This window comes from Microcoleus sp. Pol8_D6, from assembly GCF_036700965.1.
GTDB lineage: Bacteria > Cyanobacteriota > Cyanobacteriia > Cyanobacteriales > Microcoleaceae > Microcoleus.
The window spans coordinates 1-57671 of the sequence record NZ_JAUBPW010000026.1 but is presented as its reverse complement, the minus strand read 5'-3'; the positions used below and the strand labels follow the sequence as shown (position 1 = coordinate 57671).

General features: G+C 45.8%; 45 protein-coding genes, 1 tRNA gene and 1 pseudogene (1 of these 47 running past the window's edge). 22 read left to right on the top strand and 25 right to left on the bottom strand.

The annotated features are described in order from the left end of the window. From drmA to QUA10_RS12870, 4 genes are all read right to left on the bottom strand, one after another. Nucleotides 1–1675 carry the beginning of a DISARM system helicase DrmA gene (drmA, locus tag QUA10_RS12885; RefSeq protein ID WP_333082361.1) on the bottom strand. 2306 nt of this gene lie to the left of the window's left edge, so 1675 of the gene's 3981 nt are visible here — the first part of the coding sequence; it begins with the start codon at nt 1673–1675; its stop codon lies beyond the left edge, outside the window. Nucleotides 1676–1816: 141 nt separating this feature from the next. Then, a tRNA-Asp gene (locus QUA10_RS12880) sits at nt 1817–1890 on the bottom strand. Between the two features lie 56 nt (nt 1891–1946). After that, nucleotides 1947–3074 carry an esterase-like activity of phytase family protein gene (locus QUA10_RS12875; protein WP_333082360.1) on the bottom strand — a complete coding sequence of 376 codons (1128 nt, stop codon included), beginning with the start codon at nt 3072–3074 and terminating at the stop codon, nt 1947–1949. 88 nt (nt 3075–3162) lie between these two features. Next, on the bottom strand, nt 3163–5031 hold the full coding sequence (locus QUA10_RS12870) for a TM0106 family RecB-like putative nuclease (protein WP_333082359.1): 1869 nt from the start codon (nt 5029–5031) through the stop codon (nt 3163–3165). Between the two features lie 95 nt (nt 5032–5126). On the opposite strand from QUA10_RS12870, the gene QUA10_RS12865 reads away from it, so the two are divergent. After that, nucleotides 5127–6278 (top strand): aminotransferase class V-fold PLP-dependent enzyme, encoded by a 1152-nt coding sequence (locus tag QUA10_RS12865; RefSeq protein WP_333082358.1) that lies wholly within the window; start codon nt 5127–5129, stop codon nt 6276–6278. 126 nt (nt 6279–6404) lie between these two features. Here the strand turns inward: QUA10_RS12865 and QUA10_RS12860 are convergent, their stop codons facing one another. The 6 genes from QUA10_RS12860 to QUA10_RS12835 form a co-directional block, all read right to left on the bottom strand. Continuing rightward, entirely contained in the window at nt 6405–6797 is a 393-nt protein-coding gene (locus QUA10_RS12860; RefSeq protein WP_333082357.1) for a DUF5615 family PIN-like protein, read from the bottom strand. A 6-nt stretch (nt 6798–6803) separates the two neighbouring features. Beyond that, nucleotides 6804–7115 carry a DUF433 domain-containing protein gene (locus QUA10_RS12855; protein WP_333082356.1) on the bottom strand — a complete coding sequence of 104 codons (312 nt, stop codon included), beginning with the start codon at nt 7113–7115 and terminating at the stop codon, nt 6804–6806. Nucleotides 7116–7141: 26 nt separating this feature from the next. Further along, a complete protein-coding gene (locus QUA10_RS12850) occupies nt 7142–7429 on the bottom strand; it encodes a DUF433 domain-containing protein (RefSeq protein ID WP_333082355.1) in 288 nt (95 codons plus the stop codon). 4 nt (nt 7430–7433) lie between these two features. Continuing rightward, nucleotides 7434–7778, bottom strand: a complete 345-nt coding sequence (mazF, locus tag QUA10_RS12845) for an endoribonuclease MazF (protein WP_333055049.1) — start codon at nt 7776–7778, stop codon at nt 7434–7436. After that, entirely contained in the window at nt 7775–8017 is a 243-nt protein-coding gene (locus tag QUA10_RS12840; RefSeq protein ID WP_333082354.1) for an AbrB/MazE/SpoVT family DNA-binding domain-containing protein, read from the bottom strand. The genes mazF and QUA10_RS12840 overlap by 4 nt, the downstream gene beginning before the upstream one ends. Nucleotides 8018–8299: 282 nt before the next feature. Next, on the bottom strand, nt 8300–9547 hold the full coding sequence (locus QUA10_RS12835) for a ferrochelatase (protein WP_333082353.1): 1248 nt from the start codon (nt 9545–9547) through the stop codon (nt 8300–8302). Between the two features lie 579 nt (nt 9548–10126). Here QUA10_RS12835 and QUA10_RS12830 point away from each other — a divergent pair. From QUA10_RS12830 to QUA10_RS12815, 4 genes are all read left to right on the top strand, one after another. Next, nucleotides 10127–10711: a hypothetical protein gene (locus tag QUA10_RS12830; RefSeq protein ID WP_333082352.1), complete on the top strand. Its 585-nt coding sequence runs from the start codon at nt 10127–10129 to the stop codon at nt 10709–10711. Beyond that, nucleotides 10704–11429 (top strand): DUF3120 domain-containing protein, encoded by a 726-nt coding sequence (locus QUA10_RS12825; RefSeq protein ID WP_333082351.1) that lies wholly within the window; start codon nt 10704–10706, stop codon nt 11427–11429. Before QUA10_RS12830 ends, QUA10_RS12825 begins: the two co-directional genes overlap by 8 nt. Nucleotides 11430–11624: 195 nt before the next feature. Continuing rightward, nucleotides 11625–12473, top strand: a complete 849-nt coding sequence (locus QUA10_RS12820; RefSeq protein ID WP_333082350.1) for an alpha/beta hydrolase — start codon at nt 11625–11627, stop codon at nt 12471–12473. Nucleotides 12474–12581: 108 nt separating this feature from the next. Continuing rightward, nucleotides 12582–13814 carry a pentapeptide repeat-containing protein gene (locus QUA10_RS12815; RefSeq protein ID WP_333082349.1) on the top strand — a complete coding sequence of 411 codons (1233 nt, stop codon included), beginning with the start codon at nt 12582–12584 and terminating at the stop codon, nt 13812–13814. A gap of 344 nt (nt 13815–14158) precedes the next feature. Here QUA10_RS12815 and QUA10_RS12810 read toward each other — a convergent pair whose 3' ends face one another. The 3 genes from QUA10_RS12810 to ggt form a co-directional block, all read right to left on the bottom strand. Continuing rightward, on the bottom strand, nt 14159–14326 hold the full coding sequence (locus QUA10_RS12810; RefSeq protein ID WP_333082348.1) for a hypothetical protein: 168 nt from the start codon (nt 14324–14326) through the stop codon (nt 14159–14161). A 56-nt stretch (nt 14327–14382) separates the two neighbouring features. Continuing rightward, the gene (locus QUA10_RS12805; protein ID WP_333082347.1) at nt 14383–15261 is read right to left on the bottom strand and encodes a choice-of-anchor L family PEP-CTERM protein; all 879 of its coding nucleotides are present in this window, start codon (nt 15259–15261) and stop codon (nt 14383–14385) included. A 505-nt stretch (nt 15262–15766) separates the two neighbouring features. After that, nucleotides 15767–17494 carry a gamma-glutamyltransferase gene (gene ggt, locus QUA10_RS12800; protein ID WP_333082346.1) on the bottom strand — a complete coding sequence of 576 codons (1728 nt, stop codon included), beginning with the start codon at nt 17492–17494 and terminating at the stop codon, nt 15767–15769. Between the two features lie 1087 nt (nt 17495–18581). Here ggt and QUA10_RS12795 point away from each other — a divergent pair. The 3 genes from QUA10_RS12795 to QUA10_RS12785 all read left to right on the top strand — a co-directional run bounded on the left by QUA10_RS12795 (nt 18582) and on the right by QUA10_RS12785 (nt 20953). Further along, nucleotides 18582–19607, top strand: a complete 1026-nt coding sequence (locus QUA10_RS12795) for a glycosyltransferase family 2 protein (protein WP_333082345.1) — start codon at nt 18582–18584, stop codon at nt 19605–19607. 215 nt (nt 19608–19822) lie between these two features. Then, on the top strand, nt 19823–20029 hold the full coding sequence (locus tag QUA10_RS12790) for a hypothetical protein (protein WP_333086271.1): 207 nt from the start codon (nt 19823–19825) through the stop codon (nt 20027–20029). 156 nt (nt 20030–20185) lie between these two features. Next, on the top strand, nt 20186–20953 hold the full coding sequence (locus tag QUA10_RS12785) for a DUF1350 family protein (protein ID WP_333082344.1): 768 nt from the start codon (nt 20186–20188) through the stop codon (nt 20951–20953). A gap of 15 nt (nt 20954–20968) precedes the next feature. Here the strand turns inward: QUA10_RS12785 and QUA10_RS12780 are convergent, their stop codons facing one another. Next, nucleotides 20969–21487, bottom strand: coding sequence for an ATP-binding protein (locus tag QUA10_RS12780; protein WP_333082343.1), 519 nt, complete (start codon nt 21485–21487; stop codon nt 20969–20971). A gap of 432 nt (nt 21488–21919) precedes the next feature. Here QUA10_RS12780 and QUA10_RS12775 point away from each other — a divergent pair, with 432 nt between their 5' ends. Continuing rightward, the gene (locus QUA10_RS12775) at nt 21920–23056 is read left to right on the top strand and encodes a PP2C family protein-serine/threonine phosphatase (protein ID WP_006632014.1); all 1137 of its coding nucleotides are present in this window, start codon (nt 21920–21922) and stop codon (nt 23054–23056) included. A gap of 56 nt (nt 23057–23112) precedes the next feature. Here the strand turns inward: QUA10_RS12775 and QUA10_RS12770 are convergent, their stop codons facing one another. The 4 genes from QUA10_RS12770 to QUA10_RS12755 all read right to left on the bottom strand — a co-directional run bounded on the left by QUA10_RS12770 (nt 23113) and on the right by QUA10_RS12755 (nt 25307). Beyond that, nucleotides 23113–23439 carry an STAS domain-containing protein gene (locus tag QUA10_RS12770; protein ID WP_041623653.1) on the bottom strand — a complete coding sequence of 109 codons (327 nt, stop codon included), beginning with the start codon at nt 23437–23439 and terminating at the stop codon, nt 23113–23115. Between the two features lie 239 nt (nt 23440–23678). Continuing rightward, nucleotides 23679–24383, bottom strand: coding sequence for a helix-turn-helix domain-containing protein (locus QUA10_RS12765; RefSeq protein WP_333082342.1), 705 nt, complete (start codon nt 24381–24383; stop codon nt 23679–23681). A gap of 44 nt (nt 24384–24427) precedes the next feature. Continuing rightward, entirely contained in the window at nt 24428–24976 is a 549-nt protein-coding gene (gene dps, locus QUA10_RS12760) for a DNA starvation/stationary phase protection protein Dps (RefSeq protein ID WP_333082341.1), read from the bottom strand. 70 nt (nt 24977–25046) lie between these two features. Beyond that, complete coding sequence (locus QUA10_RS12755) at nt 25047–25307, bottom strand: sulfiredoxin (RefSeq protein ID WP_333076422.1); 261 nt, start codon at nt 25305–25307, stop codon at nt 25047–25049. Between the two features lie 476 nt (nt 25308–25783). On the opposite strand from QUA10_RS12755, the gene QUA10_RS12750 reads away from it, so the two are divergent. Then, nucleotides 25784–27370, top strand: a complete 1587-nt coding sequence (locus tag QUA10_RS12750; RefSeq protein ID WP_333082340.1) for a GmrSD restriction endonuclease domain-containing protein — start codon at nt 25784–25786, stop codon at nt 27368–27370. 85 nt (nt 27371–27455) lie between these two features. Here QUA10_RS12750 and QUA10_RS12745 read toward each other — a convergent pair whose 3' ends face one another. Further along, nucleotides 27456–28115, bottom strand: a complete 660-nt coding sequence (locus tag QUA10_RS12745; protein ID WP_333076420.1) for a DUF1345 domain-containing protein — start codon at nt 28113–28115, stop codon at nt 27456–27458. 217 nt (nt 28116–28332) lie between these two features. Here QUA10_RS12745 and QUA10_RS12740 point away from each other — a divergent pair, with 217 nt between their 5' ends. From QUA10_RS12740 to QUA10_RS12705, 8 genes are all read left to right on the top strand, one after another. Continuing rightward, nucleotides 28333–28587 (top strand): hypothetical protein, encoded by a 255-nt coding sequence (locus QUA10_RS12740; RefSeq protein ID WP_333082338.1) that lies wholly within the window; start codon nt 28333–28335, stop codon nt 28585–28587. Nucleotides 28588–28669: 82 nt separating this feature from the next. Beyond that, complete coding sequence (locus QUA10_RS12735) at nt 28670–29740, top strand: Hpt domain-containing protein (protein WP_333082337.1); 1071 nt, start codon at nt 28670–28672, stop codon at nt 29738–29740. Between the two features lie 174 nt (nt 29741–29914). Next, the gene (locus QUA10_RS12730; protein ID WP_333082336.1) at nt 29915–30379 is read left to right on the top strand and encodes a Fur family transcriptional regulator; all 465 of its coding nucleotides are present in this window, start codon (nt 29915–29917) and stop codon (nt 30377–30379) included. A 728-nt stretch (nt 30380–31107) separates the two neighbouring features. After that, a complete protein-coding gene (locus tag QUA10_RS12725) occupies nt 31108–33309 on the top strand; it encodes a hypothetical protein (protein ID WP_333082335.1) in 2202 nt (733 codons plus the stop codon). Between the two features lie 47 nt (nt 33310–33356). After that, nucleotides 33357–35312 (top strand): DUF3685 domain-containing protein, encoded by a 1956-nt coding sequence (locus QUA10_RS12720; RefSeq protein WP_333082334.1) that lies wholly within the window; start codon nt 33357–33359, stop codon nt 35310–35312. Nucleotides 35313–35563: 251 nt separating this feature from the next. Continuing rightward, the gene (locus QUA10_RS12715) at nt 35564–36049 is read left to right on the top strand and encodes a CRR6 family NdhI maturation factor (RefSeq protein WP_333082333.1); all 486 of its coding nucleotides are present in this window, start codon (nt 35564–35566) and stop codon (nt 36047–36049) included. A 257-nt stretch (nt 36050–36306) separates the two neighbouring features. Continuing rightward, nucleotides 36307–37839: an NAD(P)/FAD-dependent oxidoreductase gene (locus QUA10_RS12710; protein WP_333082332.1), complete on the top strand. Its 1533-nt coding sequence runs from the start codon at nt 36307–36309 to the stop codon at nt 37837–37839. A 366-nt stretch (nt 37840–38205) separates the two neighbouring features. Next, nucleotides 38206–39420, top strand: a complete 1215-nt coding sequence (locus QUA10_RS12705; protein ID WP_333082331.1) for an FAD-dependent oxidoreductase — start codon at nt 38206–38208, stop codon at nt 39418–39420. Nucleotides 39421–39566: 146 nt separating this feature from the next. Here the strand turns inward: QUA10_RS12705 and QUA10_RS12700 are convergent, their stop codons facing one another. Continuing rightward, the gene (locus QUA10_RS12700) at nt 39567–40439 is read right to left on the bottom strand and encodes a pentapeptide repeat-containing protein (protein WP_333082330.1); all 873 of its coding nucleotides are present in this window, start codon (nt 40437–40439) and stop codon (nt 39567–39569) included. A 1122-nt stretch (nt 40440–41561) separates the two neighbouring features. Next, nucleotides 41562–42239 carry a 5'/3'-nucleotidase SurE gene (gene surE / locus QUA10_RS12695; RefSeq protein WP_333082329.1) on the bottom strand — a complete coding sequence of 226 codons (678 nt, stop codon included), beginning with the start codon at nt 42237–42239 and terminating at the stop codon, nt 41562–41564. A 749-nt stretch (nt 42240–42988) separates the two neighbouring features. Between surE and QUA10_RS12690 the strand changes: the two genes are divergently transcribed. The 3 genes from QUA10_RS12690 to QUA10_RS12680 all read left to right on the top strand — a co-directional run bounded on the left by QUA10_RS12690 (nt 42989) and on the right by QUA10_RS12680 (nt 52241). Further along, entirely contained in the window at nt 42989–45100 is a 2112-nt protein-coding gene (locus QUA10_RS12690; RefSeq protein WP_333082328.1) for a carotenoid oxygenase family protein, read from the top strand. Between the two features lie 99 nt (nt 45101–45199). Continuing rightward, nucleotides 45200–50500: an AAA family ATPase gene (locus QUA10_RS12685; protein WP_333082327.1), complete on the top strand. Its 5301-nt coding sequence runs from the start codon at nt 45200–45202 to the stop codon at nt 50498–50500. Nucleotides 50501–50810: 310 nt separating this feature from the next. Beyond that, a complete protein-coding gene (locus QUA10_RS12680; protein WP_333082383.1) occupies nt 50811–52241 on the top strand; it encodes a DUF3370 domain-containing protein in 1431 nt (476 codons plus the stop codon). Between the two features lie 35 nt (nt 52242–52276). On the opposite strand, the pseudogene QUA10_RS12675 reads toward QUA10_RS12680, so the two are convergent. The 4 genes and pseudogenes from QUA10_RS12675 to QUA10_RS12660 all read right to left on the bottom strand — a co-directional run bounded on the left by QUA10_RS12675 (nt 52277) and on the right by QUA10_RS12660 (nt 56754). Further along, nucleotides 52277–52525, bottom strand: a pseudogene (locus QUA10_RS12675) (four helix bundle protein). A gap of 211 nt (nt 52526–52736) precedes the next feature. Then, nucleotides 52737–54032, bottom strand: coding sequence for a dihydrolipoamide acetyltransferase family protein (locus tag QUA10_RS12670; RefSeq protein ID WP_333082325.1), 1296 nt, complete (start codon nt 54030–54032; stop codon nt 52737–52739). A 180-nt stretch (nt 54033–54212) separates the two neighbouring features. Further along, the gene (locus QUA10_RS12665) at nt 54213–54653 is read right to left on the bottom strand and encodes a YlqD family protein (RefSeq protein WP_242722909.1); all 441 of its coding nucleotides are present in this window, start codon (nt 54651–54653) and stop codon (nt 54213–54215) included. 151 nt (nt 54654–54804) lie between these two features. Continuing rightward, nucleotides 54805–56754, bottom strand: a complete 1950-nt coding sequence (locus QUA10_RS12660) for a long-chain fatty acid--CoA ligase (RefSeq protein ID WP_333082324.1) — start codon at nt 56752–56754, stop codon at nt 54805–54807. A 138-nt stretch (nt 56755–56892) separates the two neighbouring features. Here QUA10_RS12660 and QUA10_RS12655 point away from each other — a divergent pair. Next, nucleotides 56893–57671: leucine-rich repeat domain-containing protein (locus QUA10_RS12655; protein ID WP_333086270.1), on the top strand; the 779-nt coding region annotated here is incomplete at its 3' end.

Genomic DNA, 57671 nt, shown 5'->3' with positions numbered 1-57671 from the left:
AGCGCGTAGTTCCCCAAATGTTGCTGTCTTTCCAAGTGCATTTGTTAGGTCTCCAACCGACAGGCGCACTTGTTCCTAAATTTTCAACTCGCAACACTTCACAGGCGACAATTAAGCCTAAAGCACGACGAAACTGTTGAATTGTTAACAGTCTGAGGGTGTATCGAGAAATTACGCTAATACCGTGTCCGGTGCGATCGCCCTCGGTATCTTTCTGAGACCTTAATCTCCTCAATCCCATCGTGAAAGCAGCTAAACCCAAATAAGCCTCAGTCTTGCCGCCGCCAGTAGCAAATGCTAATAAGTCGCAAGTTGTGCGATCGCGATGGAGTGGATTGGCGATCGCCGGAATATTCACTAACACAAAAGCAAGCTGAAAAGGTCGCCATCTAAATTCATCTCTCTGACCCTTCCAAGATGCCTGCAAATCAATCGCTTGATTGGCCAAGCAGAAAGCCAGCCTAACTTCCTCGTCCTCAGCAATCAAATCGATCGCTTCTTGAATTCTTGCCCTTGCTTGATGGCAGCTTGCTAAGTGTCGGTTAGCGGCCCTGTGATATCTACTCTCCAAGCGATCGACTTCTGTGGCTTGTTGACTTATCCAAGCTGCATATCCACCGACAAGAGGTTGCAGGGCCTCCCGAATTGCTATCTGATTCCAGATTTGGGCTAATGCAGTTGTCCTGAGTTCAGGAGGTTGTCCAGTTTCTAAATTCCAATCTATTTCAGGAGATTGAATTGGGTAGCAAGGAACATATTCCGTTCTGCATTCAGGTTTGACAAACTTTTGCCACTGCTCTTTTCCGTATTTAGATTCGACAACTTCTCCGTCAATCCACAGCAAGGGATTTTCTACCTGACAAGGACGTTCTGGGTCTATTTCTGCCCAGACAGCCGCGCACAAATGACCCCGCGCATAAGCTTGATACTCTCGATATATGAGTGCTAATGACTCATCTTCTTCTTCTAAACTTCCCGCCGCAGGAACCTCCGCCGCCGGCTCAAAACTATCAAAAGGCAAAAGCTCAGTATTTTCTGCACAAACGACTCGAATTTGAGGGTGAAAAATCATGTCGCTTGTCTGAAACCGCCTTTTTCCCGACTCTTCCATCGGGTCAATCAGAGAAGTTTCATTAACTAGGTAAATCGATACTTTGTAAGTATTGTCACCCCGGCGCGCGCTGCGAAGAGTAATTCTAACCGCATCTATTTCTGGGATTTGTAAAAATTCGGAAACAGGTATTATTTCGGGAGTTAGGTAGCAATGGGGAACTCGCCGGAAAACTTGTTTTCCCTGCGGATCTTTTTGATCTTGATACCGCGCCCAAGTTGCACAAAAAGCTATCTGTGGTTTGCCTTTATCTGTAGCGCGGACAATAAAAGAAATCCCCATAGAACGGGGTAAAGATTTGGGATCTAAAATCGGGGCTGCTGCTGCAATTGGGGCTTCTTCATCGGAATCGTCATCGCCACATTCATCTATCCCAGTCCCTAAAGTTTCAGCTTCTCCTTCAATTTCCTTAGCATCCTGCTCGCTAGCCTCTCGCGGGATCAGGACACCGGTGATGAACTCATTACGGGGATCTTGGGTACTGGACAACACCTCGAAACAAGACTCTCTCGGGCCGAGAACTTCCTGTCTGAGATTGAGTAGCAGTTCTGTGCGTACTGACACGATATACCTTCTGAGGTTGGTTAGAACCCAGCCTTGTACTGCGCTTGCCGATCGTACAAGGAGTTATCCTTGAGTATAAATTAAAACAGTTCACCTTTTTTACAAAGCTGAACTGCTTTAGAATTTCTATTTACGAGAGAACGGGACAGACGGGGCTCGAACCCGCAACTTCCGCCGTGACAGGGCGGTGCTCTAACCAATTGAACTACTGTCCCTCGTTTTGCCTTTTTTTCAGGCACAATTTCTATTATGCCTATAACTTCACCTTTTGTCAAGAGGTTTTTTGAACTTTTATTTGGAAGCCCAAAATCTGAGTCTCTTGCAGGGGACTGAAGTTGTTGTCACTCACCAAAATCAGACCTCTGCTACCATCGCCTAACACCGGGCCAAATGTCAACCCCTCAATGTTGTCTAGGGGAATTTTCAGGGTTTCCAAATCCAGCAGCAGCCGTTTTTGAGCGGGAGAAACCTCGCCCAGACGGCTTTTGAGGCTTTCGAGTGCTTCAATACGATCGCCCTTTTCCAGAGAAATCTCAAAAATTCTGATAGTGGTGCCGGTTTCCAGGGAGAAAGCACGCTCTAAACTCAGCAGGCGGTTATCGTCGATCGCCAACAAATCCACTAAACCGTTGCTAGTTAATTTTCCCACAGGATTCGCACCAGCGGGTAGCGGTTCGGTGATGTAGAGAAACGATGCTTCTGGATTGCCACTCACCGCATCGTAGCGCAAAATCCGGCACGGGCTCCCGGTTTCCAGGGAAGCTACGGCGCCATCTTGAACCAAGGCGTTTTCGGTAGCTGTAAATAGGTATTTGCGATCGGGCGTTAAAGTTAAACTTTCAAATGATAGATTGTTGCGGATGCCTTTACTACCTTTGTCGTCGGGCAAAAATAGGTCAGGAATTGGCAGCGTTTTCAGGAGTTTACCATCGAGGGAGAACTCTTTGATAAAAGGATTTATTTGGCGATCGACATCTCCCTCAGAAGAAACAAACACGCTATTGCCAGTAAAAACTATCCCTTCGGGATCTAAACTTAATTCAGGAAAACCTTTGCCGTTTTCATCTAATAAAGTAGTGACTCCCGTAAAAGTAATTTGCTCTTTTTCCAGTTTACCAGATTGCAAGTTGATTTTTAGAGTATAGAAGCGGGCCGGAGCCTTGCTGCTTCGGTCATCAGAAATGGCATAATAAACTTGTTTTTCGGCATCATAAGTAATGCTCGATAGTCCGCCAATTTCCGTCCCCTGAAACGGAGAACCTGTAGGAAATATTGCTCTGCCGATAAAATCTATTTTCGTAACGGCGAAAGATTGCGCTGATTGGTTTACCCAAATAGCAACAGTTGCTACCATCAAAAAACAGACAATAAATATAGTTGCTTTTCCTAGCTTTCGCATTTTACCAATAAATACATTATTACCTATCTTCCTCTTCCCTTTCTTCCTTCGCGCCCTTCGCGTCTTCGCGGTTCGTTAAATCTAAAAATCACGGCTCATGATTCAGCAAAAAATTGGTCAACCAATCTTTAACCACATAAGTAGCACGACAGTCGTCCTCATTGTAGCGGACGATCGCCTCCAAGAGCGATCGATCGCCAGTTTTGAGCCAATCGTCGTACCAGCAGACGCACTGAGCACCATTAGCCTTAGCATCTCGCCAATCAAAACCCAGCCAGCGGGCAATTGGTTTGAGTGCGTAACTTTCCACCGGCATAATCGCTTTTTGCGTCACTTGTTTGTGAATATCTACAAACCGTTTCAGCACGGGTTTCCACAAATAAGCTGGAGTATTGTAAAGTTTAGCCAGCCGCTTAAAAGTCTTGACTTCGTAGTCGCAAAAGTGGAAAATCGGAGCAATGGGATAAGTCCACATTAATTCTAAAAATTGCTCCCAGATTGCACCTTCCTCTGCTGCTGATTCTGCTAAAAAGCCGTGGAATTTTTCCGTATTGTTGCATCGGTCAACAACTAAGACTCCGTGGAGGTAATCTAAATTTAACTCGGGTTCCGCTTCAATGTCAAAGTAGAGTTCGATTGGGGCGATCGGCAAAAAAACAGATTGGGAATACGGAATTGGTTTCTTGCGGAGGATTGGCGCAGGTATAGAAGATGTGGCAGGTTTATTTTCTGTAGTGTTTCCCAGAACAAGATTAACTGTTGCTAAACTCTTCTCGGCAACTTCTGGTATGATTATAAATTGATTAACTTCTGTCTCTTCTCTTATTCTTTCTTTACTCACACCTACATCGGTTAAATTTGTTAAATCCCCTACAGTGTTCGCTGCCGAACTTCTATCCGTTACATCCGTTACATCCGTTACGAAATCCGTTGCCGAACTTCTATCCGTCACATCCGTTACAAAATCCGTTGCCGAACTTCCTTCCTCCCGCAACAGCGGTTGATTTAGCAAGTGCGATTTAGCTTGCTGCACTACATCAAAGGCAACTCTGTCGGGGAATTCTGGATACTCAGCTAGCAGTTCGGAACTAGCATTAGCGAGAGCTTCTACATCAGTAATTTTGAGAGTTTTTAGTCTAGCATAGCGGCTGGCAGTAACTCCCGGTAATAACGAAAGATGTTTAATAGATTCGGCTTCGGCGTGACAGAGAGTATACCAACCACAAAGATTGCACTTTTGCCGGGAAATGAACACCTCTGGTTTATCCCGATTTTCTATTATCTGAATGCAGTTGTCTAAAATCTCGAACATCTGAGGAGTTCGCTGGTCGAGATTCACCGCCCACAGCCCTTTTTTTCGCAGCATCAGCCACGCAGTATCGGGCATTGTTTCCTGTACGGAAGCTAAAACTTGGGCGTGAAAAGCTGCGATAATTTGATACTCTTGTTTTGGTCGCTTGCTAAGCCAAATATCGGCAGTAATATAACTCCAATTGCCAAATTTTGATTGTCCCGGCTGTTTGATTAATAAATGAGGGCGGCCGATCAGGGTAATGTTTGAAGAGGGAAGACTGGAGGATGAAAGATGAACAGGAGTTTCGGGGATTTCTCCAAATTCTGGGAAATATGGACTGTCAATTCCTACCAGAGAAGTTGTCGCGCCGTTGGTTTGGCCGAATTCGCCCTGCATCAGAACTCCTCGGTAAATGCGATCGACCCCTTGCTGCATTAAACTCAATGTAGCGGCCGCGCCGGCTTCCCAATCCCCTCTAGGATAATATGGTTGTTGGTAAGTCTCGTGTTCCAAAGCTTGCTGCTGGTATGCCGCGCTGTCGCGCATCAGTTTCAGCAAAAAGTCGCTGGGGGGATCTAGTTGTTTCCAGTCTCCGCAGGTGTCTAAAAATGCTCGGAGATGGCATCGCTGATAGGAAAGTAGCAGTTTGTCAGTTATTAACATTTAGTATTCGCAAGGCATAGAGTATCAGGCAAAAGGTATAAAATTCACAGCATTAGTTATTCAATATTAACGCTATCAATAATTCCCCAAAAAAAATGACAAAGGACAATCACCGGCAACAATTCCCAGCTTTGGCCAATAAAGCTTATTTTAACTACGGCGGACAAGGGCCGCTGCCTGAGACTGCTTTAGAGGCGATTTATGATGCTTACAAACGGGTGCAGCTTGGGGGGCCGTTTTCGGGGGAGGTGGGGGCTTGGGTGGTTCAGGAGGCGATGCTGACGCGACGTGCGATCGCATCTGAGTTGACCGTACCTCCTGAAACCATCGCCCTGACTGAAGATGTCACCGTCGGCTGCAATATTGCGCTGTGGGGCATTGACTGGAAAGCAGGCGACCATTTGCTGCTTTCTGATTGCGAACACCCCGGCATTGTAGCTAGTGTAATGGAACTTCAGCGCCGTTTCAACATTGAGGTTTCGTTTTGTCCGTTGGCGGCTACTTTGAATGAAGGTGATCCGGTGGCGGTGATTGCTGATAGTTTGCGGCCAAATACTCGCTTGTTGGTTATCAGTCACATTTTGTGGAATACTGGCCAAGTTTTGCCTCTGGCTGAGATTGTGAAAGTATGTCATCAAACCGGAGTCAAAGTGTTAGTTGATGCGGCTCAATCAGTGGGGGTTTTGCCTTTAAATTTGATTGAATCTGGGGTTGACTTTTATGCTTTTACTGGTCACAAATGGTGGTGTGGCCCAGAAGGTTTGGGGGGACTTTATGTGAGTGCTGAAGCTTTGGCAGATTTGCATCCGGTGTTTATCGGTTGGCGGGGAATTTTGACGGATGCTAATGCTAAAGTCCTTGGGTGGAAGTCTGGAGCACAGCGCTACGAAATTGCGACTTCGGCTTATCCTTTGTATGCGGGTTTGCGGAGTGCGATCGCCCTGCAATATGAATGGGGTACGATCGAGGAAAGGTATGCGGAAATCTGCCGTTTGAGTAAGTATCTCTGGGAGCGTTTGTCGGAACTTCCCGATGTGGAATGTTTGCGGAAATCGGCGCCGGAAGCGGGTTTGGTTTCGTTTCGATTAACTAATGGGATGCCGCACAAGAAGCTGGTCGATTTGTTGGAAAAACAGGGAATTATGGTAAGGACTATTCTTAATCCTGATTGTGTGCGGGCTTGTGTTCATTATTTTACCACTGAGGCGGAGATTGATAAGTTGGTTGGGGCGATCGCCATAGCGTAGGGTGCGGCGCCACCGTTAGCTATTTCAACTAGCTGGAAAATCTCACGGCGGCGCACGATACAAATTGGTTGGGGCGATCGGCCCTAAGTCCGTATATTGGTTATGGTGTGGCTGGAACAATTATTATTAAGAAGATTTTGGGTATTCCTGAAGTATAAATGTCTGTGGGCTACCTTTAAGATTCTGTTTCATCACCCGAAGCAGACGATTGTCCATTGGCTGTTTATCTTGAGTGAAAAAGTCGTGGAGTACCTGCACTTTGCCTGCATAGTCTCGATCGGCTTTACAAATTACAATTCCTGCATGATTTGAGGTTGTAAAGTGGAGATTCATAAAATCTTGACGATTTTCTGTAATGACTATGCGCCCTGCATTTGTCGCGTACATCAAGACTTCATCATCGGGAATTTTTTGATTGGCTTGTCCGGCTTCATAGGATGTCAAAACATCATAGCCACGCGATCGCAGTAAATTAACCATTTCGATCGGGAAGTTTTCATTTGAGTAAAACTTTAGCATTGGCAGTTATTCATTTTCAGCAAGCCACAGCTCGATTTCTTCTCGGTTATGTTCGTAATAGTTCCCAACCGCTTGCAAATCTTGAAGGGTGAGTCCTGGATAATTATAGAGAAGTTCGGCTTCAGTTGCGCCCTGTTGTTGGTAGGCGATAATCGTCCAGACGGGAATGCGGGTATCGCGAATTCGCGCTGCACCGCCACAAATTCCTGGAGTTTTGTGAATGGGATTTTGAAGGGTTTGGACGAATTGCAGCGTTTGTGCTAGCAAGTCATCAGGCAGTGTTTCAATGGTTTGGAGAAGTTGTTCTTTGATGGTCATAATCGATATCCAGATGCAATAGCGGTTTAGACATTGGCAGCTTCGATAATTTTCTCAGCGTCAATAGAGGCATCTATTTCCTGAGAGTGGGCGGCATAAAAAGCGAGAACATCGTTCACTTGAGCTTCACTTAAGTCATACTCAGCGGCAATTTGGTTTGGCGAAAAACCCCATTTCTGGGCTGCGATGACTATTGTTTGCACCCGCAAGCGAGTGCCGCGCAAAACAGGAACGAGTTGGCCACTAGCGCCGCGCACATAGGTAATTTCAGGAAAAGTGCGATCGTCTGATTTATGCAGCCCCGTGAACTTCATGCTTTTACAATAACAATGGCTCTATTTTAGCTTGTACCTCTTCAATTACATCTTGAGATACCGACTCAACCAATCGAATACCGCGAGCTTTCCAGTCTAAACACTTAATTTGATCTGCAAGAATTACTCCCTGAACTTTTAATCCAGTGGGTAGGATAACTTCAAAAGGATACCCTTTTTGTTGTTTTGTAATCGGCATAAATAGAGCTAAGGAGCTTTTCTCGTTGTAGGAGCGAGGCGACAGCACAAAAGCAGGTCTAAGTCCTTTTTGCTCGTGTCCCTTAGTTGGGTCAAAGTCTAAATAAACGATATCGCCTCGACTCGGAATGTAGGGATTTGATTGTGTCACCAAACTTCGTTCCCGATAGCAACTCCAGTATCAATCTCAGTATGAACATTGTCTGGCGTCATTGCCTCGATCAGCTCCTCAAGCGAATACCGCCGACGAACGATAGGCTCGATCGTCAGCTTGCCATCTATCAAGACAAGCTTCACTTCGGAACCCTCAGCCAAGTTAATCTCTTTAGCTAAATTCTGTGGAATCCGAATAGCAAGACTGTTTCCCCATTTTGCGATCGTCCCAACCATAGCCTGAACCTCCAGTTAGTGATATCACTCTGAGGAATTTACCCTTTCTAAGAAAACGTATATACAGAGTATCTACAGTGTAGCGACTAAGCGGATGTTTGACAAGCACAGAAAATTTGATAAAAAAGGAAATCGCCCTTTCTCTACAACAAGCAAAGGGCGATCGACTTTTCACCTAAATTAATCTCGATTTACGCACTCCGACACAGAAACCGGGTTTTTTACTTAATCTGTCGTCTTCAACGCAGTATTGTCGCAAAAACCCGGTTTCTCAGATCCTAATTAATGACTGTGCCCGTGCCCGCCGTGAGAATGCCCGTGCCCGCCATGAGAATGCCCGTGTTCGCCATGAGAATGGCCGTGTCCGTGAGAATGACCGTGTTCGCCATGAGAATGGCCGTGTTCCCCGTGAGAATGGCTGTGTTCGCGCTGGGCCGAAGCCAAACTCGGATTAACAGCAACCGCAGTTTCACTCAACAACGCTTCAATCTGTGGATTTGCCCACTCTGCCGCCATTTTCAGAAACTCTGGATGGTCATTCACGCAAGGCAATTTACGGTAAGTAACTCCTTGACGCTGTTTCTGCAAAGACTCAATCACGTGGTCAACATCTAACAATGTTTCGTGATTTTCTGTCGCAAATCCGATCGGCATAAACACGATCGCAGTTGCACCCAGATCGATCAAATTCTTCGCAGCCAACGTCGCATCCGGCTGCGTCCATTCAATCAGCGGCGTGTCATGATTCAGCCAACCCACCGAAATCAAAGGATAGCGATACATCAAACGTTCCCGCACGCGATCGTACAAAGCTTGACTTTCCACAATTCCCGAAGTAAAGCCCTTCGCCTTGTGCGGACAACCGTGATTCATCAGCACAATCCCAATCTGAGAAGGCAAATGCGCTACAGCTAAATCGTTCTTAATTTCCTCTTCAACCAAATCCGCCATTAGCTGGATGTAAGCAGGTTCATCGTAAAAAGAAGGAATGTAGCGCTGTCCTTTTACCCAATGTTCCTTACCATCAAAGGTTTGTGCTAAAGCTTTATTCACCTGTTCCACAGCAATGCCGCTGGTGAAAACAGAATCAACAACCAACAGCGGATAAATCAGAATTTTGTCAAATCCTTCTGCTTTAATTTGAGGGATTACTTGTTCCGGCAAAAACGGCGCGCAAAAGTTAAAAGCTTTGAACACTTTTACTTTATCGCCCCATTTCTCCTGTAAATTCTTTTCAATCCCGGCGCGCTGTTGTTCAAAAATTGCATTGTGCGGCGAAACGAATTGACCGTGTTGGTGACTCCACTCGTGCAAGTCAAAGATTGCTAAAATCTTAGCCAGCGGCGGATAAATCCAAAGCGGTACTGGCGCAAACTTTGCCGTAAGCAAATTTAAAGCTTGTTCGTTGTAGTTGGCAAAATCGTCGTAGCTTTCGACTTCGCCGTAACCCATCAGCAATACAGCAACGCGATCGTTACTTGCGGGTGCTGCAGATGTTTTGAAATCGATTTTTTCTGGAGAAGCAACCACTTTGTATTCCTCAATTTTATTTATTCTAAGAGATCCAGGCAGGATGAAGGGTGAATGGGAGATTTTTCATTGTTTGCGATCGCACGACTGACGTGCGCGGGGCTGATTCCCGGTTTCTGCGCCCATACTTCCCGGTCAAACCTCTTATTTATCCTAGAAACCGGATTGATGAGCATCAGTCCTAAGTCGGTTTTTTGATCCTGACCCGAAATTCGTAGGGCAGCTAAGCTGGCAGGCCTCTAATTTTCACAATCCTATTTCTTTAAGCTTTTGTGGGGTCGGCTTCGACGCCGCCGGAAAAGTTAAATCTAAATACAGAACTGCTTAAAACTAGAATCAGCCTTTGCTAAGCTTGACAGGAGATGGGGCGGGGGGGGATAAGTTTCATGTTTTCTTAAGACTCCCTCACCTTGCCTCAGATTAATGCGGTTTGGAGCGTTCCCAGCATTTAACTTGGGGGGATACTCTTCAAACTTGACTCTATTATAACTTTAACACCCTATCCCCTGGGGTAGTATATGATATAGTAGGCATATGATAAAGTTATGTTGCGAACTATATTAACTTTCTTGACGAACTATGAGACTGGTAATTTGCCCCGGAGTCCACGAACCAAAGCTAACCGACTGTTTCCTGGCGGGACTTTCGGGGCTTTGGGGAGTGGCAGCCGATCGCGAAAACCAGCAAATAGTTGATCGTGTCAAGATTTTTCCCGCTCATAAATATCCGCCTTTTTCGGCTCTTGACATATTGCACTTTTTGTGCAGCGAAAAGTTAGCAGGAGAAAGTCTAGTATTTGTCAGCTTTTCGGCAGGAGTAGCCGGGGCGATCGGGGCGGCTTGGATGTGGCAGCAACTCGGCGGCAAAGTCGGGGCTTTTTTTGCCTTAGACGGTTGGGGAGTACCCCTGGGGGGCAATTTTCCCATCCACCGAATCAGCCACGATCGCTTTACGCACTGGAGTTCAGCAATTCTCGGCGGCGGTGGAGAAAGCTTTTATGCAGATCCGGCGATCGAACATTTGGATTTATGGCGAGCTCCCGAAACGGCAAAAGGCTGGCACGTCAGCCAAACCGCCGCCGGCATTGAGACTGTCGCACCCACAACCGCAGCAAAATTTTTAGTCCACCTATTGAAACAATACGGAGTCCAATCAGTTGTTTAATCTTAATTTAGTATCCTCAGCGATCGCACCTATTGCCACCATTGCCCGCCTCGACAATTCTGTCACTTCAGGCACAACTAACACCATCAAACAGTGGTTAATATTTAGCGCCTCTGCATTTTTAGTTTCAATTCCAGTCTTCGTGCAAGCACCGTTAGTGCGCTTATATCCCACCATCAGTTTGCTGTCAACTATCCCCTGGTTCGTTCTTAGTTTAATTCTAATTTTTCGCCCCAAAACCCAACTTTGGGGAGATTTATTATTAGGATTTGCCGGATGTTGGCTGGCAGGTTCTATCTATTGGGGCTGGTTTAGATGGGAACCTATTTTACATCTACCTATAGAAGCAATTGGCTTGCCTTTTGCTATTTGGTGCTTGGGCAAATCTTGGGGGAAAGTGGGCGGCTATTTTTATTTAGGTTCGCTCTTGGGCACTGCCATTACTGATTTATATTTTTATTTAACTGGGTTGATGCCCTACTGGCGGCAAGTGATGCACGCGGAACCGGAATTAGCAATGCCGATTTTTCAAAGTGCGATCGGTCAAATCGAAACTCCTTGGGGCATAGGCTGTGCTTTAGTTTTAATCGCTGTGTTGCTAACAGTCGGTTTGCTGAGTTTGCGCGATCGAGAACTCCACTGGCGCGCGTTTAGCGGCGCGGTGTTAAGCACGCTTTTGGTTGATGGTTTATTTTGGTTGGCTGCTTCTGCTGCTTAAGATTTATGATTAGTTTTTATGTTGGTATTTTTTGACCGCAGATGTGGGCAAATTGACGCAGATTAACGCAGATTTTTTTGAGGGATGTAGTCTGGAGATTCCTGACTTTTTAAAGAAGTCGGGAATTTTGGTATTTACTGAACAATTATGAGTTAAAATCTAAAATCTAAAATCTAAGAATCCTAAATCAATATCATGTCTTTCATTTCAATTCGCGGTGTAGAACATTATTACGAGTGGATAACTGCAGATAACAGTACCCAACCCAGCGGCAAACCCGTGATGGTATTTCTGCACGGTTGGGCGGGTTCAGCGCGCTACTGGGAAAGCACGGCACGGGCTATTGCTGATGATTTTGATTGTTTGCTCTACGATATGAGAGGTTTTGGTCGATCGCCCTTGCCAAAAGAGCCTCCTGAGTCCAGCTACGAACTCGAAACCTACGCCCGCGATTTAGCTGAATTATTAGAATCTCTGAATTTAAGTCGCGTCTTTCTCAATGCTCACTCCACAGGTGCATCAATTGCTACTTTATTTCTCAACCTTTACCCCGAAAAAGTAGAAAAAGCAATTCTCACTTGCAGCGGGATTTTTGAATACGATGAAAAAGCCTTTACAACTTTTCACAAATTCGGTGGCTATGTGGTAAAATTTAGACCCTCTTGGTTGGCATCCATCCCGTTTGCCGATCGGCTATTTATGGCCCGGTTTTTGCGCCGTTCCCTGCCCACAGAGGTCAGTCTGGCGTTTCTCAAGGATTTTTTAATGGCAGACGAGCAAGCTGCTATCGGTACAATGGTGACGGCAGTCAGTAAAAGAGCAGCCGAGGAAATGCCCCAAGAATTTGCGCGGCTGAGTGTTCCCACACTGCTTATTGCCGGAGAATTTGACCAAATTATCCCCGCCGTCATGGGAGAGCAAGCAGCCTCCCTCAGCAAAAAAGTAGAATTTGTTATAATTCCGAATACGGCTCACTTTCCGATGCTGGAGGATGCCGCAACATACTTGCAGCGAATTCGAGACTTTTTGCCAGCAGCGGCTTAGCTGAGTTATTGTTCCTCTAATGTACGATCGGACACGCAAGCTTTGAGAACGGCTTTTGCTCCGATCTTAATTTTTAATTTCTAATTTCTTAAAGCGAAAGGTGGTACAATGAACGACCTCGACCAATACTATAAAGTGCTGGGACTGTTGCCGGGAGCTTCCAGAGAAGAAATTAGCCAAGCCTACAAGGATTTAGCGTTCATTTGGCACCCCGATCGCATCCCCAAAGACAATCCCAGACTACTACAGAAAGCTGAAGAGAAGATTAAGGAAATTAATCAAGCTCGCGAACAATTGCGATCGATTCAACCAAGAGGTCAGAATCAGAATGTTCAGCACAAACATACTCAGCACAAACACACCCAGCAACAAAACACCCAGCACAAACATACCCAGCACCAAAACACTCAGCAACAAAACGCTCAGTATAGAAACACTCAGCAACAAAACACTCAGCAACAAAATACTCAGTACAGAAACACTCAGCAACAAACTACCCAGCAACAAAACGCTCAGTACAGAAATACCCAGCAACAAACTACCCAGCAACAAAACGCTCAGTACAGAAATACCCAGCAACAAACTACCCAGCAACAAAATACCCAGCAACAAAATACCCAGCAACAAAATACCCAGCAACCCAATACTCAGTACAGAAACACCCAGCAACCCAATACTCAGTACCAAAATACCCAGCAACAAAACGCTCAGTACCAAAACACTCAGCAACCCAATACTCAGTACCAAAACACTCAGTACCAAAACACTCAGTACAGAAATAGTCAGTATCCAAACACCCAGCCACCACCGGCCACCCCAAAAGAACCGCGCTACTCTTCTGAACCCTCTTCAGGAAAATATGGTGGAAATTATGCGGGAAACTATGGGGGAAACCCTGCAGGGCCATATTCAGAGGCGTCCCGCTACCAATCGCAGCCACCGCCATCTCAGTCTTACCGCCAAGCTGGGCCGCAAGCTCCCGATTTGAGCGGTTCCAACTTCAAAGGAGCTTCCTTAAAAGAAAAGGATTTTTCAGGGAGAAACTTGAGCAATGCAAACCTGAGTGAAGCCGACTTAAGTGATGCTTTTCTACACAACGTCAATCTCACAGGCGCGAATTTGCACCAAGCTAACTTGTTCCGGGCTAATTTGTTAGGAGCTTGTTTGATTAATGCCAACTTGAGAGAAACCAACTTAATCGGAGCCGATTTGAGCGGTGCTGACTTGAGCGGTGCTGACTTAACAGGAGCGAAAATCGGTTACGGCGATCGAGTTATGGTCAAACTTACCCGGACTACATTAACAGGTACAATCTTACCCGACGGTACTGTTCATAGCTAAATTATTTAGTTTTTAGTCAGTGGTTGTAGACGCGGGTTTTACCCGCAATATTTGCAGCAATTCCTAATACAAAAAAATCCGCCCTTTGCGAATTTGGGAGAAAAACTTATATTCTGTCCGCTAGAACAACCGCCATAAAATTGGTTCGTAGTGAGGGCATTCGTCGTCAGAATTGTATGAGGACTTGCATTCCTCGCTGCGTACCCATAATGGTTAAATTACTTGATATGATATTACGCGATCGCGATCTTACAAACCGAGTTTTTTTACCCGGTTCAACAACTGCAACGAGGTCTTTTCCTTCATCAAACCCCGTTTCTGTCTCCAACACGGCTAGTCGAGATTCATATTACAGCAACCGCCAAAATGGTTCCTGTTCTGTTTTTTCCTTCTTCCTTGTTCCTTCTTCCTTGTTCCTTCTTCCTTGTTCCGACTTGCATCGGACTGACATCCGTTACATCCGTCGAGCGAATCCGTTGCCGAACTTCCTTCTTCCTTGTTCCGACTTGCATCGGACTGACATCCGTTACATCCCGTACATTGCTCGTTGCCGAACTTCCTTCCCTTATTAATTACTTCCGCCACGGCGATTGCGTAACTTTCGTCCAGCAGCCAGCATAGCGCCTCCCGCCATCAAACCCCCCACAGTCATCGGTTCGGGAACCGGTTCAGGTTGAACCGTCCCCACAGAACCGCCTTGAATAAATACAGCAGAATCTAACTTGCCATCGCCCACATCTTTAATGCGGATACTGAGAACATTCGTCTGATTTTGCTTGAGCAAACCCTCAAAACCTAAAACTTTAGTAAAACCGTCCAGCTTAACGATGTTAGCAGCAATACCTGTCAAACTTGGGTTGTTAATATAGTCGGGGTGATCTTTAGAGCGATTATATGGATCTGGAACCAGATTATTAATCGTAACTTTTTTTCCGTCGCTCAATTTGGCCAAATTAGTGCCGTTCAGCAGCAGTTCAAAATCGTCATTATATTTAGAACCGCCGAACTCAGGAAACTCCTCAGAAGCAAATACATATTGAAAAAATAACTTTTCAACCGTGCTATTAGCAAAAAAGCTGAGGTTTAGCTGAGTCAGATCGCCCTGTTCACCCTTAGGACCAAAGTCCGTGCTTAAATCGCTGTCCTGTGTCGTGAAGTTATCTTTGCGATTCTGACCCGGTATATCGGCAACTCTACCAGTGCTCAGAACAACACCTGATGTCAAACCGAAGGGGTCATTAGTGAAAGTACCAAAAGCAGCCGAATTACCCGTAATTGAAACAGAGAAATTACTCAACCCGGCTGTATTAGTCCCCAATAAATTATTTTTTAAAGTTTCAGTGTTATTAGTTGCCCCTACCGAAAATGCCATTGCTGGCGCTGCCAACAAACTCAGAGCAGTAGTTAATGTAGCTGTTAAGCCAGCAATTTTGTGAGTAATTATCATAAATTTTTCCTGGAAGATACAAACCTGATCCAATGCACAACTTCATTTTTACATTATATAAGTATCAATGTCTAGGGCCTTTACAATAACTTTACACATTAGTGTATATACGTTTTTTAGGGCTTATTTTTTGGGTATTTCTTGGCAATTAGTCAGCCTCTAAACCTCAGCGCAAAAATACGGATGCAAAAATACACTTACACAGACAAATAATTTCAGGAGTTACGTACTGGAGACCAAAAAAACCGGGTTTTGATACCTTTGGCGCTCTCCAAAATGACTAATGACTAATAGCTAATGACTAATAGCTAATGACTAATAGCTAATGACTTATGAAAGATGACTTCGCCCAAAAAAACCATAGAAGCCCCCGATTCCTGTCGTAGAGAGATCAAAATTTTTGATCCGAGTTCAACATCCCAGATTCATCTGTGGAGTAAATCTAAAATCGTCGAGTCGTCAAAGTCTCGCCCCCCTCTAAAATCTCTAATCGACTGACTGATGACTAAAACCCCCTTGCTTCTCCTTCCCCGCGCCGATCGGCAGCCCCTTCCAACCAACCGTCTGCAGTCAGGACGATCGCATTAGCGTTTCCCCAGCCGTCACCTTCGACAATCGGGTGTCCCCGCCGCCGCAACTCCGAAAGCGTTGCAGCCTCAAAACCTCCCCGTTCCACCCTCAGTCGATCGGGCTGCCACTGGTGGTGTATCCGAGGTGCAGACACAGCATCGCCGACATTCATGTCGTGAACCAATACGTTCAGCACAATTTGCAGCACCGTGGTAATAATCGTGCTGCCTCCGGGAGCTCCCGCAGCGAGGCGAAATTTGCCATTTTCTGTCACGATGACCGGCGTCATGCTCGATAAAGGAGTTTTGCCCGGGGCGATCGAATTTGCCTCCCCGCCCACCAAACCAAACAAATTCGGCACTCCCGGCGCCGCTGCAAAATCATCCATCTCGTTGTTGAGCAAAATTCCCGTACCCGCGGCCACGACTCCAGCCCCAAAACCGCCATTCACCGTAAATGTCAAGCTTACTACATTGCGCTCTTTATCAACTACCGTAAGGTGCGTAGTTTCCGGAGACTCCCACAGGAGACGGTTCAAAGTTTCAGCGTCAACAGCCTTTACCTCGCTGGAGGGTCGGGCTTTTGACATTTGGATTTGCGATCGTCTCAATTTCGCATAATTCCTGCTAGTCAGAGCTTTGACCGATACACTCACAAAATCCGGGTCGCCCAAATACTCAGCCCGATCGGCATAAGCAATCCTCATGCTCTCCGCGAGCAAGTGCAAAGTATCTGGACTTTGCCTTCCCAAACTCTTGAGATCCGTATCTCCCAGAATCTTTAAGATTTGCAACAAATGAACGCCGCCGGAAGAAGGAGGCGACATCGCGCAAATTTCATAAGTGCGAAAGTTGCCACAAACCGGATTCCGCCAAATCGGCGTATAGTTTTTCAAATCTTCCAGAGTGATAATACCGCCGTTTTTAGTCATGTCGGCGGCGATCGCCCGCGCAATGTCCCCGGTATAAAAACTCTGCGGATTTTGTGCAATCTGCCGCAAAGTCCGCGCCAAATCCCGCTGCACCAAAAGCTCACCCGGCTGGTATAAAATGCCACCACGAGTAAAAACCTCCAGCGCCGCCCGGTTTTTTTTGAGCACATCCTGTCGTCGCCCGGTAGCCGTGGTAAAGCGCGAACTTACCGGAAAGCCTTTTTCAGCCAGGGCGATCGCCGGCGCCACCACCTGGGCCCAAGGCAACTTACCGTACTCGCGGTGCACCGTATAAAGTCCAGCAACAGTACCCGGAATACCCGCCGCCAAATGCCCGTCCAGACTTGCCCTTTGGCGCACCTTGCCTTGCTTGTCGAGGTACATATCCCGCGTCGCCCGTTTCGGAGCTCGTTCCCGGAAATCCAGCGCTTGCACAGTCCCCGTTTGGGCCCGTCGCAGCAGTAAAAAACCCCCGCCACCGATACCCGCCGAAAAAGGCTCCACCACAGAAATCGCCAAAGCCGTAGCAGCCGCCGCATCCACTGCATTGCCGCCCTGTTGCAGCAGTGCCAGCCCCGCAGCGCTCGCCAGAGGGTGAGCAGAAACTGCCATCCCCTGTTTGCTGCGCTGCTGCTCCAAGGTTGGCTGTAGCTTTTGCTGGCAGCCACCCAACACCAAGACTGTTAGGCAACAAGTATAAATTCGCACTTTGCTCAAGAAATTTGGCAACATTTTTTACGCGTGAGGCGAAGATTTTTTATAGTATACTTTTATGAGCATCTTCCCTAAAACCTAGCGGTACTAAGTTCAATCGCAGATAAATTACCTGTTATGGCTGACGGAAAAACGATTTGACCCTGGGAGGCGCTCACGGTACAAGAGGAAGAGAAAAATCAGGGACAGACGGTGGCAATTTAATAATTAAACAAGTTTGAAAAAGCAGCTTTTTTGATAAAATACGGATTTCAAAAAAGCTGATAAACTCAGAAAAACGGTGTTGCTGATTTACGGTAGGAAAAACTAAAGATGCAAATCATATAAACCCTGCTTCACAAAGCTTCTGAATTTTCCAATTATTTTTGTTTCCTAGCCTGATTAAGCAACAGCAAAACAATCAGTATTTTAGGTGATGGCTAGGGTAAGGCAACACATAGAGTAATTCAAAATGAGTCGTATTTTTTTACCCCACCCCAACTTTACCAAGGGAGGCAGTAAGAAATTCACAAATTATTTACGATTGCTGTAACAGAATTATTATAGCTTTTTTTGGGAATTTTTTTGACTTTTGGTTAATCAGTCAACCATGTTTTACTAACTCTTGATATAAAAATTTATCAAATAATTGTAATTAGGTTTGGAGGAAAGTTTCAAATTCCTCATTCCCAGTTTTGGCGCAATAAAAAAATTATGATTAGCGATTAACCGAAATCGAACTGAGTCATAAATGCAATTTTTTAGTAGCTATATAGTTATCAAACCAATAATTTTGAGTGAGGTCTGGTTTTTCTTGGTAAGTCGTATTAAAGCAAAAAGATGCGATCGAATTTAGGACAACTCCAGTCTCCGGACAAAACCCTCAATCCATCGCAGCCGTCGCCTTTGTGTCCGAAAAATTGCCCGCCAAATAATAGTCTGCACTCCGCCTGCTAAGGGCTGTCCCCTCCTTATGGTAGATAACACTCACCTTGGTAAACCTGTTATATTGGCAGTATGTAGGCAAGTTTTCTGACTACAGGTACTTGCACGTAAATGAGTCAGAGTGTCGGCTTCGATACTATACTTCGGTGAACAACTACCAAACCACACCTTAATGCAAGTTATGAATAGCCAAAAAATAAGTGTAATCATTCCTGCATTCAATGCTGCCGACACTCTGGCCGAGACAGTTGCCTCCGTACTCAATGGTACCCACAAGAATCTAGAAATTTTAATTGTTGATGACTGCTCTACTGACGCTACTGACAAAGTTGCTGCTAAGCTGGTCGAGCAAGACTCGAGAATTCAATACTTCAGAAATCCCCAAAATTACGGGGTTTCTAAGTCGAGAAATTTAATGATATATCGCGCCACAGGCGAGTATGTAGCGTTTATCGACAGCGACGATACCTGGGAACCCAATAAGTTAGAAGTTTGTTTAAAGATGCTCGCAGACAATCCCGAAGTCAAAGCTGTGGCTCACGCTTTGCGATATTTAGACAAGCGCGGCAACAAGTTGAGTTACATTCCCACCTATCCTACAACTAAAGCAGAAATGCAGGCGATTAAGGAGACAGGCGAAAGTCCTTGGGTTTTCCCGTCTTCTGTTGTAGTCTATCGCTCTATTCTACTCCAAGAAGGCGGCTTTGCAGAAGATTGGCAGGTAGGAGAAGATACAGAGTTATTTACTAAACTTGCTCAAAAGTATGGCTTGCTAGCGGCGACAGAACCTTTGGGAAATTATCGAATTAGAGGGAACTCTCTCACAGATAAACACTGGCTGAAGAAGCGCATAGCTTCTGATTGTGTCAAGGAAAACCAACTGCGGCGCTTGCGGGGAGAAAAAGAGTTATCACTCCAGGAGTACGAAGAGTTATGTTTTAAGAATTTGCCGCTTTTGCAAAGGCTTAACAAATTTCGAGAAGTTTTGGCACTGCACTACATGAGAAAGGTGGGACAAAGTTGGTTAAATCGGGAGGTTTTGCCGACTATTGTTTACGGCGTGGCTACCACAGTGCTCAATCCTCAAGCTACTGTGCACAAGTGGAAATGGATGAAAACTCACGAAAAGTTGAGTCATCAAACGGCAGAAGGTATTGGTCATTCGGCAGAATTAAACCCCCAGCGATCGTCTGAAATCGGGGGTTGATCCTAAAGGATGTTATAGTTGTATAGCCTTTCTCAGTAACATGAGGTGCACGCTTGATAAGCGGGCATAGGGCATAGGGCATAGGGGATACCTCACTTTATTGACAACTGCTATATGCGGGTTTAGGCAAGAAATTTGGTGCTGCCAATCAAGCCGAATCGAAGCCGATCGCCCTGAGACTGGTTAATACGCGATATTGGGATTTTGAGCCGTATTTGACTGTTAATATCCTGTCGGGTCAATTACCCGCAATACTAGCTACAGTGGCTTGCAGCCGTGCGATGGGACACCATATACAAATCTTTGAAAGCCGCCAGCCGATGTCAGCCTTGATTTATTCGGCCACCAGCTTCAACCGTATACAGCGTGCAAATAGCAGCGTGCGCCGATCGTGCTATTTGCTGCGAAAACAGTTACACTAAATATCATAATATAAGTAAAGAGCAAAGTTTTTTTGAAGGAAAAAATGGGTACCCCACCCCTTTTTTAGGCAGAAAATAAAAGGAAAAATTTATAAAACATTCTGCCTTTTAGCTTCAGAGGATGATCGCCTTTTTATTTGGAATTAGATTGAATTTATGGACTGGCAAGAAGTTTCTGGCAACTGGGTATTAATTCCGTCAAGACCGATCGCGATCATACATTTTCTCGGCGGTGCCTTTGTGGCGACAGCACCCCAACTCACCTATCGCTGGCTGTTAGAGGCTTTGGGGAATCAAGGATATGTTGTAGTAGCAACGCCGTTTGTCAATACTTTGGATCATATTGCGATCGCCCGCGATGTCCTCAACAAATTTGAAAATGCCCTCGATCGCCTGCGCGCCACTAAATTGCTCAAATCTTCCTATCTCCCCATCTACGGCATGGGACACAGCATGGGATGCAAACTCCACCTCCTGATCGGTTCTGTGTTTGACATAGAAAGGGCAGGCAATATTCTGATTTCTTTCAACAATTATGCGGCATCCGAAGCAATACCGATCGTCGAGCAAATTTCCCCCGTCTTTAACGTCGAGTTTACCCCTTCCCCGCAAGAGACTAATCGCCTCGTCCAAGATAGCTATCAAATCCGGCGCAATCTTTTAGTCAAATTTAACGGCGACAACATCGACCAAACCCTGCTGTTGACCAAACTGCTAAAAGCACGATTTCCCGACATGATTACCGTTCAGACTCTAGCGGGCAACCATCAAACGCCCTTGGGTCAAGATGTTAGCTGGCCTGTAGGTCAAATTTTTACACCCTTCGACGCGATCGGGCAATGGGTAAAACAAGAAGTGTATCGAGAATTAAATGAATTAAAACGGACAATTCTGCTGTGGCTTAATCCTCTGTCCCGCGTTTAAAACCCGATGAACCCATTAATCAGAAATTTCCTCTACCACTTCCAAAATATCATCTTCATTGTTCTGCCTTGAGACAGGAGTATAATTTTTGACCATCGACAAACAGTTCCGTCCATCAGCCGTTCTTTCGTAACTAATACTGTCTGCGATGTCTTTAATCAATTTTAGACCCCGCCCGCCCGGAGAATGAATATCGACTTTTTCCGAAATATCTTTGATTTTGTGCTCTAAATCAAACGGATCACCCCAATCCCAAATTTTAATCTCTAAAGATTCAGCGAACACCGCCACCTGAATGTCAACAGGCAAATCCGCTGGTTTGCCCTTGTGGGCGTGACGCACCGCATTCGTAAAGCCCTCAGCCAAAGCCAACTGACACCTTATCCACACACTTGTAGGAATTCGCGAGTCGTACAATTGTGCAAACCACGACAAAACCCAGCTTAATCCATTCAGACCTGTATTGACTTGAAGATCCGCTTTTTTTAGCATCGGCAACTTTTCGGAACCCTTTAATTCAATCACGCTCACCACACAAGTTCTTCATCCGCCGGTGGGCAAAATACAACGAGACAAAATACAACCAGATAAAATACAACGAGACAAAGTATAACGGCGGTAAAATTGAATGGTAGTTTGAGGATACTAGCTCTGGTGGGCCGTGGATCAATGTCTAATCGAATAATCGGTGAGTCACTTTACCATAAATAGCACTTCCATGTCAACCAGCGCCTGTGGCAAATAAAAGTCTATAAAATTTTATATTCTGAGTATAAACTGAGTGAAGTTCGATCGCGCCAAATTTCTATCAAATTTTAACGTAAATTGAACTCAACGACCCGCTGTCAAAAACAATTACCTCGAAAGCCATGTCAATAAACTATACTCAATCTCAGACAAGGGCGCTGACAGGATATATTTTAAATGACCCCCAGACCTTGAAAAACTTGTAGTACCTAAGTGCCCATGTTTCAAATTCTGGTTATTGACGATGATACGGCTGTTCAGGAACTGCTGAGAAGAACCCTGAAAAAACAGGGTTACGAAGTAACAGTAGCAAGTAATGGCGAAGACGGTGTAGCCCAGGCGCAAAAATTGCGTCCCGCCCTGATAATTTGCGATTGGATCATGCCGCGCTTGACCGGCATCGATGTCTGCCGTCGAGTTAAGGCAGATCCGGATCTGTCAACTACACAATTCTTTTTGTTGACTTCTTTGGGTTCGATCGCCGATCGAGTCAAAGGACTCGACGCTGGTGCCGACGATTTTATCTCAAAGCCGATCGAACTCAACGAGTTACAGGCGAGAGTACGCGCCGGATTGAGGCTGCACCAACTCAGCCGAGATTTGAAAATAGCCAAGCAAAGTCTGGAAGCAGAGTTAGCCGAGGCCGCCGAGTACGTGCAATCGCTGCTGCCAGATCCGATGACGGAACCTTTCAGCATTGAGGCAAAATTCATTCCCTCCCGGCAGTTGGGTGGAGATTGCTTCGACTACAACTGGCTAGATGCCGATTATTTGGCTATTTACTTGCTCGACGTAGCCGGTCACGGTTTGCGGGCGGCGCTGCCTTCGGTGGCCGTGCTGAATTTGCTGCGATCGCGCACGCTCCCCAACATAGACTACTACAAACCCAGCGACGTTTTGCGCGCCCTGAACACCACCTTCCAGATGAGCTACCAAAATGACAAGTATTTCACCATCTGGTATGGCGTTTACAACCGCATTTCTCGCCAGCTAGTTTATGCCAGCGCCGGCCATCCACCGGCCGTGTTGATTTCCCAGTCGCCTGCGAGCACCGCTAAAATCCAGCGATTAAAAACCCCCGGAATGCCGGTCGGGATGTTCCCTGACGCCCCCTATGTCGATAATTGCTGCGATGTAGAGGATTTGAGCACTCTCTACATCTTTAGCGACGGGGTATACGAGATCCACCAACCTGACGGCAATATCTGGGGGCTTGACCCTTTCGTAGACCTGTTAGCAGCTTACAACGGTGCAAGTGCCGACCAGTTAGAGCTGGTTTTGAACTACATTCAAAAGTTGAACGCTAAAGCAGTTTTTGATGATGATTGGTCTTTACTCAAGGTAAACTTTGGCTAGCTGACTTCTTGCAGTGCATCTGTGACCAAATAGCAAAAAGGCAGCAGCCCAAAGATTTAGTTAGTTGAGAGAATTTTGCTATTAAAAGCATCGCGGGTCTGAAATATCTCGAAAACTCGATCCATGCTGGTGAGTTCAAATAAGATGCGGATTTGCTCGTTGATAGAACAGACAACTAATTGACTCCCAGCGGCACGGACTGTTTTGAGCGCCAAGACTAAAGCGCCTAAACCAGAACTATCCATAAATGTCACATCAGTGAAGTCTATCAATACCACATCGGCTCCCGCTTCCACTAGGTCGCTAATCTCTTGGCGGAATTGACTTGCCTTGGTGCCGTCTAAAATGCCAGAGGGCTGAATAATTTTAACTACAGGACTCATATTTTGCGGTGGGAATGTCAGAATTTCTAGCCAGACTAGGCTAGTATAGCTGCGAGATGGACTCCGAGCCAAATAAGAGAGGGGGAAAGCGCCAAAGCCTGAAAGCGGGAGAATAGTTTTGAGTGCAAAAGATGCTCCTCGTCGCGGATCGTAACGCCGATCACAGTCGCAGCGCTTCGCCGGGAGTGAATTTTGAGATAGGGACAATCTTGGTTCTGCCGAAGGCCTTCTGGTATTAATTAAACTCGGCTAACTTTGGCGCGGTAGAGCAGTTTGTCGCCTTGTCTGTACCCTGTGTAGCGGACTTTGACGGGTTCTCCGGGTTCGGCTGTTCCTTCCATGAGCTGATGCTGTTGGGGGTTGTAGGGAATCTCGGCTCCGACTGGGGCGATCGACTCCACTCCCCAATGCTCCAATAACTGCTCGACTGGCCGCAGCAAGGGCAGTAGTTTCTGAGCCCGCAAGTTGTGATTTTCCTGAGCTTTGCTCGCAGCAGTCGGCCACTGCAACATCCAAGATTCTAAAATTTGCACGCTAGATAGCTGGAATTCCTGCATCAAAGATTCTCGCTGCTGTTCGATCGAAGCTTGCAAGCGCTGATATTCTTGTTCTACGGCTGTCGGTGCTGCCTTTTCTAACTCTACATAGTTTGGCGCCAAGGTTGCGAGCAGTTCCGTTAAGGAAATTTGCAAAGCTTGACTGATTTTGAGCAGGATGTCGGCTCGGGTTTGCAAAGCTAAGCCGCGACGCAGGCGACTGAGGTGGATCTCGGAAACTCCTGCTTTTTGGCTGAGTTCTCGATCGCTCGAAAGCCCCGCCTGTTCCATCAGGCGTTGCAGTTGAGGAGCATAATCTGGAATATTGGCAGTCACGAAAAACTCATCCAAATTAATAAATGGACATATTCTCGATCGTAAACTGTCACGAGCCTTAAGGAAATACATCTGTGGGGCGGGCTCCCGCACCCACCCCACAACTTTTTTTGTGGCTATTTGACGGCTACTTTTTCGGCGGCGACTGTTGCAGTTGTCGCAGAACCTTGCAAATGCGCTTCTAGGAACCACAAACGCTTGTCAATTGCCCGCGAAATTTCGGTGTACAGATCCGCTGTATCGGCATCGCCGAGTTCGCCAGTTTTGTCGATGGCGAGTCGCAGGTGTTTGGCGTAGGGTGCGTAGCGATCGGCCAAAGCCGTCACATATTCTTTCCCGTCTAAAATGTCGAAAGGAAATTCTGGCAAAATCGAATCTGCGGCGGCTGTGCGGGCTGTTCCTACAGCCAAACCGCCCAAAGCTGTGACCCGTTCGGCAACCAAATCGATGTATTCTTCGAGTTCTGTTGCCATTTCGTCAAACAGCAAGTGCAACTGGTAGAAGTCCAGGCCTTTAACGTTCCAGTGAGCTTGCTTGACTTGAGTTTTTAAGTCCAGAGTCGTTGCTAGCGTGGCGTTTAGTAGCCCCACTACTTGAGAGCGGGTGGCGGCTGACATATCGATGCGGGTGGGGTAAAGATGTTGTTTGTGATTGTTGGTAGTCATAGGTTTTTAGGTTGTTATTAGTGATTGTCGATCGAATATTTGCCTGCGTGGTGAATTTCTCTTGAGAGGCTCAGGCTAAGTGCATCTGCAACACGGCACGGGGAGCTCGGCGTACATTACAGCGGATTGTTTCTAAACCGAGACGCTGGCAAGCTTCGTACCGGTGGCAGCCGGAAAATCCGTAATACTGACCATCTACTTCTAGCACGTCGATGGGTTCGTTTAAACCTACCTCGCGGATCGATTCCATGAGGGCGGCTACTTTGGTTTGGTCGTTGACTCGCGGCAGGGGGCGGCGAATCTGGTTGAGGGGTATTTCTTCGATCCTCATGGCGTTGGTCTGTTTTGCTTCTTGCTTAATCATACTCGTAATGACTTCGACTTGGCAAGCAAAATCAGGAATTAGGCAAAAATAACGTTTATACTAGAACGATCGCGTCAACGAGAAGCGGTCGTAGAAATCAGCGACAACCCTTGAAGCCGATCGCTCCCCCAAAAGCCCAAAGCACTGTCTTACAGATCAGATTACGGTAGCTTGATCTCGAATGCTGATAAATAGTATTTAAATGCTGCTCTCACCGAGAGATTAAGCTACTTAACGACTAAGATAAGCGGCGGCAGGCAGCATTTGCAATATCACCAATACCTCTGGCCCGTGCGCCGATCGGGTTGTTAGACCGCGTATTTACAGTTGCTTCTGCCATTACTAAAAGGCTGATCGTGGCTTCGTAGAAAGGAAAATTCAATCAAGATTATTGCTTGATGATATAGTGGTACGTAAACATTTACCGAGAGTAAGGCTTAAATATGGAGTATCAATCCTATTCTATCAGGCAGTTGCTGCATGCTGTAAGTAGTGGCAGTGTTCGGATTCCTGCTTTCCAGCGAGGTTTTGTCTGGGATATGGATAGAGTTGCATATCTAATGGACAGTATCTACAAAAATTATCCTTTTGGCTCATTACTTTTTTGGCGAACTAAATACAAGCTTTCTGTAGAGAGAAAGCTGGGTCAATTTGAACTTCCACAACCCAAAGAAGATTACCCAATTGATTATGTCTTAGACGGTCAGCAAAGGCTGACATCAATATTTTCTGTTTTTCAGACCGAACTAAAGCCAACTTTCGATAGTGCATGGCTGGGAATATATTTCGATTTGGGAGCACAAGAGGATGTACAAGAAAGTCAGTTTTTGGCTCTTTCGGAGATCGATGTTGATTCATCTAAACACTTTCCTCTGAGCGTTTTATTTGACTCTGTTAGATATAGAGATGCAACTACCAAATTTACTAATGAGCAAATTATACGTTTAGATAGAATTCAAGAGAAATTTAAAGAAGTATCTATTCCTGCTCAAATTTTAAAGACGGATGATAGAGCAATTGTTGCCATTGTATTTGAGCGCGTTAATAGACTAGGAATGGAACTTGATACTCTTCAACTCCTTGCAGCCTGGACTTGGAATGACGATTTCGATTTATTAGAGAGTTTCAAAGAATTGAAAGAAGAACTTGAAGAGTTCGGATTTTCTCAAGTCGGTGAGGATGCTGATTTGATATTGAGATGTGCGGCGGCTATATTAATGAAAGATCCTACTCCAGATACTCTCTTAGAATTGAATGGTCAACAAATCAGAGCAGCATTTCCCAAGGTCAGGAATGGGATTTTGAGTGCTATCGACTTTCTAAGAACGCAGTTGAAGGTTATGTCCCTTAAGAACTTACCATCCTCTGCGTTGATCATTCCTCTATGTACCTTCTTCGCAGAACCTGATGGCAAGCAAGTGTCCTATGACTCAAACGTTTATGCCAGATTAAAAAAGTGGTTTTGGCGATCTTGCTTTACCAACCGATATGGTAGTAGGCCTAAAATAACTGCCATAACTGATATAGAAGAAATACAAAAGCTTAAAAATGGTGAGGAGAGTACTTTTGGAGATATTTCTCACGAACTAAGTAAGGATTTCTTCAAAGCTAATTATTTTAGGTTAGCTAGTGCAAATACTAAGACATTTATATTGATGTTAGCAAACCATAATCCAAAGACTTTTTTGTCCGGTTCATCAATTGATTTAGATAAAGTTTTGCAAAAGTACAACAGAGCAGAGTTTCATCATATTTATCCCAAAGCTTACTTGAGAGATTTAAACACTTCTGACGAAAAGATTAATTGTCTTGCCAACTTCTGTTTTTTGAACCGTTCAGAAAATAATAAAATAGGGCGAAAGAAACCGTCTGAGTATATCACTATCATGCCCAATGATGATGTGTTGAAAGAAATTTTAACTAATGCTTTTTGCCCACAGGAATTTTGCAATGATGATTTTGATGGTTTTGTGAATAAGCGTGCAGAACTGTTAGCTACTTTTGCAAAACAGTTGATGCAAGATGTGTAGAACCAAGCTCTAGATTTAACCAGCGCCCTAAAACAAGCTCGATCGCCCATTAAGAAAAAATCCCAGCCTCTGCTACTAAATCATATCAACTCAATCCAGCAATAATATTGACACTCATAGCCAGAATAGCGGTGTTAAAAAAGAACGATAGCACGCTGTGAAAAAGCACGAGATACCTCGTCGAACGAGAAGTGATCTGCACGTCTGCAACTTGGCAAGTCATCCCAATACCAAAGGAGAAATATAAAAAATCTTTGTAGTCAGGTTCCTCGTCGCCCGGAAAATCCAAACCCCCCGCCTGCAAGTAGCTGCCGTGCTGCTTGCTGCGGTTTTTGTAGTAGCTGCGGGCATAGTGCATCGTGAAGATAGTGTGTACCTGCATCCAAGAGCCAACAATTGTTAGGACAGAAAGCCCCAAGTGCAGAAATAGCAAATTCGGTGACAGACCTTTGGTATCGCGCAGCAGGAAGAAAATGGCTAACAAACTAGCAAAAGCGGCTGCCACGATCGTACTTAAGATTGTTAAGCGGCCAGCATCCAACTGCTGAGCGTGGTGGCGCATCATTTCGGGAGTGCCTTGCAGCATCAGCATCCAAGTTAAAATCAGGAAACTGACCGCGCCCGCGTTCCAGATGCACAGCGTCCGAGTCAGGGGGAGATAGTCAGGTGGCAGCAACACAGCAACTGCCATAGCAAAGAGAAAAGACACAAACACGCGGTGCCGGACGCTCCAGACCCAGTGCATTTTAGATTGGGAAACATTTTTCACAATAATCTACTGTAATTTAGGCACAGTCAGGGTTAGAAAATCTCAACTACTGCCATCTTCGCAGGAACTCCCAAAAAATAGGTATGAATTGGTAACACGCAGGACAAGCAGGATTTTTCATGCCTTTCGATAGATTGATCGACCTCAACCTTCTAGGTACAGTGGGAGAAAATATAAATTGTGGCTTGAAATTATGGCATCCTCCCAACCCCTCAAAGGCATTGAATTGATCGACTGCGCCAAAGCTAACGCCCAACAAGGAATCGCCACAGCCGCGAAGCTTTGTGGCTACGGAGGCGACCTCAACACCTTCGAGCGGGAACTGAAAAAGGCTTGCCAAGACATCGGCGTCGAAGTCAAGGAGTTAAACGACTTGATTACGAATCAGCAGATGATGAAACAAGGAATGGGCATTGAAATCGCTCCAGATACTCCCTCAGAACTCTAGCCTCAATCTCCACCGCACCAGTTTTAGAGCTAAGATTGCCCTGACACCAGTATTTTGAGTCTGCTAGCTGAGGCAGGCTAGAATGTTTTGCATGGGAGCTTCCGACTCTGGGCAGGAGTCGTGTTTTCTCCCGCTAAGAGGGTGCTTTCTGGAGGGTGCACAGATTGTTAGGAGGACTGTCGTGTCAGATCAGCAAGACCGAATTATGCGTTTGTTTATAGAGGAGGCTAAGGAGCACCTCGATACTCTAGAAAATGGTTTAGTGGATTTAAAGTCCACGATGAAAGACCCCGAAAGCGTCCAAGAGATGTTTCGAGCCGCCCATTCCGTGAAAGGAGGGGCGGCTATGCTGGGCTTAGATAGTATTAAAACAACCGCTCACCGCTTGGAAGATTGTTTTAAGGTGCTCAAGGACGGGCCCGTCAAGCAGGTTGACCAAACGGCAGAATCCCTATTTTTAAAGGGAGTTGATACGCTTAAGGACTTGCTGGGGCGACTGGAGGGGCCTTTCGGCTTGAGGAATGAGGAGGGAGAAAAACTCGTGCAGCAGGTGATGCCTGTTTTTGCTCAACTGGAAACTCACCTCAATAAATTGGCGTCGGGTAAAGTGCAGGCTGCTGCTGGGTCTGGTACGCCCGCCGCTCCAACAGCGGGCGCTGTGCCGGCGAATTTTGCTGTTGAAGTGATGACTTTACTCAAAGAAATGTTGCAGGTGTTCAAGCAGAAAGAATCGGCTGCTAGTCGCTCTGAGTTGACGGCTGTGTGCGTTCGCCTCTATAAGTTGGGAGGTAAAATAGAGACTTGGCAAAATTTAGTGAAAACAGCTAGAGCAGCGATTGTTAATCCCAAAAACTCTTATAAAGTCTTAGCTCCGCTGATTATCAAAGAACTCAAGGAAGCTGGCGATTTAGTACAATTGGGGAAAGTCAAGACGATCGTTCCGAGTAAAAATTTGCTACTTTTGGCAGCAAGCCCAAAACCAGCCGCCCCAGCCGCCCCAGCCGCCCCAGCCGCCCCAGCAGCAGCGTCGAAGCAAGTAGCTCTTCCAGCCGAACCGAAGGCGGTAGTCAAGCTTTTGCTCAAAACTTTCAACAAAAAGCAACTCTCGGAAATCGCCAAGTTACTGGTTAACGCCATCAAATCCTCGAACTAGGAGGTGTTGCAGTAGAAGATAGAGTTGAGCAGCAACTCGAAAAAATTCACTCATTTGAGATTTTTGCCCTCTACCTTCTACTGTTGGGCAAGCCTGCGTTAGAATTAGTGGATATGTGGGCGTGCAATATTGTACCAGAATTAAAAATCGATCAGGCTTTATAAGGCGGTAGCTGTGAAACCAATTCGTTCATTAGAAGATGCTTTAAATCGCTGTCAGGCGATGGGAATGCGCTTGAGCCGCCAGCGTCGATTTATTCTAGAACTTTTGTGGGAGGCAAAAGAACACCTCTCGGCTCGCGAAATTTACGATCGCCTCAACAAACAAGCGCATTCGATCGGGCATACTTCTGTGTATCAAAATCTAGAAGCTTTGTCGAGAGAAGGGATTATTGAGTGCATAGAACGCTCGGAAGGACGCTTGTACGGCAACGTCAGCGACTCTCACTCTCACGTCAATTGTCTTGATACGTCTCAGATTCTAGACGTTCATGTGGAATTGCCGATCGACTTGATCGAGCAAATTCAACAGCAAACGGGTGTCAAAATTGTAGACTACCGGATAGATTTCTACGGATATCGATCGGCCGAGTCCGCCACGGAAGCATCGAGTGTCAGCGATACGCCCAAGGCTTCGTAACCGATAAAGCCGCGGCTATTGGAACCAAAGCCGCTATTTTTGCTCGGCCAGTCGGTCGTATAAAATGATTTAAGTATTTAGCAGCGCTCGATCGGGTTTTTGACCGTCGCCCGCCGGAATTCGGCACAGTAGAAAAAAAGGAAAACAGAAAACTTAAACTCGATCGGCAAGTTTGGCGATCGGGAATAAAATTTACGACTAAACCCCAAAAATCAATCCTACCCCTACAGGTAAAAGTGTAGACCAAATCCGGCTTTAATACCCCCTTTATTTTTTAATCGGCTTGGAGTTGAGCAAACTTTGTGTAATTGCGGTTTCAACCGCTGAGTCCGATCGTGGAATTTCTGAGGCGGATTTAATATGAGAGCTTAGTTGAATCCCTCTCACAATTCATGTGCAGAGTCAATTCTAAAATCTAAAATCTAAAATCTAAAATTGATAGACTGACGGGGCTTTATACTGTTTTTTCGGCTAAACGGCCCCGGGATCTGTGAATAACTGTGTGATAACTGGTATGATTTACGTGCTTCGAGAGCCTAAAATACTCGGAAGCAACCAGTGGGGCGGGACACGAACCTCACTATAAAACGCCGTAGAGGGAAAGATTGCCAGTACCTTGAAGGAAGTTCTCGATCTCCTTAACAGGAGTCAGAAGCCGACATCACAATCTATAGATTTGATGTGGGAGTGTCACATGAAGAGTGCGCATTACAGGACAGGCTGAAGTAATGGCGAGACGACAATCTGACCAATTCCACACACCACCGCAATACAACCCATCCCTCAAACCGACGGCACAGTTCAGTGCAGAGGCGACAGGCGATGCGAGTTCCTCAGTAACGGCGCTGCCGACCGAGGGGAAAAGAACTTTTTGGCAGTGGCAGCTAATCTGGCTGAGTCTCCTGGTGGGATTTGGAGTAACCGGTGCCGCTGCATTTCTGTGGTTACTGACGATGCCGCCGCCGCCCAATTGCCAGCAACTGTCGCCGTTGGCGGCGGACGGAGAGCGACTTTACTGCGCTCAGCAAGCCGCTAAGTCGGGCAAGCTAGAACAGCTAGAATCGGCAATGGCACTGGTGCAGGCTTGGCCGAAAGAACATCCGCTATACTCGCAAGGTCAACATTTGATAGGGGAATGGTCGAAAGCCATTCTGGGATTTGCCAGGGCAAAAATTGAGAGGGGCGATTTGAAAGGCGCTCTGGAGATTGTGGCGAAAATTCCGAAAACCAGTCCGTCTTACCCAGAGGTACAGGAGGCTGTGACTGCTTGGGAAAAAAATTGGCAGGAGGGCCAAAAACTCTACGATACAGCCCTAGCAGCTTTGAAAAGTGAGGATTTAAGGAAGGCTTGGGATTATGCTCAAGCTTTGTTCAAGTTGGAAAATGTTTTCTGGAGTCAAAAGCGGTACAACGAGCTGATCCAGCAGATTTCTTTGGAAAGAAACGGCTGGCAGCGCTTGGAAGAGGCTAGAGATTTGGCGAAGGACGGAACTCCGCAAAAGTTCGCTGAGGCTATCGTCCTGGCTCGCAAAATAGACTCTCAGCTTTTTGCCCGCGCTAAAGCTGAGAAGGAAATTGAGGGCTGGAGCCGGACTTTGCTGGCAATGGCTACTAAGCGGTTGGGGGCGAAAGACCTGCCGGGGGCGATCGAGGCTGCTTCTGTTGTACCGCAGGATTCCCCGCTGTTTGCGGAAGCTCAAGATTTGATGCAGTTGGGTAGAGCTCAGGCAGTGACTTGGAACCAGTCGATATCAACTCCGCTGCCGCAACACATTTTTAGCTTGCTGGAAGGGCAGGGGGCTGCTAGCCAAATTGCTCCGGGTCGCCCTCTGTATAAGCAAGCTCAAGTTCAAATTGAAAATTTGCAGGTGCAGTTTCAAGATTTGCTGCGTCTGCAAGTGGCGAGCACGCTCGCTAGTGTCGGTCAGATAGGAACGTTTGGACTCGCGATCGAGCAAGCGCAAACCATCGGACTTAAGCAGCCACGGCGCGTTCACGCTCAAACTTTGGTGGCTGCTTGGCGTCGGGAAATTCAGCGGATCGAAGACCAATCTTTTCTGACTTTGGCGAAGCAGTTGGCAGAACCGCAAACGGTTGAAGGACTCAAGGGCGGCATGGCTCAGCTACTCCTGATCTCTCAAAACCGCCCCCGCAGGATAGAAGCGCAAACTCTCTTGGCTCAGTGGACGAAACGCATAGAAGTTATTCAAGATCAACCTTTTTTGGATGAAGCGCTAGCCCTGGCGAAGCAAGGAAAACTTAGTGCTGCTATTGAAAAAGCTTCGCAAATTAAGAGCGGTAGGACTTTGTACGCCAAAGCTCAGGATAATGTCTATCAGTGGGTGAGCGAACTGCAAGTTGCTCAAGACAGACCGATTCTCGATCGAGCTGCGGAATTGGCATCTCAAGGTAGTCTAGGAGCGGCGATCGATACGGCTTCCCAAATCGGTTACGGTAGGGCGCTGTATTCAGAGGCAGCAGGTGCGATTGGGCGCTGGAGTGCTGAACTCAGAGCCAACAGTGCACCGCCGCCGGAACCAGCTCGCGAGTACGCGCCGGAACCAGCTCGCGAGTATGCGCCAGCTCCCCGACAGGAGGAGTACGCGCCAGCTCCGCGACAGGAGGAGTACGCGCCAGAACCAGAGCCTTACTATCCGCCTGCGGCGAGAGAAGAGGCCCCGGCTCCGGAACCTTACTATCCGCCTGCTAGGGAGCCGGAACCTTACTATCCGCCTGCTAGAGAGCCGGAACCGGAACCTTACTATCCGCCCGCGCCAGAGCCGGAACCTTACTATCCGCCCGCGAGAGAAGAGGCCCCGGCTCCTGCTCCGGCTCCGGAACCTGCTCCTCCGGCTCCGGCTCCGGAACCCGCGCCGCCCTCGATTCCTGAATCGGCTGGGCCTCCTGATGCTAATTTGCTCCCGGAGTAATTGGGTTTTCGCACGATCGCTCTCTAAAATCTCAAATCTAAAATCAAGTGAGTAATTTCCAAGTGCTGACGATCGAGGGCGACCCCATTTTCCGGCTGGGGCTGCGAGTTGCTTGCGAGCAGTATCCAGACTTGCAAGTTGTTGCAGAGATTTCAACCGCAACCGAGGCTTTGCGGGTTCTCGAAGCTCGCTTGATCGACTCGGTAGCAGCCAAGAAGCCCGCAGATTTGGTAATTTTGGCTGTTGAGACCCTAAATTTGCGATCGGGTCAAATAGAGGCGGTGGCATTTTGTCGCGAACTCAAAACTTTGTACCCCAACCTGCCCCTGTTGCTGCTAGGCGGGCCGCTGACACCGGAGCTGTTGGCCCAGGTACAGGCGGCGGGTGCGAATGGCTATTGTCCTAAAGGTACAGATATTTCCTTGACAATCGAAGCTATTCGCGCTGTGGCATCTGGTCTCACTTATTGGGCGACGGATACGGCAGCTAACTCGGAAATAGAACTAAATGCAGCGGTGGTTCAAACAGTAGAAAACTACGCAGCAATTGCAGATAAAAATGCAGATAATTCGACAATTGATACGCCAGTACACAAAAAAATGCTGGCTTATTTTTCTCGTTCTGGACTACGGGAAATAGATGCAACTTTGGCGGTTGTCCAAGCTGATTTGCAAGAGTTCAGAGCCGCAGCTCCCACAGATTTGCCCTCTATTGTAGATGGGGTTGTACTCAGCGGGCGCCGCAGAGAATTGCTCGCAGCTCGTTGGATTGTTAGTCAGCTATTATTTGAAGAAAAAGGGGAGAAGGCAGAAGGCAGAAGGCAGAAGGCAGAAGGCAGAAGGCAGAAGGCAGAAGGCAGAGGGCAGAAGGCAGAGGCAGAAGGAAGACGGGAGAATTTGTTGAATAATTCTCAATCGCAATTAACGAATTCCCAAGTTTCGGCTGAATCTTTGGTGGTTGCAACTAATTGGCAAGGTAGCTTGTTTGACTCGTCGGCAGCTAAATTGCAGTTTGATTTGGTGAATTTGACTGGCTTGCCTTTGGAAATCGATATTTTGCGATCGACCAAAAAGCGTGAATTGATGACTTCCATCCTGCATAAGTTAAAGGATTTGCTGGAAGAATTGCACTTTTCGCAAGTGCAGCAAACTCAATTGTCGCAAAAAATGCCTGCTATTTTACGGGATTTATGGCAGGCGACAATCATAGATTTTTTTGGCAGATACTATACACTGCAAACAGAAAAAAATCTGGTTTTTGATGGCAGTCAAACAAGCTTGAAACTGGGAGAAAGTCAAGGGGGAAGCCCTGCTTATCTCTTGGCAGGCAGCGGCGTAGAAGTTGTGCCGATGCTGCTGGCAGATGCTGATGTAGTTGCAGCAGAAATCCTTGATAAAATACCGATGACAGTTGATTTTTTTGCACATTTGCTATTTGAAATTCCTCTAACTGTTGACAATATTTCTTGTGTTGCTGGCAGCCCGGCAGCAATGCAGCGAGCTGAAGCTTTGTTGGAAAATTTGGCAATTCAAGTTGCTAGCGGAGTGGTACAGCCTCTACTAAATAATTTGGCAAATATTGAAGAAATCAAGCAAATTTTTTACGATGGTAAGTTGATTTCGACGCGAGAAATTGAGCGGTTTCGGAATGAGTTGTCGTGGAGATATAGCTGGGATAGATATTTTGTGGAACCGAAAGCTATTTTTGAAAGCAGGTTTTGGCTGTTTGTTTTGGGCGATTCTAAAATTAAGAAAATTTCTATTTATGCTCCAAGAAATCTGGAGTTAGCACAGCTTTCTGGGTGGCAGTTAGCCTTGACTTTGGTGCTGGAAACCAGGGATGCGATCGCACCTAGAGTTCGCGCGGTTATTTCGCTGTTGGGTGCTGGGGTTGTTTACGTTTTGACTCAGGTTATAGGGCGGGGAATTGGTTTGATCGGGCGGGGAATTATCCAGGGAATTGGTAATTCTTTGCAAGATAGCAAGTTTGGGAAAAATGGATAACTGGGAATTGGGCATTGGGAATGGGGGATCGGGCATTGCTAATTGATAATATTGATAATTGGGTATTGGTAGTGATATTATAGGTAGGATAGATATGAGATGTGACACCATTCTCAATAACCTGTAGGGGCGGGTTTTTCCAACAATATTTGGTTGAGATCGATAGTCTCATAAACCCGCCCCTGCCCAACGGTAAATCGCGGTCGATCGACCGGATTGGATATAACTTACTGCTATAGGGTTGACTTTTTATGAGTATTATGATACCGATAGATGCCGATCGCATAAACAGTTTAGATTTGTCTCCGGTGCGGAGTGTGATTGAAAAGTGGCTGACCGAAGGAGCGATCGCCCAAAACGAACAACAGCTACAATTTGAAATTGAGTATCCGCGCGAAGAGTTAGATCCGCGAGAAATTTCTGAAATTCCCGAAGTGCGGCTGTGGTTTATTCGCTTGGATGCTTGTTACCCTTGGCTGCCATTTTTGCTGGATTGGAAAGGGGGAGAATTGGCGCGCTATGCGGCGATGTTGGTGCCGCACCAATTCCACCGCACCCAAGGTATTCAGTACAATCCTGAAGCTTTGGAAATGTTTTTGATGAACAAAATTTTTGTGTTGACTGATTGGTTTAATCAGCAGGGAATTCCCAGTAAATCGAAGTTGATGGCGATGTCGCAGATGTTTGGTTATGATTTGGAGGATGCTTTTTTTGATGTGATCGTGCCGCACCAATAAGCAGTAAGTAAGCCCACCTAAATTGTATTTTTTGGGCGGGCGGGACGCCCACCCCACAAGAAGTCGCTCAAACTTGACTGTAAAATTTAGATGCTTCAAACTATTGTGGGGTGGGCTTCTAGCCCGCTTAAAAAGGCGTAAGGTGTGCAGTGCGTACCCTACAAATAGCGTGGTAAGCCCTCTTCAGAATTTCCTCAGAATTGAGCGTTAGTGTATAGACAACGATCGCCCGATTCAATCGATCGAGGAAATTTACCATGAAAACAGATTACCTCATCGTCGGCAGTGGTTTATCAGCACTGGTTTTCGGAGCTTTGATGGCAAACTCCGGCAAAACCGTACACATCCTCGAAGCTCACGAGCATCCCGGAGGCTTTGGTCACACCTTTACGATGGCCAACAAATACACGTTTAATGCCCAATTCCACTACGTTTGGGACTGCGGCGAAGGACATACAGTCAATCGAGTTCTCAAAAAACTCGGTCTCGATCGAGATGTCACCTTTGAACGGTACGATCCGAATGGCTACGACCACATGAGGATGCCTGGGTATGCGCTCGATATTCCCTCGGAACCAGAGGAACTGATCCGGCGATTGTCGGCGCTGTTTCCCGAAGCGGGCGAGAGAATTCGCCAATTCGTCAACGAAGTCGAGAAAACCGGCGAGGGACTCCGAAAACTCGCTCCTCCCGTCAAACCAATTGAATTGCTCAAAAATTTCGGTGACGTATTCTGTGCTGTCCAACACCTCAATAGTACACTTCAGGATGTTTTCGACAAGTTCCAACTCCCGCAAGCCGCCCAAACCTTATTAGCCTTGCAATGGCCGGATTTTTTGCTGCCTCCAAATCAGCTTTCTTTCTATGCTTGGATTGCCTTGTTTAGAGGCTATCAAGAAGGTGCATTTTACCCGACGCAGCATTTTGAATATGTCATCAATTCTTTAGTTAAAGTCATTGAATCCAACGGTGGGAAAGTTCTACTAAACCATGAAGTCACGAATTTTAGGGTTAAAGATAGAACAGTAACGGGGGTTGAAGCGATGGATTTGACCACGCATCAAACCCATGAATTCACGGGGGAGACGGTGATTTGCAACCTCGACCCGAAAAGAGCGGCCAAGATGATTGGAGAGGAACTGTTCTCTAAAAAAGTGCGGCGGAAACTCAACTATGAGTATTCTGCATCTAACTACATGGTGTACTGCGTTGTCAAAGATATAGATCTCCGAGACTATGGATTTGGTAAGTGGAATACGTTTCATTCCGAACATCTGGATTTGAATGAAGCTTTTGCTCAAATGTACGAGCAAAATGACTTTTCTCGTCCGAGTTTTGCAATTACAACGCCCACTTTACTAACGGAAGCGCGGCGGGATTGTCCAGAAGATTGTCAAATTGTCGAATTTCTGACTGTTGCTAATTACAGCTATTTTAAACAGCTTTGGGAGAGCGATCGCAAAGCTTACAGACAGAAGAAACAAGAGATTCTGGACTCGATTTTAGATGTTGTGGAAAAACACTATGTTCCGAATTTCCGCAAACACATGGTGTTTCATATTACCGGAAGTCCGACGACTAACGAGCGCTTCTGTTGGTGTCCTAACGGTAATTCCTACGGTTCCAGCCTGACGCCACGCAACATGGGAGTCGATCGACTAAATCATGAAACATCCCTCAACAATTTCTATTTCTGCAACGCCTCTTCGGGCTATCCAGGCTTTGCACCGACATTTTGGACGGGGGCGCTGCTTTACCAACGTTTATCCGGCGATGCGATTTTAGGCTAAGGAAAATTAGCAATTGGTTATTTTCCTGTTTCTCTGATTCCTTGGCTTTGCCAAGGAATGAATTTCACTCTTGCTCTGCCTACTCTTAAAAATCTCTCGTTTCTGCTCTCATTATCTCGTTCATTGGCTCTGCCAAGGAATGAATTTCTGGAGGCTCTGTCTCCTCTTAAAAATGATGAGGCATAGCAAGACTGAAATGCGTTTCCATGTTCTACCTAGAAACGATAATTTCTTCCTTCTTCCTTCTTCCCGACATCCGTTACATCCGTTACATAATCCGTTGCCGAACTTCCTTCTTCCTTCTATCCTTTACATCCGTTACAGAATCCGTTGCCGAACTTCCTTCTATCAATCTAGGAGTGAACTATGAGAATTGCAATTGTTGGGGGCGGAGCCAGCGGTATGGCAGCAGCCTACTGGCTCGATAAACAGGGGCATCACGTCACTGTGTTGGAAAGTAAGCCGATTTTAGGCGGACACATTCGGACGCTGAACAAAAATGTTGTACCCAATCAATCTGAGTGCAATGAAATATTAGAAAATGGGGTACTAGAATTTCCGACGGTGTTTTACAATTTCGTGGCTTTTATGCAGGAGCTAGACGTTGAATTAGAACCTGTGCAGATTGGTTCCGCGCTATTTTTTAAAGATGGCACCCACTTTTTGTCGGCGGTATCTATCCGAAAGAATTTCACCGGAATCCAACGCCTGATCGAGTATTTGCGACTTGATAGTCTCTACGCTCGTTCGGCGGGATTTATTTTAAAAATGCGGTTTGCTAAACAGCACGATTTCTATGATGTGCCCCTTTCTGAGTCTTTGAAAAAATCGTGCGTCCGCAATTATTGGCTGAAGTTGCTGACGATGTACAGCTACTCGATACCGTTTGAATTGCTAGACAATTTTCCGGCAGAATTAGCTATGCCTGTTTTGCGCGAATATGCCTCAGTCAACTGGGTGAGGATTAAAGGCGGTGTGTATTCTTACATTGAAAAGATTTTGGAGCGATTTAAGGGCGATATACTGCTAAATGTGGAGATTGCCAATATTTTTAGAAGTGCGGATGCTGTAAAAATCGTGCTTTCTGATGGGGAAATCCAGGAATTTGATAAGGTGGTTTTTGCGATGCCACCAGATCAAGTTATGAGGCTGTTGTCTGATCCGACGGAGGCGGAAACGAAGCGGTTTTCGGCGTGGAAAGCCAATTATGCAACCACTGTACTGCATTCGGATACATCAATGTACGATCGCTACGGTATCCGCAAGTTATCAGAATTTGATTTTTTCGAGACGGACAAAGGGTGGGGCTATAATGCGAGCTTGAATCAGCTTTGTGGCATCTCCTCGGCCCGAGAGTACAGTTTAGCTTTTCAAATGCAGGAGTCGATCGCCCAAAAGCACATTATTCATATTCAGAAACATCACACGCCCCTGTACACTGTCGATTCTTTTCGATATCGAAATGAAGTTATCGAGACTAATGGCGAGAACCACACTTATCATGCGGGAGCTTATTTGGGGGATGGTTTGCACGAAGGAGCCATTACCTCTGCTTTGCGAGTCGCGAAATTAATCGGGTGAACTCAATTGTGATGCTACAAACTCTCGCAAATATCAGTAAATTTCTTGCCGGTGCAACACTCTCACAAAAGTAATGATGTCTGCATCAAAAGTTAAACCCATGCGAGAGTCGTCCACTCGGATGCGAAATTAATTTTTGACCTTGCCTAAGCTGCGACACCACGTGCTGCAGTTAAGTAGACATCATTGCTCATAGATGGGGGCATGGTTGATCCGGCTAACTGAGTACCCTCAAAGTTGGCTCCCGTGAACGTTGCCCCGCTCAAGTCTGCTTCGCTCAAGTCTGCATAGCACAGCCTAGCCCAATCGAGGTTTGCCTGCACCAAAGAAACTCCCACCAGATTTGCCCGGGTTAAATCTGCTCCCATCAACTTGACGCCCCGCAACTGAGCCCCGCTGAGATTGGCAGCTAACAAGTTCGAGCCTTCCAGGTTTACCCCGTTTAGTTTGGCTTCGCTCAGGTTGACGCCATTGAGATCCGTCCTGCTCAGGTCGATGCCATTGATGTAAGCTTTCCTGAGATAGATGCCTGTTAGTTGAGCGCCAAAAAGCTTTGCACCGCTGAGTTTTGCCCCTCCGCAGTTGGCCCAGTTGAGGTTAGCTCCCGTGAGGTTAGCACCCCGCAGATTGATGAATTGCAGGTCGGCTGTACACAAATTGGCGTTCCAGAGGATGGCGCTCCGCAGGTTGCTACCGATGAGTTGGGCGCCACTCAACTTTGCCCTGGGCAGTTTTGCTTTGACGAGGAAAGCTCCGCTGAGATTGGCTTTTGTAAGCTCTGCGTCTGCTAGTCTGGCTTGGCCCATTTTGGCAAAACTCAGATTTGCCCTGTAAAGGTTTGCGTCATTGAGTTCTGCTTTGGTGAGATGCGCCCGACTCAGGTTAGCTCCCGACAGGTTAGCCCTCGAAAGGTTGACGCCGACCAACATAGCCCCGCTGAGGTTTGCTCCGCTGAGGTTTGCGTCAGCAAAGTCTCTCTTTCCATTTTCGTACTCTTTGAGCAGCTCGGTTACTTCCATACTGGTCACATTCCTAATAGCGGAAATTTATTTAGAAATAAACACTCTTTATAAGTATTTTATCTCAAATGGAGCGGACGCGATCGCACTTTCCAGAAAGCTGACAATTAACTTTATATTTATACATATACTTTGTGCTTTTTCCACAGTCCCGACCGTTTTGAGGTCATAGTCTGAAACCCTTGATTTATCGTGGGTCTCTAGTGTGCTTTGGCAAGCGTGGCGATCGTACTGAGATCCGTGAAACCGTTCTTCTCAGTAGGTAAGCCATCACACACTATCCGAAGAGTTAATCAATAGTAAAATTAATATTCTTGTTGTCCACTGTAACTAACAGCTTTTTTAAACGGAGACTGCAAATTTGTTAGTTGTGTTTGCTTCAGGTGTCGCGAAGGCTAGCCTGGTCATAGATCCATATTTTATCTACTGTCATTTTACAGGAAAATTAGATGGGGAAAAACAGCTTAATTAGGGAGAATTTTTCTCGGTTGTCTCGCAGCAGTTATACGATCGCGCTTTTCCATATTTCCTGGAGTCGATCGGGGTTAAAAATAATTTCAGACATTGTACTTCTGAGGAATTTATCGATATGCCTAACGGTAGAGGGGATGCGTTCAAAACCTAGCGGATAATATACTGCAGATGGTACAAAACTAACAGTGAGTAATATCGGTATAGGATCACCACCTCTACTGGCAGTTAGGCAAATGTCTCAATCTATGTTATGCTGAGTCAAAATTGAGGAAGAATCATGTCAAAAGAAAGAAAAAGCAACAAAGAAGTCAAAAAGCCAAAGAAACAACCTGATGGTGTTGCTAAGCCGAAGGATGACAAAAAAAATTATGGCAGCAGCGAGGGCCGCAAGTAGAGATAGCTGCCACTCTTGGAATTGCGATTAATTTTGTTTAAGTTTTATTAGTATCAATTCTGAATCAATTACAATATCCTATTTTGGGATAATCCGAAAACAGGTTTATTATACCTAGGGTATATGCAGCCCTCAACCCAAAGTATAATGAAATCTGTTTTTAGCCATGAATATGAAACCTTCGGTAGCCGATCTAATTTAATACCGTCTATTTAGACTTTGTTGAGAAAAAATAGTTCGATCGCCCAAATCTATCACAGCGATATCTCAGTAACTGCAATATTACCCTCAAAACACACGTCAACATCAGTCCCCGCCGCCCGATCGCGCGAGCCATATTCTCCGGCATAATAAAAGTATTCTCCCTCCACCCGGTAAACCACTGGCAGCGGCTGCGTCGAAGGCTGGCAAAACACAATTTCCGGTTCCGCACTTCCCGGCGCTAAATGCGGCAAATTCACATTCCAGAAACACCCAGACTTTAGTTCCCGGTTGAGCAAATCCGCCAACACCCGCGATGTCCAGCGAGTAGCGACATCCCAGTCAATTTCGAGCGGCCTTTTAATCCGGTGGGAAATTGCGATGCCCGGAATACCGTGCATCGCGGCTTCGCGCACAGCCGCCACCGTACCCGAAATGTATACGTCAACCCCCAAATTGCCACCCGCGTTAATACCCGAAAGCACCAAATCCGGCTTCGCACAAACGTGATGAAGAGCAATACGCACGCAATCGGCCGGTGTTCCCCCTACAGCATACTCAAATTCCGATCGCCGATCGACATGAATCGGACTGTGAGCCGTCACTTGATGCCCGCAGCCCGACAATTGCCCCTGGGGAGCCACCATAATTGTTTTGCCTTCTACAGCCTGCAAAAGTGCCTGAATCCCTGGAGCATCGATGCCATCGTCGTTGGTTAAAATTATCGTCATTATGTGTCGGTTTTATAGAACCGATTTGAGAGCGCAGAGGCTGGCAACCTTCTGGTAGCTCTAGCCCAAATTGGTTGTTGATTGGTGGCGATCGTCAGTATGAGCATTGCCACACATTTATATCATGGCATTAATTGAACAGTTGCCGCAGAAATGTGGCGCGCCACATTTTAGGTCAGCCACATCTTGATGTGTCAGTTAAAGCGACTTGTTACGCTTGCCCCAGTGCAGCATTCATGACATCAGTGTCGATGCAAACATCTAACCCTCTTTTGTCACTTTCGGCAGAAAATAATCTGGGATGGTTATAGCATAAGACTTTTACCAAAAACCTTGATTTGGGCCATTCTGTTAGAAAATAAATGCTCAAATCCTTGATATATCTACAGTTGAAAATTTGGTTCTCATTTTTAATTTCCCAGAGTGACAAAAGAGGGCTAATCACATAATTTTTTTCTCGGCTCTCCCCGATGCTTGGTTTTAAAAGTAGCCGATGATACTAAGTATCTGAGACTGAACGTTGAAACCCTCGATCGTGCTAAATTATTAGCTTGCGTTATCACCATAAGTACGAGAGAGCCGATAATAAGTTAATGTCGATTCCAATTGCGCTTTGACGCAGGGGATGGGGAAATAGATATGAAATCCTTACTAAAGATAGTATCTAAGTTACAGTCCTCATTTCCCATTCATAAATCAAATACTTATCTACACTGTTACCATTATTACATCTCACCCAGGAGAGCCACATGAGCGAACCCACTCAAAGCAATACCAAAGCAGTAATAGACGGCTGTGTCGTTCCACAGTCGATTATGACCGCAAGTCAGGATGAACTGGATAACGTTGAACTGGAGATTGAAGGGAACTTACCAAATGACTTACAGGGTCACGTCTTTATTGTTGCTCCAGTCGGCAATGTTGAATCAGGAGGACTCCCATTTCAAGACGGAGACTCATTGTTGAATGGCGATGGCATGATTTATAGGCTTGATTTTGATCGACCAGGCGAAGTGAGGGTGAAGACTCGCCTTGTTAAGCCACCAGATTACTATGCTGACAAAGCAACACAGCCTGGAGGCGAGTATGAAAAGTATAAATTCCTCAATCGCGGCATTGCTCGGTTGTCTATGTCTCTGGGTCTGCGTAATCAATTAAATACAGCTTTTCTACCCATGAAATTTGCTGCGGACTCCTGCGATCGCTTGCTAGTTACTTATGATGCAGGTCGTCCTTATGAAATTGATACAGACAGCCTGAAAGTGGTAACACCAGTTGGATCGAATAAAGAGTGGCGGGGGGAACTCGATCAGCTCAAAATTCCCATAATAATTAATCCTAAGAAGTTTCCTTGCAAAAGTATTTTGAGTACGGCTCATCCTGCCTTTGATTATTCCGGTGAAGGTAAGATGTTTACAGTTAATTACGGCAGATCAGCGGCTAGTTTTATAGAAGGCATTCAGTGGGTTTATGAGATCGAAGAAATTCCCCAACTAATAGAGGAAATTATCGTAGCACTGACGGGGTTCTGTCAAACGGATTTCATGAAAGATATTTCCCGTGCTGTGTTCGGCTTCTCCCGAGACATAGTTGAAAACCTAATGAGTTCCATTGGAAGTATATTTGGGAAAGAATTGGAGGATTTTACCTATGTAGTTTGCTGGGATGGTGTTGGCGAACTGGAACGATGGAAGCTAGTGCTACAAGATGGCACGCCGGTTAAAATTGAACAAACTATTCATCAAATAGGAGTAACTAAAGATTATGTGGTACTGATGGACACCGCCTTCATTACGGGTCTGGAGCAGATAATCAACAACCCATTTCCGAAGAATAAAAAACTAGAGCAGCACTTGAGAAAATTACTAGAACGTCCGCCTCTGCCGGATTCTAATATTTATATCGTGCGTCGTGCCGATCTAAAAGCAGGACAGCGTCCAGCTAGCAGTAATAAGGAAGTTGAAGTCGTCGCCCAGAAAGTGGTAATTCCTCTCGAAGCTGCCCATTTTTTGGTGGACTATGATAATCCCAAGGGCAATATCACTCTCCACGTTGCCCACCTTTGTGGAATGCAAGTAGCTGAATGGCTTAGGAAGTATGATGTTTCAGCCTCCAAACCCCACAAACCCGTGCCACATTACCTGCATGGTATGGAACACGATGAGACTGACATCGGACGAATGGGGCGCTACATAATTAATGGAGAGACTGGACAACTGATTGAGTCCCAAGTTATCTCCGACATCAACGCCACATGGGCTGTCGATCTCTATGCCTACTTAGATAGGCTCCCTACAGGTTTGACTCCAGGAAAGCTAGAAAATGTCTACTGGAGTTCGTTTGGACTGTGGCGAGATTTGATGACAAAATACATTGTCGATCTGTACGACGATTATAAGTACCGATTAATACCGCTCTCAGAAGTTATCCGCTTAGCCCAAAAGGGTCAACCTGCTTGCTTGTTCAGGCTGCACCCAAAGTCGATGGTGATTGCCGATCGCTATGAGTTCCCTTGCGGCTACATGACGCTATCACCCCAGTTCATACCCCGTGGTGATGGTGAAAGTTCTACAGACGGTTACATCGTCTGTGCTGTTTGTTTTGAAGACAAAAAATTGGGACCCACAAATCAAATTTGGATTTTCAATGGTAACAAACTGTCAGATGGCCCCCTGTGCAAATTGCATAATTCAAAACTCAAGTTTGGGTTTACGTTGCATACAGCATGGTTGCGAAAGATTTCTAAGCGCCAAGCTAGTTACAATATTCCAGTGCAACAGGATTACCAGGAGCTAGTCGATCAAAACGAGCCAGAGATTAGGAAGCTGTTTGAGAATGAGGTGTACCCCCATTTTCATTAAGAAACTCACCTTCCAAAAGCGCGATCGCGCTTTTGGGAGTGGGCTTCTTGGTTCATAGACACTCTTTAAAAATGTCAAACAAGAAAGGAAAGTAAAAATATGATAGTTCTTTCGGGATACGAAATTATAGAAAAAATTTACGAAGGAGTAAGGACTGTTGTATATAGAGCTAAAAAAGATGGTTACAGACAACCAGTTATCATTAAAATTATTAAATATGATTATCCTAGCCTTGAACAAATCACCAATTTAAGGCAAGAATTTATAATTACTCAAAGTTTAGAGTGTGAAGGAATTGTCAAAACTTACAACTTAGAAAATTATCAGAATAGTTTAGCGCTAATATTAGAAGATTTTGGGGGTCTATCCCTTTATAATTTTTTAGCGGCTAATAAACTGTCAATAACCGAGTTGCTGAGGGTAGCGATCGCTCTATCGGAAACTTTAATCTATCTCCATCAAGTACCGATCATTCACAAAGACATTAAGCCCTCAAATATCATTATCAATCCAGCGACCGGAAAAGTAAAACTGACTGACTTTAGTATTTCATCGCGCTTGGAATTGAAAAACCAAAGCATTAGCAATCCCAACTTGCTTGAAGGGACTCTCGCTTATATGTCACCCGAACAAACGGGAAGAATGAATCGAGCAATTGACTACCGCACCGACTTCTATTCTTTAGGAGTGACTTTCTATGAAATACTGACCAACCAGTTGCCATTTAATACCACCGATCCGATGGAGTTGGTTTACTGTCATATTGCCAAACAACCCGTCCCACCTAAAAAGGTAGCAGAAATTCCTCAAGCGGTTTCAGATATTGTGATGAAACTGTTAGCAAAAAATGCGGAAGATCGATATCAAAGTGCGGCGGGATTAAAATTTGACCTGGAAACTTGTTTGCAGCAATTGCAGACAACTGGCCAGATTGAAAACTTTCCCATAGGTCAACGCGATCGCGGCAACCAATTACTCATTCCCCAGAAGCTTTATGGTAGAGAAACCGAAGTCCAAATTCTTCTAGATGCCTTTGGACGAGTCAGCCTCGGTGCCACCGAGATGATGTTGGTTTCCGGTTATTCCGGTATTGGTAAAACTTCAATTGTCAATGAAGTTCATAAACCAATTGTAGCAGCGAGGGGGTATTTTATTGCGGGTAAATTTGACCAATTTAAGCGCAATATTCCCTATGCAGCTTTAATCCAAGCATTTCAAGAATTAGTCCGTCAGCTATTAACCGAAAGTTCTGAACAGATTGCTATTTGGAAAGAAAACTTATTAAAAGCGCTAGATAATAACGGTCAAGTTATTATTGATGTTATCCCCGAAGTCGAACTAATTATCGGTAAACAACCGGAAGTTCCTCAACTGGGATCTTCGGAATCGCAAAACAGATTTAATCGGATATTTCAACAATTTATTCGCGTTTTTTGTCAACCCGAACACCCGCTAGTCATATTCCTAGACGATTTACAGTGGGCAGATTCGGCATCTCTAAAGTTGATCCAACTCTTAGTCACTGACCCAGATAGCAAATATTTATTAACGATTGGAGCTTATCGGGATAACGAAGTCAGTCCCGTTCATCCTTTAATTCAGACAATAGAAAAAATTCAAGAAAATGAAACGGTGGTGAATAATATCACCATTCAGGCGCTGGCTTTGGATAGCGTCAACCAATTAATCGCCGACACTCTCGATGCCAGCGTAAACTCAGACAAAATTAAAGTTTTTTCTGACTTACTGTTTAATAAAACCCAAGGCAATCCGTTTTTCTTAACCCAGCTACTCAAAACGCTGTACTCGGAAAATCTGCTGGTTTATCAAGTAGATACAGACCGCTGGGAGTGGGACATCCAACAAATCCAAGCAATTGGCATCGCAGATTTCAATATTGTTGAACTGGTTGCCAGAAATATTCGCAAACTCCCAGAAACAACCCAGAAATTATTAAAACTAGCGGCTTGTATCGGCAACCAATTTAATTTAGAAGTTTTATCAATTGTCAATGAAGAATCAAACTTAGCGACGGCTGCTCATTTGTGGGAAGCAATGCAAGCAGGTTTGATTCTGCCGCTGTCTGAAAATTACAAAATTCCTCTAGTCTTTGCCCAGGAAGAGTTGGCATCTGTACGAGATATCAAAGTTGAATACAAATTTTTGCACGATCGAGTGCAGCAAGCAGCTTATTCTTTGATTCCAGAATCGGATAAAAAAGCCACTCACCTGAAAATTGGTCAACTGCTGCTGAATAATACAACAGAGCAAGAGCGAAAAGATAATATTTTTGCTCTGGTTAACCAACTGAATTTTGGCACAGATTTGCTAACTAATCAGTCTGAAAAAGATGAATTAGCTGAATTAAACCTAATCGCTGGACAGAAAGCAAAGGCAGCGACTGCCTATGAAGCTGCTGTTAATTATTTGAATGTAGGTATAGAACTCCTGAGTCAAGATAGCTGGGAAAGTAGATACGATCTGACATTTAATTTTTATCGGGAAGCGGCGGAAGCCGAATATCTCAATGCCAATTTAGAACGAGCGGGGATCTTGTGCGATCACGTGTTTCAACAAGCCAAAACAATCATCGAACAAGTCAACTTATACGAACTGAAAATTAGAATTTACCTCGCTAAAAATCAAAATAATGATGGCTTAGATGCCGGACTGCAAGTTCTAAAGATGCTAGGAGTGACCCTATATGAATCACCCCCGCAAGAACTCAATATTGAGGAGTTAGCAAACCTGCCTGAAATGAGCGAACCCTACAAGCAGGCGGCTATGCAGCTTTTAGTTCTTATATTCCCACCTGCTTGCTTTGCAGAAAGCCCGCTATCGCTACCTATTATATATACTATGGTGGAACTTTCTCGTCAGTACGGGAATTCGCCGCAATCTACTTACGGCTATTCTGTTTACGGTATATTCGTATCTTGGCTATTCTCAGATATAAATTTATCCTATCAACTGGGGCAACTGGCTTTGCAGCTATTAGAGAAGTTAGATGCTAGAGAGTTTCGTTCTAAAGTTTTAGTTAATGTTTCCATCGGTATTATCCACCTCAAAAAGCATACTAGGGAAACGATAGAACCCCTTCGTCAAGCAATTAATAGCGGCTTAGAATTTGGAGATATAGAATATGCTTGTCATGCTGCTGATTACTATTGCTCGCATTTATTTTTTAAGGCTGAGCATCTAGACTACGTGCAAGAACAGCAAAAACTATATATTGACTTGGCAGAGAGATTGTCGCAAGAACACCAGTTATATTTACTCAAAATTCTCGGTCAATTAGTAGAAAATTTAAGGGGGATGACAGATAATAAACTGATCTTGATGGGCAGCATATTAAATGAGGAAAAAGCTATCTCTTATTTAAGAGAAGTAAAGAATTTCATTTGCTTGTTCAGGCTTTATTTTGCCAAAACTGTAGTTGGCTATTTGTTTAAGCAGTATGAAGAAGCTATCGAGTTTGCGAGAGAGGGGTTGAAATATTCAGGTTACGTTCAATCAAATATTAGTTTTATTGAACATAATTTTTACTATTGTCTGATTCTTTTAGCCCTGTATGTTCAGGAAGATTCAGGAGAGGAAGAAAAGAAACAAGAATACCTCAACCAAGTAGAAGAAACTCAGAAAAGCCTAAAAAATTGGGCGTTCCATTGCCCTGCCAATTACCAGCATAAGTATGACTTAGTAGAGGCCGAAAAAGCCCGCGTATTGGGGCAATATTTCTCAGCAATGGAATATTACGACCTGGCGATAGATGGAGCAAAGGAAAATGGATACGTCCAGCACGAAGCCCTCGCCAATGAACTAGCAGCAGAATTTTATTTAGCATTAGGTCGTCAGAAAGTAGCGCGTACCTACCTGATTGACGCTTACTATTCTTATATTCGCTGGGGAGCCAAGGCAAAAGTTAAAGATTTAGAAGAGCGCCATGCTGAATTACTCGCACCTATAGTCGGTAGGAAAAATAGCCTTCCGAGTGAAAGAGACGAAACGATGGTTCAGACCAGAAGCACTATCACTTCTACCAGTTCAGGTGCTGGACAAGCTCTGGATTTATCAACAATTATCAAAGCCTCCCAAGCGCTCTCAGGGAAAATTAATCTGGATGAATTGCTCTCGAATTTGATGCAAGTCTTGCTGGAAAACGCGGGAGCGGAAAAATTTTATTTCCTCATACCTGACCCAGCAGGTAAGTGGAAAATTGAAGCTCAATGTACGGGTGAACGATGTCAATTAATCTCCAAGTCAGCGGCTGAAAGTCAAGAGATTCCTATCTCGCTGGTTAATTATGTAGAACGCACGCAAGAAACTCTTGCGATCGATGATGCAACAACTGAAACCAGGTTTGCATCTGACCCGTATATTATTCAGCAGCGATCTAAATCTATCTTGTGTAGCCCCCTGATCAATCAAGGTAAATTGGTAGGCATCCTATACCTAGAAAATAATTTAACAGCGGGGGCTTTTACGCGCGATCGCCTAGAAGTCCTCAACATCATTTCCGCCCAAGCTGCGATCTCCATCGAAAATGCCCGTCTCTATCAAACTTTAGAAGATAAAGTGCAACAACGCACCGCCCAACTCGCCCAAGCAAACCAGGAAATTAGCTCCCTCAACAACAAACTCAAAGCCGAAAACATCCGCCTCAGTGCTGAGTTAGAAGTCACCAAACGACTGCAACAAATGATCTTGCCCAAACAATCAGAACTTGATAAAATTCAAGGATTAGAAATAGCTGGATATATGCAACCTGCCGATGAAGTTGGTGGCGACTACTACGACGTGCTAACCCAAAATGATCGGGTAAAAATTAGCATCGGCGATGTTACGGGACATGGTTTAGAAAGTGGCGTATTAATGATTATGGCGCAAACCGCCGTCCGCACTCTCCAACAAATGAACGAAACCGATCCGGTGAAGTTTCTTGATGTGTTAAACCGCACCCTTTATGCCAATATCGAGCGCATCGACTCCTCTAAAAACATGACCTTGGCTTTGTTAGATTATCAAGATAGTAAATTCAGGCTCAGCGGCCAACATGAAGAAGTTATCGTAGTCCGTACTGATGGTAACATCGAACTGATCGATACACTGGAACTCGGTTTTCCCCTGGGATTAGAGGAAGATATTTCTGGTTTTGTTTCCCAAATTCAAGTGCATCTTAATCCAGGGGATATAGTAGTGCTTTACACAGATGGAATTACCGAATCTATAAATACAAATCGAGTGTATTACGGCATAGAAAGATTGTGCAACGTGGTGAAAGAAACTCGCCACAAAACGGTTGAAGAAATTCGACAAGCAGTAATTGATGATGTGCGGCAACATATTGACGAACAGAAAGTTTTTGACGACATTACGTTGGTAGTCCTAAAACAGAAATAACGCAAGTTGGGAATTGGGAATTGGTAATTGGTAATTAGTAAGTGGTAATTGGTAATTGGTAATTGGTCATATCAAGTCCGGTTGCACCGGACTTGTATAGCGGGGGTGTAGTCGATGAGACGAAGAGGCTCGCTCCATTGCCTTCCTTGGACGCGACTTCTCCAAAGTCCTAAATTGGGCCGCCCAATTTACCGCAAACATTCACCTCAAATCCAAAAATCCCCAAAAACATCAACCAACTTGTGGTAAAGTTTTGTGTCGGTTGCTATGTGGCAATCTTCTGCAAGTTCAGTTAAACGCTCTCACAGCAATGTTTTTGCCAATTTTCCCCTTAGCTCAAACAATCCCCGCACCTCCCGCCCAACAAAAACTGATCATCGACCCAGAAGCCCCCGCACCCGAAAACGAACTGGATTTACCACAACCGCAGACAACGGCCCCGCTAAACACAGTCATGCAGCGCCAACAAGTGCGCGTTTTACCGGGAAAACTCGACAGCATCCCCGTTTTCAACAGCAACAGCCCCGAAGTTGTGCAAACCGAAGGCATTTTGCTCTCCACATTTGGGCCCGAAGGAAAACAAGTACCTTCTGCACACTTAAACTTTCGCTTCAAAGGTCGATTTGACATCTTTGCCCACCACATCGCAAAAGCTAAAAATCGCGCCGAAACTCGCACCTTATTTCAAGGAATAATTGTCCACAATCCCAACTCGGAACCTGTTACTTTAAATGTATTGCAAGGAGCGACTTATTTAACTCGGCCGGATGCTTTGTTTGTCGATTTGCCGTCGTATTTAGAGAATCGATTCGGCACTGTGTTTGCGGGGCCTGGAAGCCGCATTACGAGCGATGTCCTGCGGGGGTTCAGACAAGCCATTTTGCCGGCGGCGATCGAGATTCCGGCCAATGAGAGCCGGATGCTGATGAATTTGCCGATACCTGTGGGGAATGTCACCCCTGCTTCCAACGGTCGATCGACCTTGATACGAATGTCGAGCAGCAATTCGGTTTATGTAGCGTCATTAGCCATGTTTGCTCCTAAAAGTCAAAGAGGAGTCGAGCAATATCCCACATTAGAACAGTGGGAAAATATTTTAAATACCAAAGGTTTAGCGGGGCCGAGAGATTTAGCACCAACTCCGAGAGGCGAAAATCCGGTGCAAAAAATTTACGGCCGCGTGGCGGGAGTAGCTGAAGGTTCCCAGTGGCAAGCTAAAATTACTGACAATTCGAGAACCGATTATTTAACGATTCCCAAGCGCGGCGAGTCATTTTCCTATGCTTTGAGCACTACTGATACGGGTACTTTTGGAACAGGTCAAGTTCAAAGTGCTAAAATGTTAGCTCGCTATCCCGATACTGCTTATTTTGCTCACGGTAATTACGGGATTCAATACAACTTAACTTTTCCGCTTTACAACAAATCTCGCGAGTCCCAATCTGTTAGCATTAAAATGCAAACACCGATAAAAGCCAATACAGAATCGGGGGGATTGATGTTTTACGATCCTCCCGAAAATCGGATATTTTTCCGAGGTACGGTGCGGGTGATATTTAAGGATGATACGGGCAAGACTTTGACGCGCTACATTCACATTGTGCAGCGGCGGGGACAGCAGGGGGAACCTTTGGTGAATGTGAATATGAAGCCGGGGGAACGCCGTTTGGTGCAGGTGGATTTCTTGTATCCGCCGGATGCGACGCCGCCGCAAGTTTTGACTGTGCGATCGAGTAATTAGTTGGTGGTTGGTGGTTGACGGTTGACTGTTGACTGTTAACCTTTGGGTTTTTGTTTTAATGAGTTAAGATAGGCATTAAGTTTTGGTGAAAGTTCATTTAATAACGGATGCAGTCGATCGCTCTGTTTTTGAGTCAAAAGATTGCGAGATCCGTCAAGTCTCAACCCATGTCTTGGTTCGTTTAATGAACCTCTGGCTATTTTCACAAAACGCTGATTATCTTAATAGCTATAGCGTCCATGTCCTTCTGCAAGATTAGCACCAACGCTATCTGCCGATCGCACTATTTGTTTTGTTTGCCCATCGTATCCTTGGCAAAGTCGTCCCACTTTTTAAGAATAAACCATATTTCGTTTGATATTTGTTCAGCTAAGTGATAAACTCTTAGCTGTTGGAAGCTTTCCAGATGAGATAATTTGAATAGTTGATTGCCCAACATTGACAGTCAACTGTCAACAGTCAACTGTCAACAGTCAACTGTCAACAGTTAACTAATTAAAGCGTCAAAGATTGAGGATTTGTCTCAATCAATTTAGCTAAATCTTGCAAGAAAGATGCAGCGTCAGCACCGTAAATAATCCGGTGATCGCAAGTAATATTCACCTGCATTTGGCGCTTCACTCCCATCAAACCATCTTCATTAGCCACTACTTGCGGCCGCGAAGAACCGATCGCCAAAATCGAGCCTTGATTCGGGGGCAAAATCGCGTCAAACTTGTCTACACCAAACATTCCCAAATTGGAAAGAGTGAAAGTTCCCGTGCTGTACTCATCAGGCTTCAACTGCTTGGTGCGGGCGCGATCGACTAAATCCTTCCAAGTGCGCGAGAGCGAATAAATATCGAGGCGATCGGCATTTTGCAACACCGGCGTAATCAAACCACCGCCGTCCATCGCCACAGCTACCGCCACATTAATATCAGCACGGTATTGAATCCCGGACTCCACATAAGAAGCATTCAGCAGAGGATGTTTCTGTAAAGTTACTGCTACAGCCTTCGCCAGCATAGCCGTCATCGTGACGCCCTTCGACTTAATTTGTTTGTAGAGTTTGTCGAGATTATCAGTAGTAATTGTGTAACCTACGCGGAAAGACGGCACGCTCAAACTTGCTTCCATATTCCGCACTACCGCATTTTGCAGCGCGTTCATCGGTACTTTTTGGCCCGAAAGTGCGATCGCCGGGACTGCTGCGGGGGCGGGTTTGGCTGCTGCGGAGGCGGGTGCTGCGGGTGCCGGTGCGGGTGCTGCGGGGACTGTTACCGCTTGCTGAACCGGTGCGGGTTGGGCTTTGCCGGCTGCTGCTTCCACATCCTCTGCGACAATGCGACCGTTGGGCCCGCTGCCTTTGATAGAATTCAAATCTACTTTAAATTCTTTGGCTAACTTACGAGCGCGGGGAGAAACGACGCTGCGGCCGTTTTGGCGACTAACATTTTGCTGCAAACCTGCTGACGATGTAGCTGCGCTGACAGGAGCGGGGCTGGGAGCCGGGGCGGCGGCTGCGCTTGGGGCTGCGGCTCCTTGCTGCTGAGCTGTGGCGATTTCGGCTTCTGTTTCTGCTACGAGGGCGATTGCTGCGCCCACCGGAGCAACTTCGCCCGCAGGTACGATAATTATTGCTAAATAGCCTTCGTAGAAAGACTCCACGTCCATGTCGGCTTTGTCGGATTCAACGACTACCACGGTTTCGCCTTTTTCTACTTTGTCTCCGGCGGATTTGACCCAGGAAACAATTTTGCCCTCTGTCATTGTCGAACTCAGGGCTGGCATGAAAACTTCGCGAATCATCTGTAAAAAGTCCTTGTGTGTTGGTAATAGGTAATAGGTAATCGGTATTTGGCAATTGATAATTGGCGACCGGCCACCGGCAATACTTATTATTATGCCAGTCTCTCGAATTCTTGATGTGTGACTGTTGACTAAAAATCAATTGCCAATTACCGATCGCCAATTACCACTTACCAATTTCTAAATATCACCTCGAATTTCTTCGACTATGCCGTCGCGGAGGAGAATTTCTACTTGCATTTTTTGAATCAAGTTTTCTCCGAGTCCGACAGTGAACGTGCCGTCAATTTGACCTTGACTCACTTCTTGTTCGAGGTCTAGCACCTGCACTTGCTGAAGCTGTTGCAGGTTTTGGTTTTTCTGTTCTAGCAGTTCGCTTTTTCTTTGATTCACCTGCACTTGAATGTTTTCTATTTGCTGCTGTACTTGCGGGCCTGGGGGCTGTAGATTTTGCTGTTTGATTTCTGAAACCATCCGCTGCCCTTGCATTTCTAACTGTTGTAGCTGAGAGTCTATTTGGTTGATTTGCGCTTGGAGTTGCTGTTGAGCTTCTTCTTTCCAGCGGGGAGTAACGACGACTTTAACGTTAATCGATCGCTTCAAGAGTAATTGTGGTTCCATAAAGTTGTTGCTTGTCAATTAGGAATTAGGCATTAGTCTTGGGCCATTAGTTGGTAAATATGAACTAATGGCCCAGGACTGAGGACTCGGACTCAGGACTCGGGTGTTGGGATAAATTTTTCTTTTCCATTCCCCAAGTCCTGCGAATATTTCAAAACATCCCGTCAATCATATCGCGGTAGTGTTGCGTCACAACCGGGCGCTTAATTTTCAGGGTCTGGGTCAACATTCCATTTTCGATCGAAAATGGCTCCTGAATCAACCGGAACGGGCCGATGCGATCGTCAGCGCGGTATCCAGGGCGATTTTGCACCTCTCGGTTCAATTCTTTGCGGAATAAATTTTGAATTGTCTTGCTATTCCAGTCAATTTCGTGTACAGGGGGATTCTGAGTTTCTGCCCATTTCTGCACAGCTTCTGCATTGGGGACAATTAAGGCGCCGACGGATTTCTGGTCTTGACCTACTAGCATAATTTGGTCGATGTAGGGGCTGCGGACGCAGGCGTCTTCTATGGGCTGGGGTTCGATGTTTTCGCCGTTGCTGAGGACGATCGTATCTTTAGCCCGCCCGGTCAAGATTAAGTCGTTCCCAGGTGTCAGCCAGCCCAAATCGCCGGTATCGAACCAGCCTTCGGGGTCGATCGCCTTGGCAGTCGCTTGGGGATTAAGATAGTAGCCCTGCATAATTTGCGGCCCGCGCGCCAATACTAAGCCGCGCTGGCCTGTTGGCAGTTGCTGTCTGGTTTCTGGGTCTACTATTTTAATTTCCGTATGGGCTAGAGGCTGTCCAGCGGAACCTTTAAGATTGTGCCAAGGGCGGCGGACGGTTAAAACCGGCGAAGTTTCGGTTAAACCGTATCCCACCAACAAGCCGATATTCGCTATTTCAAAGAAATTGTCTATATGCGCGGCCAAAGAACCGCCACCGCTAATCGCCCATTTTAAGCGTCCCCCTGTAGCTTGCCTGACTTTTTGGTAAACCAGTTTTTCGGCGAGGGCGTGTATGGGCGACAACAGAATGCTTTTGGTGCGGGCGATTAGTTTTTCAGTAGCAGAAGCAGGTTTTAAATTGAGAGTTAATCCTTTAAAAATGCGGCGGGCCTCGATATATTGCTGGCTGGCAGATAACAGGAAATTTACCAATTTTTGTTTGTTAGGTGGCTGTTCCCGAAATTGCTTTTGTACGGCCTCGTAAATCGATTCCCAGATGCGCGGAACGCTTACCATGTAATGGGGTTTGTAAGTTTTAAAGTCTTGTTTGAAATAGCGAATATTGGTGTAAATTTGCGTGCATGCTTGGGAAAGCAGGAAGTATTCGACGCTGCGTTCGTAGGCGTGCCAACTCGGCAGAATGCTGAGGGCAGATTCGCCGGCTTCGGGCTGGAGAATTGTGCCCAAGGTGGTGAGTTGGTGCAGCAGGTTCCCGTGAGTCAGCATGACGCCTTTGGGTTTGCCGGTGGTGCCGCTGGTGTAGAGGAGGGTGGCGAGGGTTTGAGGCTTGTGGTTGGTGGGTTTGAGGGGACGGTTTGCCCCTGTGGTCATGACTTGGGAAAATTTGACTGTGCTTAGGGTTTGGCTGGTTTCCGGTTCTTCGTCGGAGAGGAGGACGATGAGTTGAATGGGTAAATCGGGGAGGCGGTGTTGCAGTTTTTTCAGTAATGCCAGGTTTTCTACTACCAAGGCGGTGCTGCCGCTGTCTTGGATGATGTACAAGAGTTCTTCGGGGTCGGCGGTGGCGCCTCGAACGGCGTTGGCTGCCCCGGCCATCATGATGCCTTGGTCGGCTATCAGCCAGCGGGGGCTGTTGTCGGCGAAGAGGGCGACGCGGGGAGGGATGGGTTCTCCTAGATTTGGTTCGATGCCTAGGGCTTGGAGGCCAGCGGCGAATTGCTGGATTTGCTGGTAGAGGTCGGTGTAGGTGAGTTTGATTTCGGGCTGGCTGTGGGGGTCGTGGAGGGCGACGGTTTGACCGAATTGTTGTTTGACGATCGCCCAAATTTCGGGTATCGATTGAATGGAACTGTAATCGATCAGGCGGCTGAGGTTAGCGCGTTCGCGATCGGTCATTTGAGATGATGTGTAAGATGCTGGGCCGTTCATAGGGTATTTTCCTGAGTTTTCGGAGATAAAATTATTCAGTATAAGTTTAATATCACAGGTATTTTACAACTTTGTGGCAGGGTCGTGACAGTTTGTCAACCTGCCGTTGTCTATTTAGATAATTAGAGATACAAAATTATGACAGTTATAGTTGCACAGAAATACATGAATTTATCAAGGTTGATAGTAATTGCTTTAACTGCGATCGTCCTAGCATTTGGAAAGGGACTTTCCGCCTTAGCAGAAACGCAACCTGGAAACAGAACATTTGCTGATTGGTGTCGCCAAAAAGCTTCTTTGAGTCCTGAAACTAAACATACTGTTGATGTGCTGTTAAAGGAAGCAGGGACTACTGAGTGCGATGCGGTTGATCGAAAACTTTCGAGCCTCACGGAACTCCTCCTCGACAACAATCAAATCAGCGACATCAAACCGCTAGCAGCCTTGACGAACCTGACTTCGCTCCTCCTCGACAACAATCAAATCAGCGACATCAAACCGCTAGCAGCCTTGACGAACCTGACTTCGCTCACCCTCATTAACAATCAAATCAGCGACATCAAACCGCTAGCATCCTTAACGAACCTGACTTCGCTCTACCTGATTAACAATCCAATCAGCGACATCAAAGACATCAAACCACTAGCATCCTTGACGAACCTGACTTCGCTCACCCTCGACAACAATCAAATCAGTGACATCAAACCGCTAGCATCCTTGACGAACCTGACTTCGCTCACCCTCGACAACAATCAAATCAGTGACATCAAACCGCTAGCATCCTTGACGAACCTGACTTCGCTCACCCTCGACAACAATCAAATCAGTGACATCAAACCGCTAGCATCCTTGACGAACCTGACTTCGCTCACCCTCGACAACAATCAAATCAGTGACATCAAACCGCTAGCATCCTT

Bases quoted from the DNA above. Each gene is read 5' to 3' on its own strand.
- QUA10_RS12875 (WP_333082360.1), bottom strand. From the start codon at position 3,074: ATGCGAAAGCTAGGAAAAGCAACTATATTTATTGTCTGTTTTTTGATG.
- QUA10_RS12870 (WP_333082359.1), bottom strand. From the start codon at position 5,031: ATGTTAATAACTGACAAACTGCTACTTTCCTATCAGCGATGCCATCTC.
- QUA10_RS12865 (WP_333082358.1), top strand. From the start codon at position 5,127: ATGACAAAGGACAATCACCGGCAACAATTCCCAGCTTTGGCCAATAAA.
- QUA10_RS12860 (WP_333082357.1), bottom strand. From the start codon at position 6,797: ATGCTAAAGTTTTACTCAAATGAAAACTTCCCGATCGAAATGGTTAAT.
- QUA10_RS12855 (WP_333082356.1), bottom strand. From the start codon at position 7,115: ATGACCATCAAAGAACAACTTCTCCAAACCATTGAAACACTGCCTGAT.
- QUA10_RS12850 (WP_333082355.1), bottom strand. From the start codon at position 7,429: ATGAAGTTCACGGGGCTGCATAAATCAGACGATCGCACTTTTCCTGAA.
- QUA10_RS12840 (WP_333082354.1), bottom strand. From the start codon at position 8,017: ATGGTTGGGACGATCGCAAAATGGGGAAACAGTCTTGCTATTCGGATT.
- QUA10_RS12830 (WP_333082352.1), top strand. From the start codon at position 10,127: ATGAGACTGGTAATTTGCCCCGGAGTCCACGAACCAAAGCTAACCGAC.
- QUA10_RS12820 (WP_333082350.1), top strand. From the start codon at position 11,625: ATGTCTTTCATTTCAATTCGCGGTGTAGAACATTATTACGAGTGGATA.
- QUA10_RS12815 (WP_333082349.1), top strand. From the start codon at position 12,582: ATGAACGACCTCGACCAATACTATAAAGTGCTGGGACTGTTGCCGGGA.
- QUA10_RS12810 (WP_333082348.1), bottom strand. From the start codon at position 14,326: ATGCAAGTCGGAACAAGGAAGAAGGAAGTTCGGCAACGGATTCGCTCG.
- QUA10_RS12805 (WP_333082347.1), bottom strand. From the start codon at position 15,261: ATGATAATTACTCACAAAATTGCTGGCTTAACAGCTACATTAACTACT.
- ggt (WP_333082346.1), bottom strand. From the start codon at position 17,494: ATGTTGCCAAATTTCTTGAGCAAAGTGCGAATTTATACTTGTTGCCTA.
- QUA10_RS12795 (WP_333082345.1), top strand. From the start codon at position 18,582: ATGAATAGCCAAAAAATAAGTGTAATCATTCCTGCATTCAATGCTGCC.
- QUA10_RS12785 (WP_333082344.1), top strand. From the start codon at position 20,186: ATGGACTGGCAAGAAGTTTCTGGCAACTGGGTATTAATTCCGTCAAGA.
- QUA10_RS12775 (WP_006632014.1), top strand. From the start codon at position 21,920: ATGTTTCAAATTCTGGTTATTGACGATGATACGGCTGTTCAGGAACTG.
- QUA10_RS12770 (WP_041623653.1), bottom strand. From the start codon at position 23,439: ATGAGTCCTGTAGTTAAAATTATTCAGCCCTCTGGCATTTTAGACGGC.
- QUA10_RS12765 (WP_333082342.1), bottom strand. From the start codon at position 24,383: ATGTATTTCCTTAAGGCTCGTGACAGTTTACGATCGAGAATATGTCCA.
- dps (WP_333082341.1), bottom strand. From the start codon at position 24,976: ATGACTACCAACAATCACAAACAACATCTTTACCCCACCCGCATCGAT.
- QUA10_RS12755 (WP_333076422.1), bottom strand. From the start codon at position 25,307: ATGAGGATCGAAGAAATACCCCTCAACCAGATTCGCCGCCCCCTGCCG.
- QUA10_RS12750 (WP_333082340.1), top strand. From the start codon at position 25,784: ATGGAGTATCAATCCTATTCTATCAGGCAGTTGCTGCATGCTGTAAGT.
- QUA10_RS12745 (WP_333076420.1), bottom strand. From the start codon at position 28,115: ATGCACTGGGTCTGGAGCGTCCGGCACCGCGTGTTTGTGTCTTTTCTC.
- QUA10_RS12740 (WP_333082338.1), top strand. From the start codon at position 28,333: ATGGCATCCTCCCAACCCCTCAAAGGCATTGAATTGATCGACTGCGCC.
- QUA10_RS12735 (WP_333082337.1), top strand. From the start codon at position 28,670: ATGTTTTGCATGGGAGCTTCCGACTCTGGGCAGGAGTCGTGTTTTCTC.
- QUA10_RS12725 (WP_333082335.1), top strand. From the start codon at position 31,108: ATGGCGAGACGACAATCTGACCAATTCCACACACCACCGCAATACAAC.
- QUA10_RS12715 (WP_333082333.1), top strand. From the start codon at position 35,564: ATGAGTATTATGATACCGATAGATGCCGATCGCATAAACAGTTTAGAT.
- QUA10_RS12710 (WP_333082332.1), top strand. From the start codon at position 36,307: ATGAAAACAGATTACCTCATCGTCGGCAGTGGTTTATCAGCACTGGTT.
- QUA10_RS12705 (WP_333082331.1), top strand. From the start codon at position 38,206: ATGAGAATTGCAATTGTTGGGGGCGGAGCCAGCGGTATGGCAGCAGCC.
- QUA10_RS12700 (WP_333082330.1), bottom strand. From the start codon at position 40,439: ATGGAAGTAACCGAGCTGCTCAAAGAGTACGAAAATGGAAAGAGAGAC.
- surE (WP_333082329.1), bottom strand. From the start codon at position 42,239: ATGACGATAATTTTAACCAACGACGATGGCATCGATGCTCCAGGGATT.
- QUA10_RS12690 (WP_333082328.1), top strand. From the start codon at position 42,989: ATGAGCGAACCCACTCAAAGCAATACCAAAGCAGTAATAGACGGCTGT.
- QUA10_RS12685 (WP_333082327.1), top strand. From the start codon at position 45,200: ATGATAGTTCTTTCGGGATACGAAATTATAGAAAAAATTTACGAAGGA.
- QUA10_RS12680 (WP_333082383.1), top strand. From the start codon at position 50,811: ATGTTTTTGCCAATTTTCCCCTTAGCTCAAACAATCCCCGCACCTCCC.
- QUA10_RS12670 (WP_333082325.1), bottom strand. From the start codon at position 54,032: ATGATTCGCGAAGTTTTCATGCCAGCCCTGAGTTCGACAATGACAGAG.
- QUA10_RS12665 (WP_242722909.1), bottom strand. From the start codon at position 54,653: ATGGAACCACAATTACTCTTGAAGCGATCGATTAACGTTAAAGTCGTC.
- QUA10_RS12660 (WP_333082324.1), bottom strand. From the start codon at position 56,754: ATGAACGGCCCAGCATCTTACACATCATCTCAAATGACCGATCGCGAA.